The organism is Pseudomonas sp., from assembly GCF_036387035.1.
GTDB lineage: Bacteria > Pseudomonadota > Gammaproteobacteria > Pseudomonadales > Pseudomonadaceae > Aquipseudomonas.
This window is the reverse complement of the sequence record NZ_DASVUM010000079.1, coordinates 1-48,264: the sequence shown is the minus strand read 5'-3', so window position 1 is coordinate 48,264 and position 48,264 is coordinate 1. Positions and strand designations below refer to the sequence as shown.

Sequence of the window (48,264 nt, the reverse complement as noted above, 5' to 3'; positions counted from 1 at the left end):
CATGACCATCACCGTGAAAGACACCGCGTCGGCGCCCCTGCGCACCACCCCGCTGACCCGTGACGAAGCCTTCACGATGCTGGCGGGCGTCGCCCAGTTCTTCAAACAGACCGAGCCGCAAAGCCCGGTGCCGTACCTGATCGAACGCGCCATCAAATGGGGCAACATGCCGCTTGAAGGCTGGCTCAACGACGTCATCAAAGACAGCAACGTGGTGGACAGCATCCGCGATGTGCTGGGGACCAAAGAGCCCAAGGGCTGAGATCCCCCCGGGACTGGCGTTAGTCGGGAATTGCCGGTGGTACCGGGACAAGGCGGTACACCCAGTGGGACCGGCTTCAGCCGGGAAGGCGTCACTTGCCCCGCCGCTAAATCGACGCCCCGCGCAAATATCGTAGGAGCCGGCTTGCTGGCGAATGCAGTGTGTCAGCCGCCCTTTTCATGGCTGACCCGACGCGTTCGACAGCAAGCTGTTGCTCCTACAAATTTTGCGCCAGCCGCTGATTTTGGGCACTGCCGAGATCCGCTTAGCAAGCGGCTACAATTTGTGCGCCAGCCGCTGATTTTCGACACACCCGAGATCCACTGAGCAAGCCGACCACAAATTTTGCGTCCGTCTCTGATTTTCGACACTGCCGAGATTCACTGTGGGAGCCGGCTTGCTGGCGAATGCGGTGTGTCAGCCGCCCTTTTCACGACTGACCCGCCGCGTTCGCCAGCAAGCCGGCGGCTACAAATTTTGCGTCAGCCTCTGATTTTGGGCAGTGCCGAGATCCATTGAGCAAGCCGACAACAAATTTTGCGTCAGCCGCTGATTTGGGCAATGCCACAGATCCACTGAGCAGGCCGGCAACAAATTTTGCGTCAGCCGCTGATTTGGGCAGTGCCGAGATCCACTGTGGGAGCCGGCTTGCTGGCGAATGCAGTGTGTCAGCCGCCCTTTTCGTGACTGACCCGACGCGTTCGCCAGCAAGCCGGCTCCTACAAATTTTGCGCCAGCCGCTGATTTTCGGCACTGCCGAGATTCACTGAGCAAGCGGGCTACAAATTGTGCGTCAGCTGCTGATTTTCCGCACTGCCGAGGGCCACTGTGGGAGCCGGCTTGCTGGCGAATGCGGTGTGTCAGCCGCGCTCCATGCAATTGACGGAACGCGTCCGCCAGCAAGCCGGTTCCTCCAGCTTCAGGGTGTCAGTCGCCATTGCTGATTGATTTAGGCGTTCGCCAGCTCAAGCCGGCTCCTTCAGCCTGTCAGCTCGGAAATTTCGATCAGGTTCAGATCAGGATCGCGCACGTAAACCGAGCGAATCGGCCCTGTGGCCCCGGTGCGCTGGACCGGGCCTTCGACGATTGGCCAGGCCTGCGCCTGCAAATGCGCTATCATCGCGTCGAGGCGCTCGCTGGCGATGAAGCACAGGTCCAGCGCGCCCGGCACCGGCAAATGCGCCTTGGGTTCGAACTCGTGACCGCGCTGGTGCACGTTGATCTTCTGGTTGCCAAAGCGAAACGCCAGCCGACCTCTGCCGAAGGTTTCCAGCTGCATGCCCATGACGCGCACGTAAAAATCCTTGCAGGCCTCCACGTCGACGGTGGTCAGGACCAGATGGTCAAGGTGATCAATCATTGCGTGTCTCCGCGGGCAAGTGGGCCGACGTCCGTCAGCCCCGAGGCAAAACCCTTACTGTTCGTGCTTGTCCAGCGTTCGCAACTTCTGTGGCAAGGCCCACAGTAGCAGAGCCGCCGCGACCAGGCTGCTGACGCCGATCACATACAGCGCCGGCGTCGTGCTGCCAGTGAGGTCCTTGATACCGCCGACCATGACCGGGCTGACGATGCCGCCGAACTGCCCCAGCGTGTTGATCAGCGCGATGCCGCCCGCAGCGCCGGCACCTGCGCCCGCCAACAGCTTGGGCGGCAGGGTCCAGAAGGCCGGAATCGAGGCGACAATCCCGCCGCCGAGCATTGCCAGCGAAACGATCAGCAGGCTGGTGTGCTGGGCAAAGAAACCGGCGCTGAAGAAGCCAATGGCCCCCAACACCATCAACCCGCAGACGAATTTGCGGCGTTCGCCGCTGGCGTCGGACAGGCGTCCCACCACAATCATGCTGATGGCGCCAAAGATATACGGAATGGCGGTGAGCAGCCCGATGATCACAGGGCTTTGCACCCCGGCGCTGCGAATCAGCTGCGGCGCCCAGAAGTTCAAGCCATAGGACGCCACCTGAATCAGGAAGTAGATAAAACCGAGCATGAGGAAGCCGGGCATCTTCAGCGCCGTCAGCAGCGAGCCGCCGTGCTTGTTGGGCTCATGGTGGGCGATGCGGCTGGCCAGATAGGTTTTTTCCTCATCGGTCAGCCAGTGAGCATCGGCGACCCGATCCTTGAGGATCTTCAGCACGGCGAACCCCAACGCAATGCACGGCAGGCCGCCCAGCAGAAACAGCCAGTGCCAGCCGCGCAGCTGCATGACGCCGTCCATGTGACCGAGCACCAGCCCCGAGATCGGTGCGCCCAGCAGCCCGGCGAAGGCCGACGCCAGAAACAGGATCGAGGTGATGCGGCCCCGGTAGGTCTGCGGAAACCACAGCGTCAGGTAAAACAGCACGCCCGGCGCGAAACCCGCTTCCATGGCACCGATGATGAAACGCAGCACATAGAACTGCCACTCGGCCGTGACGAAGACCATCAGCGCCGTGGCGACGCCCCAGGACATCATGATCCGGGCAATCCAGCGCCGCGCACCGACCTTGTACAGCATGATGTTGCTCGGCACTTCGAACAGCACATAGCCGATGACGAACAGGCTCGCGCCCAGGCCATAAGCCGTGTCGCTCAGGCTCAGGTCGGTTTGCAGCTGAAACTTGGCAAAGCTGATGTTGATGCGATCGAAAAACGCGAACAGGTAGCAGACCATGATCAACGGCATCAAGCGCCAGGCGACCTTGCGGATCAGGGCCTTTTCGGCGGTCGCAACCTCAGCGAGGCTGCTGTTCGAAGTCAGAACAGAGACGGTCATTGCAATACTCCAGATGGGCTCCCTGAGAGAGCCCTATTGTTTTTGTTGTCTGGACGCGCGCGCAGCGAGGCGTGCGCGCGCGTGGGAGAAACCGGGGACTGGCCCCGGCCGGGCGTCAGGCGGGCAAGTTCTGCGGCGCCGGGTGCAGGTGGCTGTTGCGGCCTGCCTTGGCCACCTGCCCCGGCATTTCATGGCCCAACAGCGCTGGCAAGCCGCGCGACAGGGTGAGCAGATGCGGCAAGTCGATGCCCGTGGGTAGGCCCATTTCCTCGCACAGGTTCACCAGGTCTTCGGTGCAGATATTGCCCGACGCACCCGGCGCAAACGGGCATCCACCCAGGCCGCCCAGCGAAGCATCGAACCGGCGCGCCCCGGCTTCATAAGCCGCCAGCACGTTGCTCAGGCCCAGGCCGCGGGTGTTGTGAAAATGCAGGGTCAGGGCCGAGGCCGGGATGCGCGTCAGCACGCGCTGTACCAGGCCATATACCTGACGCGGATTGGCCATACCGGTGGTGTCGGCCAGGGTAATGCCGTGCATGCCCAGCGCCAGATAGGCGTCAACTATTGCCAGCACGCGGTCTTCATCGATACGCCCCTCGAACGGACAGCCGAAGGTGGTGGCAATGGAACCGTTCAAGCTCAGGCCGGTGCCCGAGGCCAGTGCGACCACGTCGGCGAACGCTGCCAGGGACTGCTCGCAACGCATGCGCATGTTCGCCAGATTGTGGGTCTGGCTGGCGGACATCACCAGGTTCAGCTCATCGGCGCCCGCCTCGAGGGCCCGCTGGGCACCGCGCAGGTTGGGGATCAAGGCTACGTAGGTCACGCCAGACTGGCGACGGATACCACGAAACACCTCGTCGCCGTCACGCAACGCCGGGATGGCTTTGGGCGAAACAAAAGAACCGGCTTCGATGCGGCTGAAACCGGCGAGAGAAAGCTGATCGATCAGGGCGATCTTGTCAGCGGTCGCCACCCACGTCGGCTCGATCTGCAAGCCGTCGCGCGGCGACACTTCCTGCACGATAAGGCGCTCGGAAAAGTCGGTAATCATTGCACCACCCCGCTGTGCTTGAGCTGCGCAATATCGGCGGCGCTGATGCCCAGTTCGCCGAGCACGCTGTCGGTGTGCTGGCCCAGCGCAGGGCCTTGCCAGTTCACCGAGCCGGGGGTTTCGGAGAGCTTGGGAACGATGCCCGGCATCTTCACCATGGCCCCGCCCGGCAGTTCGGCATCGAGAATCATGTCCCGCGCCTGGTAGTGAGGGTCGGCAACGATGTCGGCAACGTTATAGATGCGCCCCGCCGGCACCTCGGCCTGCTCCAACGCCTTGAGCACGGCGTCGATGGGCAAGGCGGACGACCAGGCACTGATCGCGCCGTCGAGCCTGTCGCTCTGCGCGGCGCGGCCGTCGTTGTGAGCGAACTCCGGGTTCTCACCCAGATCAGGCCGGCCGATGGCCTGCATCAGGCGCTTGAAAATCGGGTCGCTGTTGCCGGCGATTACCACATAGGCACCGTCAGCTGTAGGGTACGTATTGGAAGGCGCAATGCCCGGCAGCGCACCGCCACTGCGCTCGCGGACATGGCCCAGCATGTCGTATTCCGGCACCAGGCTTTCCATGACGTTGAACACGCTTTCGGCCAGGGACACATCCACCACCTGGCCGTCGCCCTGGCCGGTCTTGACCCGCAACAGCGACATCAGCGCGCCCATCACTGCGTGCATCGAGGCCAGCGAATCCCCCAGGCTGACCCCCACCCGCGCCGGCGGCGAACCCGGTGTGCCGGTGGTGTAGCGAATGCCGCCCATGGCTTCCCCGATGGCGCCGAAACCGGGGCGATCACGATAGGGCCCGGACTGGCCGTAGCCGGAAATGCGCACCAGGGTGAGTTTGGGGTTGAGTGCATGCAGGACGTCCCAACCCAGGCCCAGCTTTTCCAGCGCGCCGGGGCGCAGGTTTTCGATCAGCACGTCAGCGCTTTCAGCCAGACGTTTGACGATGTCGATGCCTTCGGGGGACTTGAGGTTCAGCGAGAGGGATTTCTTGTTGCGCGACTGCAGGTACCACCACAGCGAAGTGCCTTCGTGCAGCTTTCGCCATTTGCGAAGCGGGTCACCCTGGCCCATGGCTTCGATTTTGATCACCTCGGCGCCGAATTCGCCCATCAGGCGGGCGGCGAAGGGAGCGGCGATCAGCGTGCCGATTTCGATGACGCGCACGCCTTGAAGGGGGCCTGTCATAGCGGTTACCTCGAGTCTTTCTTGGAATTTGTACCCGAGACTAGAGGACCGCGGCTGAGCAAATCCAGCCGTCAGTTGGCAACGACCCTTCGCGAAACGCGAAGGCTCAGTCGTCGCGCTTCTGCAAATGCTCGAACAGCAGCTGGTTCACCGGCGACAGCGCCGCCGTGTCGCGCACCACCAGAATCAGCGTGCGCCGCGCCCATGCATCGCTCAAACCCACCGCCTTGAGCCCCAGCGACGGTCCGAGCAGATCGAACGCCTTGCGTGGCAGCACGCCGATGCCCATGTCGGCCTGAACCATCCGGCACATGGCGTCGAAGCCCGGCACATGGATGCGCACCCGCAACGGGCGGCCATGGGCGCGCGCAGCGTTCTGGGTGCGCATGTTGATGGAGCTGGCGGCGTGCAGGCCGATGTAGTCGCTGCCGAGGGTGTCTTCGAAGGCCACCTGCTGCAGCGCGGCGAGGGGGTGGTCGTGACGCATCACCACGACCAACTCATCGCGGCGATACGGTGCGCTGTGCAGGCCCTGCAGATCAGTGTCTTCGGAACAGATGCCGATGTCGGCGACGCCGTCGACCAGTCCCTGCACCACCCCGTTGCTGGGCCGCTCCTCCAGATCGACCTTGACCAGCTCATGGCTGGCGACAAAGTCGTGGAGGTCTTCGGGCAAAAACTGAATGATGGCCGAGAGGTTGGCCAGCATGCGCACGTAGCCGCGCATTCCCTGAAGATGCTCGTCGAGTTCCAGGCCCATTTTTTCCAGATCCGAAAGCATGCGCCGGGCATGGTGCAGCAGGGTCTCGCCCGCCGCCGTCAACCGCATCCCCTTGGCATTGCGCACGAACAGTCCGATGCCCAGCACCTCTTCGAGCTCCATCAGCCGCTTGCTCGCCGCTGACATGGCGATCGCCTCGCGCGCCGCCGCGCGGGTCAGGGTGCCTTCTTCGTACACGGCCACGAACAGCTTGAGGGTGATCAGGTCCAGGCGACGGATGAGGTTCTTGTGCAGCATGGGACGTTCTCGCTCAGGGGGCGGGCAGAAGAATACACGCGTTGGCGAGCGGGCATGCCTTTGCCCCTCACACGGCAGCGTTTTACCCGTCTGCTTTTCCCGGTTGCAGCCGGTCCCACCAGCACTGCGGGGTGTCAGCGGCACCGGTCTTAGCCGGGAATCAGCCCGGCGTCGCGATAGTCCTGAATCAGCGCGTCGAACAGGGAAAGATCGGATCGGGTCCGGGCGATCAATTGCGCGCCGGCCACTGCAGTGTAAATCGACAGCGCGCGCCGTTCGCACTGCTCTGCGCTGCCCCATCCGGCCTCCATCAACCTGTCGGCCAGCCACGCCACGCTGGCGTTCGCATAGGCTTTAACCTCGTGGCGGATTTCTTCCGGGAGGTCCTCGTGTTCAGCGGCCATGAAGCTGGACAGACAAAGCCGATTGCCGTCCTCGAGCGAGGTGCGAAAGATCGACGGGTACAACGCCAGGCAGCGCAGCGGATCGGGGTTCGCCTCGCGGATGGCGTCGAGCACCTTGGCGGTGTCCTGCCAGTAACGCGCCGCCACGGCAGCGCCCAGCTCGGCCTTGCTCGGGAAGTGGTAGTAGATGCTGGCGTTCTTGATGCCCACCGTTTCCCCGATGCTTCGGAAGTTGATGCCGCTGTACCCGTGCAGTTGCGCGGCAGTTTTCGCAGCGGCCAGAATGGCCTCGCGCGCATTGACGCTCACGTTGAATTCCTCGCTAGTCCTGTGAATGGATCGCATGATACGCCGAATTTTATTTACCTGCCAACTGACAGGCAGGGGTTGACAGGCCACCGAATCAAGATCAAAGTTTGCCTACCAACTGACAGGCAGACACACTATGAACTCTTCTACACTGCATTCCGATAACACCGAAAACGCCGGCATTCCCATGATGAAAATCCACGACTGGTTCAACGGGCCATACCCCGCCCGGGTCCGTATCGCGCTGGCAGAGAAGAATCTGCTGCCGCGCATCGAATTCGTTTCGGTGAACCTGTGGAAAGGCGAGCACAAGCAACCGGCCTTTCTGGACATCAACTACTCCGGCACGCTGCCCGTGCTGGAGCTGAACGACGGCACCCTGCTTGCCGAATGTACCGCCATCACCCAATACCTTGACGTGCTGGTGGGCAGTCCCGACCTCACCGGCGCAACGCCGCTGGAGAAGGGCCGCATCCAGATGATGACCAAGCGCGCCGAGATCGAGTTTCTCGATGCGGTCAGCGTGTACTTCCATCACGGCACCCCGGGCCTGGGCCCTGACGTCGAGCTGTACCAGAACGCCGAATGGGGCAACCGGATGCGCGACAAGGCGGTGCGCGGCATGCGTTATTTCGACAGCGTGCTGAAAACGCAGCCCTTCGTGGCCGGCGAGGCTTTTTCCATGGCCGACATCGCTGTCTTCGGCGGCATGATTTTCGCCTCGTTGGTGGAGCTTGAGGTGCCGGCCGATTGCGAAGCGCTGCTGGCGTGGCACGCACGAATGAACGAGCGTCCGAGCATTCAGACCTGGCGCGCCATGGTGGCGGCGGGTGCGCCCCAAGGCTGAAAACCCTGCGGTTGCCATCGCTTGAATGCGCTGGCAACCGGGTCCCACGCAAAGGAATCAGGGCAACAGTGCATATCCGCCAAAAAAGAGGCAATCCGCCATCAAGCTGAACCGGTTCAGGTCGATACCCCGCTGATCCCCTCTTTCTATGGACAGCCCCGACATGACCCTCAGACGCCTCAACATCGCCCCCCGTTCGCTGATCTGTTTCGGCTTTTTTGCCTTACTGATCTCGGCTGTCGGCCTGTTCTCGCTGCTTCAATCGTCAAAGCTCAAAGACGCCCGGGACGCGCTGCAGGACAATGTGCTGCCCACCCTCCTCACCATCGCCAACATCAAAAACGACCTGCTGACCATCCGCCTCGGCAACACCAGCCTGCGCGCCGCACAGAGTGCCGCCAGCAACGAGGCAGCCATGAAGCGCGTCAGTCAGGGCCGCGCCGACCTCGAGAAAAACGTGCAGGGTCTGAAACCGCTGCTCGTTACCGAGCGCGGGCTGAATGCCTACGCCGAGATGGCCCGTGACATGCAGGCCTACCTCGCCGTGCATGCACGCTTTCTGGACGCCGTGACGCAGAAGCGTGACGACGTCATCGCCGCACTGACCGAGCCCTCCGGTGAACAAACCCGCGCGGCGGAAACGCTGGCGCAAGACATCGCCACCATCGCCCAACTGGCCAATGGGAAGATGCAGGCCTCGAATGTCGCTGCGCAGGAAAGCTACGAACAGGCGCGAGACGTCATCATCGCCGCCATCGTGCTTGCCCTCATTGCTACGTTCGCCCTCGCCGCGCTGTTCACCCGCAGCCTGGTCGCCCCTATCGCCAAAGCCTTGGCCGTGGCTGAAAACATCGCAGGCAACGACCTGAGCAAGCCGATTCAGGTGGACGGCTCCGATGAACCGGGTCGTCTGCTGCAAGCGCTGTCAGTGATGCAACAGAACCTGCGTCGCACGCTCTCGGAGCTGGGTCATTCGTCCAGTCAGCTGGCCTCGACCTCCGAAGAAATGAGCGCCGTGACCGAAGAATCCTTGCGCGGGGTTCAGCGTCAGAACGATGAGATCAATCAAGCGGCCACCGCGATCAATCAAATGAGCGCAGCGGTCGAAGAAGTCGCGCACAACGCCTCGCTGGCCTCCACCGCTGCGCGAAATTCCAGCGACTCGGCGGAACAGGGCCGCTTGCGGGTCAGCGAAACCCTCTCGGCCATCAACGAACTGCACGAATCGGTGGGCGCCACCGCCGTTGAGATCAACGGGCTGGCCGGCCAGGTGCAGAGCATCAGCGGCGTGCTGGACGTGATTCGCGGCATTGCCGACCAGACCAACCTGCTCGCCCTCAACGCGGCCATTGAAGCCGCGCGTGCCGGTGAAGCCGGACGCGGTTTCGCAGTGGTGGCCGACGAAGTGCGCGCCCTGGCGCACCGCACCCAGCAGTCCACGGCCGAAATCGAGAAAATGATCGCCTCGATTCAGGGCGGCACGCAAAAGGCAGTCACGGCCATGGGCCAGAGCAGCGAACGCGCGCGGGTCAGTCTGGACGTCGCCGGTGCTGCCGGTCGTGCCCTTGCGGACATCCAGGCCGCCATCGTGCTGATCAACGAGCGCAACGTCAGCATCGCCACCGCCACCGAAGAACAGGCCCAGGTTGCGCGGGAAGTCGATCGCAACCTGACCAGCATCCGCGACCTGTCGCTGCAGACATCCGCCGGCGCCCATCAGACCTCGGCGGCGAGTGGCGAGCTGTCGCAACTGGCGGTCGGCCTGAACGGTCTGGCGATGCAATTCAGAACTTAATCGGACGAGAGGAATCGCACGATTAAGGTGCTGGTTCGGGCATCAATACATTCGGAGGTGACTGCATGAAGTTCGTGAAACTGGGTTCAACGGGGCTGGACGTGTCGAGGCTGTGCCTGGGGTGCATGACGTTTGGCGAACCGGACGCCGGTACGCACCCCTGGACGCTGGGCGAGGAAGCCAGCCGGCCGATCATCCGGCACGCCGTCGAGCAAGGCATCAACTTCTTCGACACCGCCAACAGTTACTCGGCGGGCACCTCGGAAATCATCGTCGGCAAGCTGCTGAAGGAGTTCACCCGCCGCGAAGAAACGGTCATTGCGACCAAGGTGTTTTTCCCGGCCAATATGTGGGAAGGCTCAACGCGCCCTAACGAACAGGGGCTGTCGAGAAAATCCATCATGGCCAATATCGACGCCAGCCTGACCCGCCTGGGCACCGATTACGTCGACCTGTACCAGATTCATCGCTGGGATTATCACACCCCCATCGAAGAAACCATGGAAGCGCTGAATGACGTGGTTCGAGCCGGCAAGGCGCGCTACATCGGCGCGTCTTCGATGTTCGCCTGGCAGTTCGCCAAGGCGCAGCAGGTCGCGGCCTCCCGTGGCTGGAGCCGCTTCGTGTCGATGCAGAACTACCTCAACCTGGTGTACCGCGAAGAACAGCGCGAAATGATCCCGCTGTGCCTGGATCAGGGCGTCGGCCTGATGCCGTGGAGCCCGATGGCCCGTGGCAGACTTACCCGGCCCCACGGTCAGCAGACCGAGCGCACCAAGACCGACATTTCCGGCCAGTCGTTTTACGAGGCCACGGAAGCCGAAGATGGCCGCGTCATCGACGTGGTGGAACAGATTGCCGGTGAGCGCGGCGTGCCCATGGCACAAGTCGCGCTGGCGTGGGTGTTGGCCCAGCGTGGCGTGTCGGCACCGATTGTCGGGGCTTCAAAGCCGCACCATCTGGACGATGCAATCGCGGCGCTGGATCTGGTGCTCAGCGATGACGAGGTGAAACGGTTGGAAGCGCCTTATGTTCCCCACGCGGTGACGGGCTTCGCATGAGACCCGCTGGCAGCTCCGGCCTGGCCACGGGCCGGGCCGTCGTGTTGTTCGACGGCACCTGCAAACTGTGCAATGGCTGGGCGACGTTCATCATCCGTCAGGACCGTGAGCACCGCCTGACGCTGGCAGCCGTGCAGTCGCCTGAGGGCCAGGCCCTGCTGAAATGGGCGGGATTGCCCCAAGACCAATTCAACACCCTGGTGCTGGTGGAGAACGAGCGCTTCTACGTACGCTCGGACGCAATGTTCAAAATCCTCGCCCACCTGCCCGCGCGATGGCACTGGCTGCTCATGGCGCGGATTTTCCCGAGGGTTCTTCGGGACTGGCTTTACGACAGGATCGCGCTGAACCGCTACAGATTGTTGGGCCGTTACGACGCATGTCATCTGCCCGCTGCGGACCATCCAGGCCGTTTTTTGACTCAGGAGCGCCTTGGGTAGCGACGAGCTGACCCGGGCCGAAGCAAGCGACAGGGTTCCGGCACGATTCAGTGGCCGGGCTTGCGCGCCCAGGCGCCAAACATCACGTCGCCGATGTAAATCCCCTCCGACTGTGCGCGCTCTTCATCGAGGCGATGCTGCAGGCTGTCGATGTCGACCTCGTTAGCAGTCGCCACGCCCAGGGTGATGATCCGCGGCAGGCACGCCCGCACAATGTAGCCCAGGGCGTAGGGCTGGGCGGGCGTCTGCACGATGCATTCGGCGCGCACGGATTCCACAACCAGCCCGGCCCTGGCAAGAATGCCGTGTAGATGGAAGCCGATATGCAAGTCGGCGCCTTCGCGCGCGATCATCTCGCGCAGCCAGCCCTGTGCTCTGCGGTGCAGGGCGAAGTCGTCGACGCTGGCCGGGGCCATGGTCGTGTCGTGCTCCTGAAACACCATGACGCCCACGGGCCGAAGCAGCCGGGCGAGCGCCGTCGCTGCCGCCACGGTATCGGGCTGATACATGAGCACGCGGCGGCCGACAATGGCGTCGAACGTCCCCAGCGATGCCGGCACGTCGAGCAGCCCGCTCTGCACAAATGTCGGCAACGCGTGGCGCCCCTCACCCGCCCGATTGCGCGCCATGGCCAGCGCCGCCTCATCGTGATCGATCCCCACGACTTCACCTGTTTCGCCTACCCGCTGACTCAGCAGAAACGCCACATCCCCTGTTCCGCAACCCACGTCCAGCACGCGCATCCCGGCGCCGATGCCGGCATCGATGAGCAGTTGGGTGGTGAAATCAGGTTTGGCCATCGTCATGGGGAGCGCTCCGGAAATGTGCGCGGAGTCTGCGCCACGGGCGGGATCAGGTGCAACGTTCCACCCTTCGGCCCTTTGGTCCGCCGACTTGTGACCAAAGGCCGAGCATTCACTCGATACGAGGTGCCCAGCCGAAGGAAAACAGCGCTCGTCATGAACGGCGATTTAATCCCGATATATGGGACGACGAATCACATATTGAGGTAACTCGATATGTCGTCTAAGGTGGGACTTCCTTGATCCCCATAGCTCCTTATAAAAACAACAGGAACTCCCATGCCCCAGCCATCTCTGGATTCGGGCCTGCACGCCAGCACCATGAAGCGCCTCAACCTCAAGTTGATCCCCTTCCTGATGCTGCTGTACATGGTCGCGTACATCGATAAATCGAACATTTCCGTCGCCGCGTTGCAGATGAATGCCGAGTTGGGCCTGACCGCTCGCATGTATGGCATCGGCGTGGGCCTGTTCTTTCTGACCTACATCCTGCTTGAGGTCCCCAGCAGCGTGATTCTCACGCGGGTCGGCGCGCGGCGCTGGATCGCGCGGATCATGATCACCTGGGGCATCGTCGCCGCGGGCATGGCCTTCGTGCAGAGCGCGAATCAGCTGTACGGCATGCGCCTGCTGCTGGGCGCGGCCGAGGCCGGTTTTACGCCGGGGATCATTTATTACCTGTCGCAGTGGTACCCCAAGACCGATCGGGCCAAGGCCATGTCGTTTTTCTACATCGGCGCCGCGCTTGCGTCGGTGATCGGCCTGCCGCTGTCTGGCGCGTTTTTGCACCTGGACGGGTATTTCGGCGTCAGCGGCTGGCGCTGGCTGTTCCTGCTGGAGGGCCTGCCAGCGGTGATCCTCGGGATCGTGGTGTTGCGCTACCTGCCTGACTCGCCCCAGACCACCCACTGGCTGCACGCCGACCAGAAAGACTGGCTGAGCCGCACCATTGCCGCGGAGCAAGCCAACTCGCCGATCTCCCACCACGCGGCCTGGCAAACCGCCTTCCGCAGCCCGCAGGTCTGGCTGCTGAGCCTGTTCTGGCTGTTGCAGGCGTTCGGCACCATCGGCATCACGCTGTTCCTGCCGCTGATCGTCAAATCGGTGTCCGGGCAGGAATCATTCACCGTCAGTGTGCTGTCGGCGCTGCCCTTCCTGTTCGCCTGTGTGTTCATGTATTTCAATGGCACTCATTCCGACCGCAAAGGCGAGCGCGGCTGGCACCTGGCGTTGCCGTTGATGGCCGCCGGTATTCTGCTGGCGCTGGCCGTGGCCACGAGCAACCCATGGCTGGCGTACGCCTTGCTGGTGGTCGCAGTGGGACTGAACTGGGCCGCCACGCCGGTGTTCTGGGCGACTACGACCGAGTACCTGTCGGGCGCCGCCGCGGCGGCGTCCATCGCACTGATCAACTCCATCGCCAACATCGCCGGCCTGGGTCTGCCGCCTGTCATGGGCTGGATCAAGGACGCCACGCAAAGCTATGACTACGCCCTGCTGCTGGTCTCGGCAGCGCTCCTCGCCGGCGGCCTGCTGGGCCTGTTTCTCGTCCGCGCGCCACGTCCGGCACCCGTCACGGCCACTGCGGCTGCCACTGCCACTGCCACTCACAGCACCCGAGGTCCAGATGAAGCCAAGGCTCCTTAAAATCGCCCGCCTGCCGGCCATGCTCGATGACGCGCTGAGCGCAAACTACGAGGTTGTCGTAGCCGATCAGGACGGCACCGGCGTCGGCGACACGACCGCGGACATCCGCGCCATGGTCGCCAATGGCGAATCCACCGTCAGCCGCCGCCTGATCGAAAGCCTGCCTGCGCTGGAAGTGATCGTGGTGTTTGGCGTGGGCTACGATGGTGTCGACGTGATGGCGGCGCGTGAGCGTGGCATTCGCGTCACGCACACCCCCGACGTGCTGACCGAAGACGTGGCGGATTTCGCCATGGCCTTGATGCTGGGCATCGCGCGCAACCTGCGCGTCGCCGACCGTTTCACCCGCTCGGGCGCCTGGGCCAACGGCCCCATCGCGTTCAGCCGCAAACTCAGTCGGGCACGCCTGGGCATCATTGGCCTGGGCCGCATCGGCGCCGCCATCGCCCGTCGAGCCCAGGGCTTCGACATGGCGATCGCCTACACCGGCCGCCATCCTCAGGACGTGCCATTCACGTATTACGCGTCAGCCCGGGAATTGGCCGCTGCGGTTGACTTCCTGGTTGTCGCGGTCGGTGGCGGCGCCAGCACCCATCACCTGGTCAATGCGCAGGTGCTGGATGCGCTCGGCCCGAAGGGCTATCTGATCAACGTCGGCCGTGGCAGCGTGGTCGACGAAAACGCCCTCGCCCAGGCGTTGGCCGAAGGGCGTCTGGCGGGCGCGGCGCTGGATGTCTATGAAAACGAGCCGCACCCCGCCGCCGCGCTTCTTGAGCTGGACAACGTGTTGCTTACCCCGCACATGGCCAGCGCCACGTGGGACACCCGGCAAGCGATGTCCGACCTGGTCATGGCCAACCTCCACGCCTGGCACAGCGGCGCAGCGTTGCCCACGCCCGTGCCGGACTAACCCGCGGTTGCCAGCGGCGGGCTGCATGAACAGCCGATCCGGCAGACCAGGCGAACAGTTGTCTGTCGGTTGCGGTTTGGCGGTATGGTGTGGCTTTAGCCCCTCAAAGGACGGTCCATGGCCACCCCTGCTTCCAGTCACGCGCAAAAGCACCTCGCGGTGCTGATCGATGCCGATAACGCCCCCGCCGCCATCGTCGAGGGCTTGTTCGAAGAAATCGCCAAATATGGCGTCGCCAGCGTCAAGCGCATCTATGGCGACTGGACCGGGCCGCAGCTCGGCGGCTGGAAGAAGGTCCTGCTGGACCACTCAATCCAGCCCATCCAGCAATTCGCTTACACCAAAGGCAAGAACGCCACCGACAGCTCGCTGATCATCGACGCCATGGACCTGTTGTACACGCGGCGCTTCGACGGCTTTTGCCTGGTGTCCAGCGACAGCGACTTCACTCGCCTGGCCTCCCGACTGCGCGAAGAAGGCCTGACCGTGTTCGGCTTCGGTGAAGAGAAAACGCCCCGGCCGTTCGTCGCCGCCTGCGACAAATTCATCTACATCGAATTGCTCCGCGAAGAGGTCATTGCCGCGGCCAGCGCGGAGCACAACCTCGACTCGCCCGCCCCGGCTGATGTGGCCAAACCCGCTGCGGTCGAGACACCGAAACGGCCCAAAGCCCCCATCGGCTTCATCGCGAAAATCCTCGACGACATCGCCGACGAAGACGGCTGGGTCCAGCTCGGCGCCCTGGGCACTAACATCACCAAACTGCGACCGGAATTCGACCCGCGCACCCACGGTTACAAAAAGCTCAGCGACCTGATCAAAGGCTACCCGCAGGCGTTCGAGTTGCAGGCCAGACCAGCCTCCAGTGGCTCGGCGGTGATGTACGCCCGGCACAAACAGAACGGCAAATAACCCGATCAGCCAGGAGGCTTTCATGCCCGTCTTCTCAGTCGACTACCGCTTCAACGGTGAACCGCGCAGCCATCGCTTCGACCTCAGTCAGCAGGCCCTGTCGGTGGCCGACGCCGCGATGCACCTGCTGCAGCTGCATTTCGGCGACAGCGAAAACAGCCTGATGATGCCCAGCGCTGATGCCCTGCCGGATGAAATCTTCGAGCAGGCGGGTCGGCTGGGGCTGACAGACATCTGCGTCGCCCAAGCCGCGGCCGATGGCGCCGCATAAAACGCGTTGAACCCTGCAGCGGCACCTGCATCCGATCACTACGACTGAACATTTCCGGACTGACAGGTGCCCCCATGATCGAGATCAACAGCTACACGACCGTCAAACGACGGGAGCGCGTACCCCACGACGTCTTCGCCCACTACTGGCGCGACGTCCACGGCCCGCTGTGCTCGCGGCTGCCCGGCCTGGGTTTGTACATTCAGCACCATTTTTCCCGGCACCAGGACGCTCATCTCTGGCCACTCGCGGAAGGCGTCGGCGAGATTCAGGATTACGAACTGGACGGTGGCGTAGAGATCGGCTTCGAATCTGCTGCGCACCAGAAGCAGTTTCAGGAGGCCAGCCCGATTCTGTTTTCGGACGAACAGAACATGTTCGACGAAACCCTGGCCTATGCCCTGCCCGAGGGATCGCTGACGCTGACCAACGCGCTGGCGGATGAGCGATTCAACGGTACCGACACGTTCGACCGTATCCATGTCCACTTCAGCCCGCGCGATGCCCTGCCGCAACTGCACGCTTACCTGAAGTCGAACCTGGGACCGCTGTTGGCCGCGTCCGAGGCGGTGGTCAAAGTCTGCCTGCACCTCTGCGAACCCTTTGAAAACGACGGGCAGCACCCACCGGCCCCGAACGTCGCGCACTTTGCCAACCCGGCCCGGGCAGAACTGGCGGTGATGGAAATCGCGTTCAAATCGCCCCTGGCGGGTCGGCAGTTTTTCCAGAGCGATGTCTTCCAGCACACCTTGCCCGAACAAGCCCAGCACATCGCCCAACTCAAAGCCTTCGCCGTCTCCGGTCTCTACACCTACGTGCGCGACGGATCTCTGACCACGGCCGGCCTGCGCGGCAGCCGGGCGGCAGAACTGATCGAGTACCTTGGCGCGGTGAATCAGGTGGCGCCGGATGTAGAAGCGCTGATGCTCAACGGCACGCAAGACAGCTGACGGTCACCGGCGGCCATAGACGCTCGCTGCTGACGCTGGCTGCTGGCTAAAAACAGAGGTGCGGGCCGGGTCCGCACCCTGCCGATTGATCTGATCGATGCATCAATGGATGAAAAAATAACGATTATCGTCGTCTGAAAATTGCCACAGAATCTCCAGTTACAAGCGCTTACAAACTCAAAAAAAACGCTGGAGAACAACATGCATCAGCCACCACGCCAGACCTCCTCCGGGAAGTCCAGGGCAGGAATGGTTTTCCGGGTCACCTCCGGAAACTTTCTTGAACAGTTCGACTTCTTCCTCTTCGGCTTCTACGCCACCCAGATCGCCTCCGCCTTCTTTCCCGCCAGCAATGAGTTCGCCTCGTTGATGATGACCTTCGCTGTGTTCGGCGCCGGGTTTCTGATGCGGCCCCTGGGCGCCGTGCTGCTGGGCGCGTATATCGATGATGTCGGCCGCCGTCGCGGCCTGATCGTGACCCTGGCGATCATGGCCAGTGGCACCTTGCTGATTGTCCTCGTGCCCGGCTACGCCACGATTGGTCTGTGGGCCCCGGCGCTGGTGCTGCTCGGCCGTCTCTTGCAAGGCTTCTCCGCAGGCGCCGAGATGGGCGGCGTTTCCGTCTACCTCGCCGAAATGGCCACACCGGGGCGCAAAGGCTTTTACGCCAGTTGGCAATCCGCCAGTCAGCAGGTCGCCATCGTTGTAGCCGCCGCCCTGGGTTACGGACTCAATCAATGGTTGGCCCCGACCGAGCTGTCCGCGTGGGGCTGGCGCATTCCGTTTGGCGTCGGTTGCCTGATCATCCCGTTCATTTTCCTGCTGCGCCGCAGCCTTGAAGAAACCGCCGAGTTCACCACCCGCAAACACCGCCCGACCATGAAGGAGGTGTTCGCCACCCTGCTCAGCAACGCCAGTGTGGTCATCCTCGGCATGCTGATGGTGGCGATGACCACCACCGCGTTCTACATGATCACGGTGTACGCCCCGACCTTCGGCCGCTCGGTGCTGCAGTTGAGCACCAGTGATGCGCTGATCGTGACCCTGCTGGTGGGCGTCTCGAACTTCTTCTGGTTACCCATTGGCGGCGCGCTAAGTGATCGGTTCGGGCGCAAACCACTGTTGCTGGCGATGTCCCTGCTGACGCTGTTGACTGCCTATCCGGCGCTGTCCTTCCTGGCCCAGGCGCCGACCTTTGCGCACATGCTCGAAGTGCTGCTGTGGTTCTCGTTTCTTTACGGCTTGTACAACGGCGCGATGATTCCCGCACTCACCGAGATGATGCCGGTCGAGGTACGCGTCGCCGGTTTCTCCCTTGCCTACAGCCTGGCGACAGCAATCTTCGGCGGTTTTACGCCCGCTGTTTCGACGTGGCTGATCCACATGACCGGCGACAAGGCGGCGCCGGCGTACTGGATGATCTTCGCCGCCCTGTGCGCCTTTACCGCGACGCTGGTTCTGTACCGTCGTCTCGCCGTTAAGCCCCTTGTCACTGCTTGAAGGACCCTGCCATGAACGCCGTATTCAAACCCCTCTGTGTGCTGGCCTTTGCCACCTGCGCCTATGGCAATGTTGCCTGCGCCGAAGAACTGACCGTCATGACCTCGGGCGGCTTCACCGCTGCCTATCAGCACCTCGGCCCGCAGTACGCCGAGCACAGCGGCAACACGCTGAAGACGGTCCTCGGTCCGTCGATGGGTAAAGCCGTGGAAGCCATCCCCAACCGACTGAGTCGCGGCGAGCACGCCGACGTGGTGATCATGGTGGGCTACGCCCTGGATGATTTGATCAAGCAGGGCCAGGTCGACGCCGGTTCGCGCGTCGAGCTGGCGGATTCGCGCATCGGCATGGTGGTGAAAGCCGGCGCCGACAAGCCCGCGATCGGCACGGATGCCGAGCTGAAAGACACCTTGCTGGCGGCAAAATCGGTGGCCTATTCAGACAGCGCCAGCGGCGTGTACATCGAAAAGGAGCTGTTCAAAAAACTTGACGTTCAGCAGCAACTGGCGCCCAAGGGCAAGATGATCGAGCGCATTCCGGTGGCCTCCGTCGTGGCCAAGGGGGATTATCAGCTCGGGTTCCAGCAAGTCGCCGAACTGTTGCCGATCCCGGGCGTGACCTTCGTCGGCAAGATTCCCGAAGACCTGCAATCGGTGACCCGCTACGCCGCTGGCATCCCGAAAAATGCCGACCACCCGGTTGAGGCGAAGCAGCTGCTCAAATTCCTCTCGTCGCCCGATGCCCAGGCCAGCATTCGCGAAACCGGTCTGGACTCAGTCCCTAGGTAACGTTCCGGGCAACGCGCGAATGCGTTGTTCCAGTTCCAGCGCTGCGGGCGTCAGTGTGCGTCCGCGGCGTTTCAGCACGCCCATCTGCCTCAGCACTTCCGGCTCCACCAACGTCACTTTCGCCAGTATCGGGTGGGCAGAGATCGGCATGGCAATGGACGGCACCACGGCAATCCCGAGCCCCGCCTCCACCAGCCCCAACACCGTGGTCACGTGCCGCGCCTCGCAAATGCTGTTCTTGCCCGTCGGCAACCCGGAGAGGGCGCGGTCCAGCAACAGACGGTTGCCCGACGATTTCGCCAGGGTGATGCAGTCGTGTTCGCATGCCTGTGCCCACGTCACCGTATCGAGGGAGGCCAGCGGATGGTCGCGTCGACACGCGATCACGTAGCGCTCTTCGAGCAACGGACTGAACTCGATTTCCGGCGCCAGGTTGCCGCTGAAGCTGACCCCGAAATCGGCTTCGCCGGAGGCCACTGCCGCGCTGACTTCATTGGCCGAGACGTCGATCAGCCTGATGTTGATCAACGGGTATTGCCCGTGAAAGCTGCGTATCGCATGGGGCAGGAAGTAGTAGGCGGCCGACGGCACGCAGGCCACGGTCAACGTGCCCCTGCGGTTGGCGCCGCCCTCACCGATGCTGAGCAGCGCCAGGTCCAGGTCATCGAGGAGCCGTTCGACCTGGGGCAAAAACGCCCGTCCGACGTTGGTCAACGACACCTTTCGCGTGGTGCGCTCAAACAGCTTCACCCCCAGGGCGGACTCGAGCTTTTCGATGCGGCGGCTCAGCGCCGATTGCGTGATGCGGATTGAATCCGCGGCCCGGCGAAACCCTTGCTTTTCAACCACGGCGCGAAAAGCCTGAAGGTCATTGAGGTCGAAGTTGATGTTCACGGCAGTTCGTCACTTTGATCGAAGACGGGCATCAATGGTAAGGCGCAAGTCAGTGGCAAACCATCCCCGAAACGAATGGCACGGCTCGCCGCTCGCGCGCAATGGCGTCTTAGTAAAGCGTGTCGGCGATCCGGCCCGGCAGCGCCTTGTCGTAAGCCTCGCCGTCGATGGCCGCGTGCGAGACGGCCTTAAGAATCTGCCCGGCGCTGGGCAGCGCACTGCGCGGCACCTGCTTTGACGCCTCCCACAGCCCTGACCTGATCACGGCGCGGCTGCACTGGAAATACACGGCGGTGACGGTAATCCGCAGCACCGATTTTGGTGGCTTCCCGTCCACGGCGAAACGCGCCAACAGGTCAGGGTCGATGGATATCTGCGCCGTGCCGTTAACGCGCAGGGTTTCGCCGACGCCGGGCACCAGAAACAGCAGCGCCACGCGCGGGTCCTGGACGATGTTGTGCAGGGTGTCGATGCGGTTGTTGCCGCGCCGATCCGGCAGATACAGCGTCTTGCTGTCTTCGATATGCACGAAGCCCGCCTGATCACCGCGCGGCGAGGCGTCCAGCCCGCCCTCGCCCGACGAGGCCAAGATGACGAACGTTGCCGCTTCGATGAACGGCTTGTAAACAGGATGGAGGTGGTCGACTTCCTTGACCAGAGACGGCGGCGCGATCGGGCCGTACAGGGCCTCAAGGGCCTGCACCGTTGTCACGTAAGGGCTGTCTTCAAGGTCCATGGAGCGCTCTCTCAGGGTGTGCGTGGATGGAATAAGTGTCGGGCGGTTGCTGCAAGGGTTTCACAACGAAGCGCCAGGCTGGCCTGATGCTGATAATCACCACGGCCCGCGTCGCCGAGGACTTGTGTGGCAGATTTATCCGCGATCTGGTTCACTGCCTGCCTTTTCACCGTCACCCTCTGCACACCGGGTAAACAGGCATGAACCGTCGCAAGAAACTAAACCAGATCCTCAGAACCAACGCGAAAAAAGCCAGCGCCAAACTCGCACCGAAGAACAAAGACGTCTATGTCAGCAAGGCCGACCGGTTGAAGCTGGCGGCCGGGGCCAATGCCGAGTCAAACGCTGCCGCTACATCTGATCCAGCCGCGCCTGTCGAGCCCGACTGACCCGGCATCATCACCCATGGGCATGTTTGCCATCGGCCAAATGATCGTTGATCACGGCCCGGACCCGCGCTGCATCGGCCGCAGTCACCGGGTTATAGACGATCATCGACAGATCCAGGCGCCCGTCCACTGCAAAGTTTGAATATTCCAGTTCGATGACGCCATGGGCTTCGTGGCGCAGACGCTTGGTGCCTTCGCCCTGAAGCCGCACATCGTTGTCGCGCCACAGCGCCGCAAACGCCGGGCTCAAGGTACACAGCTCTTCGGCGAGCTGCGTCACCTCGGACGCGGCGCCGGCGCGGGTCGCGTCCGTCCGGAACGCCGCCACGATAAAACGCGCCACTGCGTGCCAGTCCGCCTGGCGGGCCTGGGCGCGGGGGTTACAGAACATCAGCCGCAAGATGTTGCGTTGCCCCACCGGCAGCACGCTGTAGTCGGTGAACACAGCCGCCGCAGCGGTGTTCCAGGCCAGCACATCCCATGTCGCCGTTTTGATGAAGGCCGGGCTGAACGCGAAGGTATCGAGGACACGTTGCAAGCGTGGCGTCACGCCCTCGGGTGCGTTGTAGACCACTTCCGGTGGATGGCCGAACGCGAGCATGAACACGTGTTCGCGTTCGGGCTCGGTCATCAACAGACTTTCGGCAATCCGGTTCAGCACCTGCGCCGACGGTGCGCCACCGCGCCCCTGCTCAAGCCACGTGTACCAGGTCGCGCTGATATTGGCGCGCTGGGCCACTTCTTCCCTGCGCAAACCCGGTGTGCGTCGGCGCCCGGAAAAGCCGAAGCTCGCCGGGTCCAGCCGCGCCCGGCAATCCTTCAGATAGGTGCCCAGCAAATGAACAGACGGGTTGGCCATGTTGATCCTGTTGGTTTTTATACCCTGATAACGTCACGTCTTTTACGCCGATAAACGTTACGCGCATCCTGCCGGCTTCAGCAAAGGAGTTTTCAGCAATGCGCGTATTTCTTACCGGCTCCACAGGCTTTATCGGTTCCCATGTCGCTCATGCATTGATCGCCGCCGGTCACCAGGTGCTGGGGATGACCCGTTCACAACCCGGCGCCGAAGCGCTGCGGGCACTCGGTATCGAGCCTCATCACGGCACCCTGGAAGACCTCGCCAGCCTCAAACGCGGCGCCGAACAGTGCGACGCGGTCATCCACACCGCGTTCGATCATGACTTTGCCCACTTCGTCGACAACTGCGAGAAAGACGCGCGGGCCATTGCGGCGCTGGGCGAGGCGCTGCACGGTTCGCAGCGCCCGCTGCTGATCACCTCCGGCACACCCATGGGTTCGCCAGCACCTGGCGAGCCTGCCGATGAGGATCACTTCAACCCCGCGCACCCCAACCCTCGGGCCGCTTCGGAACGGGCGGGTGAAGCGTTGTTGCAAGGCGGACTCAACGTGGTGGTGATGCGTCTTTCGCAGATCCACGACACGGTGAAACAGGGCCTGGTCACCGAACTCATCAAGCATGCTCAGCAGACAGGCATCTCGGCTTACGTCGACGACGGCCTGAATCGCTGGTCCGCGGCGCACGTTTCAGACACCGCGCAGCTCTATCGCCTGGCGCTGGAAACGCATCAACCGGGCGCTCGCTATCATGCGACAGCCGAGTCCTCGATCCCCTTTCGCCTTATTGCCGAGACCCTTGGCGCAGGGCTCGGCCTGCCCGTCATGTCGGTGTCGGCGGATGAAGCGATGGCGAGGTTTGGTTGGCTGTCGGCCTTTGCGGGCAGAGACATGTCCAGCAACAGCAGCAAAACCACGGCGCGGTTGGGGTGGACGTTAGCCGGGCCCGGTTTGATGGCCGATCTCCAGGGTTTCTTTGATCATCGGTGAATGCTGGAAACGATCGGGTCTGCGGCTACCGTGGCCAGATTCCCTTGTCGACAGGACGGGTCACAGTGCGTCAGAACCCCATGAAAAGTGATAAGTCCGTTCGGGCGGCGTTGGCTCGCACCGGCCATTGTCCGCGTCGGCGCGGACGATGAACCATTCGGCACGCGAGGTTGACCCCAGCCGACGAGCCTTGTCCGCCAGGAAGCAGCGCTCCAGCTCAGCGGCCGGCACCAGGGCAAAGGCGGCCGGATGAGTGCGCAACCAAAGCGCGGCGTGCTCCACGGCGGATTGATCGGCGAACCCGAAATGGACCAACGGCTGGCGGGCGAACAGCCAGTGCCCTTCCCGCCAGCCAACCAGCACCAATTGGGAGCCGTCAGTCTGTCGAGCCGCTTCACCCATGAGGACCTTGTGAGGGTTGGGTCCATCGGTAAACGGCTCGATAAAACCACGGGCGAACCACAGGCAAAACCAGGCCACCGTTACCACACCCAGCACCGCGCGGGCCTTGGGTCGACCACCGAACCAGCGTTGCACCAGCCATGGAATCAGCGGCGCCGCGGCCAGCACCAAGCCGGGTAATGCCGGGAAAATATAGATCTTGCGCTTGCCGGTGCTCAGACTGAAAAACACCACCACCAGGACCACCCAACCCAGCAACAGCAAGACCCGGGCGTCGTGCTTTTGCAACTGGCGACGCCAGGCCGGTACCAGCCAGGGCAAGGCCAGGACCAGGGGCAGCCAGTACTGGGGAATCACCGTCAGGAAATACCAGAACGGCTCGCGGTGATCCCAGGCCGACGCGTAGCGGCCGCCGGTCTGGTGAAGCAGGATTTCCTTCAGGTACGCCCACTGGTCAGGGCCGCCCTTGAGCCAGACAGAGACCAGCAGCGGGACAAGCCAGACGGCACACCCGGCCAGCAGCACAAGAAAACCGGCAGCCCAGCGCCGCCCCTGCCCCGCCATGAGCACCACGCCCGGCCATCCCTTTCGGGCGGCATAGCCGTAAGGCACCAGCATCAACGCCGGCAAAAAGCCGACCCCCTTGCTGATGATGCCCAGGCCCATGGCCAGGCACGCCACGTAGAACCAGCCCCATGCCGGCCCCAGCAAAAGATGGCGGGCCATACCGTAGAAACCAACCGCGACCCACAGGCACAGGAAGCTGTCGATTTGGCCGGTGCGCAGGATGCTGTAGGTCTGGTAGGTCGCTAAAAACAGCAGCGCGGCGATGCGCCCTACCCGGCGGCACCACAGGCGTCGCCCCAGGTCGTACAACACGGCGGTGGCAGTGGCTGCCGAAAGCAGGCCCGGGATGTACAGCGCCTGCGCGGGCGAGCCGGTCAGCCAGGTGAAAAACGCCACCGTCCACATGAACAAGGGAGGCTTGTCGCCATAGATTTCGCCTGCCCGATGAGGAATCAGCCAGTTGCCGCTGTGCAGCATTTCCAGGGCGACGCCCAAAAATCTTTCTTCGTCGACATTAAGCGGCTGCCTGATGCCAAAGCCGGCGCCGACCAGAAGCAGCGCAAGCGCCACCAGCGCCAGGCATTGAAACGCGGGAGAACGGACACCCCGCACCGGCTATTCCTTCAGGTCTTTGTGTTTGGCAATCAGCTGAAGATTACGCAGGTACACCAGGAAGCCAAATGACTGGCCAATGATGAAGACCGGGTCTTCGCGGTAAAGGGCATAGAGCAGCAACAACGCACTGCCGAGCATGCTCAGGTACCAGAAACCCACGGGAATTACGCTGCGTTTCTTGATCTCGCTGTACAGCCATTGCAGCACGAACCGGCCGGTGAAAACGGCCTGACCGAGAAACCCCACCGTGAGCCACAACGTTTCGCGCGTGAAGTTCATCGGGTTATCTCCTCGGCATGGGTATTGAGCCGCGTGCGGCGCACCAGCCAGCAGACGCCGATCAGGTCGAAAATGCCGACCAGCGCGCGGTCCAGGTTGCCGTAGTTGGAGACGCCGGCCTGCCGATGACGGTGGTGAACCGGATGAACGATCATTCGGCCGTGATGGCGCTGGATCAATGCGGGGATGAACCGGTGCATGTGATCGAAGTAAGGCAGCTGGAGAAACGCCTTTCGCAGGATGAGCTTGAGCCCGCAGCCGGTGTCCGGCGTGGCGTCCTGGAGCAGCCGACGCCGCAAGGCATTGGCGAAACGCGACGCCCAGCGCTTGCTCGCGGTGTCGCGCCGGTTGACGCGGTGCCCCGCCACCAGCGAAACCGGCTCGGCCTGGCTTTGCCCCGCGGTGCGCACCAGCGCCAGCATACCGGGCAAGTCGGCAGGGTCGTTCTGGCCGTCACCGTCCAGCGTCGCCAGCCATTCCCCGCGCGCGGCGTGGGCGGCATGCCAGATCGACGTGCTCTGTCCGAGTGAAACCGCGTGATGCAAGACCCGCAAAGGTGCGTACCCGGCGGCCTTGATCTGCTCAAGAACACGCAGCGTGTCGTCGGTGCTGCCATCGTCGACGACCAACACCTCATAACGCTCGCCGGCCAGCGCGGTGCGTATTTCGTTCAGCAATGAGGGCAGGTTTTGCGCTTCATTTTTTGCCGGGATCAACACCGACACAAACACCGATTCACTCATCACGCCCACCCACTTGCGGTCATTAGCTTTTTGCCCGGGTAGAAATCGCCATACCAGCGCACGAATTCAGCCACGCCTTGCTCCAGCCCTGTCTGCGGGCTGAAATCGATCCATTGAGCCAGGCCCGAGACATCGGCCCAGGTGTGCAGCACGTCTCCCGGCTGAAGAGGCAGGCAGTTGCGTTTCGCCTGGATCCCCAACGCTGACTCCAGGCAGCGGACGAAGTCGAGCAGCTTCACTGGCTCGCCTCGCCCGATGTTGAAAAGCTGACTAGGCGCCACGCCATCGACGAGAGGTGGCGGTCGGGGCAGCAGCCGATTCATCGACTCGACGATGTCGTCGATGTAGGTGAAGTCCCGCGCCATCTCGCCGTCGTGGTAGAGATCGATGGGCTCGCCTGCAAGGATGGCGCGGGTGAACTTGAACAGCGCCATGTCCGGGCGCCCCCACGGACCGTACACCGTGAAAAACCGCAAGCCGGTGGCGGGAATTCGGTACAGATGCGAATAGCTGTAGGCCATGAGCTCGTTGGCACGCTTGGTCGCGGCATACAGCGAGACGGGTTGCTCGACGGCATCCTCCACGGCGAAAGGCATTTTGGTATTGGCCCCGTAGACCGAGCTGCTCGACGCGTAAATCAGGTGCTTCACGGGGTGAGCGCGGCACGCTTCAAGCACGTTAAGAAACCCGACCAGGTTGGCATCGGCGTACACGCTCGGGTTATCGATGGAATAACGAACCCCCGCCTGCGCCGCCAGGTGAATGACCTCGCTGAAGCCATGGCTGCTGAACAGGCCAGACAGCGACCGCCGGTCAACGATGTCGAGCTGTTGAAACTCAAAGGCGGGAAGGTTTTCAAGCTGCGCCAGCCGGGCACGCTTGAGGTCAACGCTGTAGTAATCGTTGAGGTTGTCGATGCCCACCACTTGAACGCCCTGGCGGCACAACTTCATCGCCATATGAAAGCCGATAAATCCGGCCACTCCCGTGATCAGCACCGTCATTGCGTGAGCGCCGGGCGACGGCATCGAGCCCGGGTGGGTGCTGCGCAGATTGCAGTTATTACGGTGGCGTTCATTTCATGAGTCCTTGTGCAGAACCAGCCAACCGCCCGAAATACCGGGGCGGCCACCAGCGCCGTCGGATGCTTGATCAAGCGACATGAAACTGTGTCACAGCAATATTTAAGCAATGTGAATGGGGCGGCCGCGGTGATCGACCGATGCTGCTTGGAGAACCATAACGGCTCATCCATGACGCCCTTCACCGGATCCAAAATGGCGCTTTGAAGTAGGCGGGATCACTTACAGACGAAGCGCCGACCACCAGCAAGGTCGTGCCCTTGCCGGTCTATGGGGTACGGCGCATGATGCGCGGTCAATCATTCCCTCACGCAGATCACCCATGCCCCACCATCCCGCCCCCTTTCCTTTCAACGAGGAAGAGCGAGTCCTGTCGCTCGAACACCTGGATGTGCTGGACAGCGCCTGTGAAAAAGCATTTGACGACATCGTTCTGCTGGCGACCACCTTGTGTGACGCGCCCATTGCGCTGGTGTCCCTGGTCGATCGGGACCGCCAGTGGTTCAAGGCCTGCGTGGGCCTCGGCGTGCAGGAAACCCACCGGGATCTGGCCTTCTGCGGCCACGCCATTCTTGATCCTGCCCAGGTACTGGTCGTTGAAGATGCCGCCCAGGACCCGCGCTTCTCGTCCAGCCCGCTGGTGCTCGGCCCGCCCTACATCCGGTTTTACGCAGGCGCGCCCGTCGTCACCGACAGTGGTCTGGCCTTGGGCACCGTGTGTGTGATCGACACCCGGACCCGTCAGCTCAGCGAGCGCCAGTCTCTTGCCTTACAGGCCTTGGCGCGACAGGCCGCGGCGTTGCTGGAAGCACGACTGCTCAACAAGCAACGCGCGCAGCATCTGGCGCAACTTCAGGATCAATTCAAGCAAACCCGGCAGAACCCAAGCGAAGTCACGCCCCTGCTGCAAAACGCAGGCTGCATTTCATCGCTGGGCATGCTCACGGCAAGCATCGCCCATGACTTCAACAATTTACTGCAAAGCGTCAGCGCCGCCTTTCAAATGACTCGCCTGCGCTCACGGCGGCCGATCGACGTCGAGCGTTTCGCCGAGACCGGTCTGCAAGCCGTCGAACAAGGGCGGCAGCTCATCGCGTATTTGATGTCGAGCGTGCGCGGCGACGGCCCCGAACTCATCTGCATTGACGTCACCGCACGTCTGCACGCGGCACAGTCGCTGATGCGCCATTCGATGAGCGAAAGCATTGATCTGAGCTTCGATTTCGCCGAATGGGGCTGGGGTGTCCTCTGCATGGAGGCTCAACTGCACGCGGTGGTCATGAACCTGCTCGCCAACGCGCGTGATGCGCTTAACGGTGCGGGCCATGTGCATCTGTCCACGCGCTGGGTGCATGTGGAGGATGATTTAGCGCTGCAACAAGGCGATTACCTGGTGGTCAGCGTGCGGGACAACGGCCCCGGCATGACCGCGGACGTGGCGCGTCAGGTCTTCGAACCTTTTTTCACCACCAAGGCGGCGGGCGAAGGCACCGGGTTGGGTTTGGCTCAGGTAAGGGATTTTGCGATCAAATCGGGTGGGGACGCGCGCATCCACACTGCGCCCGGGGCGGGTACGACGGTCAGCGTGTACTTGAGAATCCTGGGCTGTATCGCGACGTCGGAAGCGGTTTAGCCGCCATCGCGGTGTTTGCTGCGCACTCCGTTCTTTCCTCGAATCATCTGACACTTCACAAAGCGCCATCCCACAGGCCGTCAGCTCCGTCGAAGTACGGGTGTATCCAATCAAGAAAAAATGAGGATAATCGGTCGAACTGAAGATTTTCTGCATGCACTGAAGAAAAACTGCACCTCATAGGCTGAAAATCAAGGAATTCTCATGAGCTTAGTGGGCTACGCCAGATTGCAGGAGTCGCTTCGGCTTTCAGCGTTTCATGTGACCCGACCGGCGAAAATCCAGCCAGTCACCCGAATCAAACGCATCGGCGACTTACTGGCAGTCCCGCCAAATAGTGCGCCGGAGCCGGATGACCTGACGGGCCATTTACTGTTTGCGCTCAAGCATGAAGGCATCAACCTTGCCATCCTGGCCCAGGCCCTGCCGCAACTACCTGCAGCGAGTATCGAAGCAGAACTGGAAAAAGCGCCTAACGGTATCTACGTGCGCAAAGCCTGCTTTCTGCGCGAAGCCTTTACCGCAGAGGAACTGATTCAGCAGTCTCCAGTGCGAGGGGCTTTCGTCCCACTGTTTGATCCGGACGTGTACGTGACGATGCCCGGAGTGCGCAATTCTCGCTGGCGGGTTGAGTTCAACGGCATTGGGACGCTCGCCTATTGCGCGACCGTTGAGCGCACGCCGGAGATTGTCGCACTCCTTGAATACGACATCCTTTCGCGTGCCCAGGACTTCATGCAGAGCCTCCCGTCAGCAATGATGGACCGGGCAATCAACTGGGCATACCTCCACGAAACGCAGGACTCGTTTGCGATTGAAAAAGAGTCACCCAGCGAGGACAAGTCACGCAAGTTTATCCAGCTACTTCGGCAGGCCCATGAGGGTATTGCGCTGAGCGAGGACTATCTGGTCCACCTGCAGAATGCAACGATCTCAAACCCCTTCGATATGGCCGCTGCGTTTCGGCACGAGCAAAACCATCTGGCGAACGGACTGCAAGGCGCCGCTGGCGTCACTTACGTCCCGCCGGCTCCCGATCTCTGTGGTGAATTGATGGAGCGTCTCATGGCCCTGGGGAACGAGGCGCCAGGGCGGATCGATCCTCTGGTAGCAGCGGGAATCATCTCGTTCGGTTTCGTCTTTCTGCATCCGTTCATGGACGGTAATGGTCGCCTTTCCCGGTTTCTGATCCACCACACGCTGTGCCGCGCGGGCGCGCTGGAAAACGGTTTGCTTCTGCCGGTCTCGGTTGCCATGAAGCGAGAAGAACGTTCGTATCTGGAGACGCTTCAGCACTTCTCCCGTCCGGCGCGCGAGTTCTGGGATGTCCGGTGGATCGATCATGGCCAGTTCTCGTTTGAGTTCGCGGGTGATGCTTCGATCTATCGTTTCTGGGATGCCACTTCAGCGGTGCTGTTTACCCTGGAAATGGCGAAGCGAGCGCTGGAAGTCGAGCTTCGTGAGGAGACGGTCTTTCTTGAGAACTACGACAAGGTGGTGGGCACGGTAAATGAAGCCTATGACGTGCGCGGCAGCGATCTGGCCAACCTTGTGATGATGTGCCTGACCAACAACGGGACGGTTTCCAAGAACCGTCGCAGGCAGTATCAGCACTCCGTTCAACCCGAGGTATTCGATTACATTGAACAGGTCACGCAAGCGCTGCTTGAACAGCAAGGGCCGGAACAGCCACACAGTGAGAGCGATCAGTAACTGAACTCTTGAGCGGCCCGCAGCGCTAACAAACGCGTACTGAAAAAAGCTGCGCGCCGCACGCCAGGGAGCACTGCCCATGAATTGCCTGATGCGCAAGGCAACGGACAAGGACGCAGACGCGATCAGCCGAGTCATCGTCGCGGCGCTGCGTGAGTCCAATCGCCAGGATTACTCCGCAGCCATCATCGCCAGGGTCGAGCAAAGTTTCTCGCCGCCGGCGGTTCTGTGCTTTCTGGCTCAACGGCAGGTATTCGTCGCGACCATCGGCGAAGACGTCATTGGCACGGCAAGCCTCGATCAAGCCACCGTGCGCAGCGTATTCGTCGCGCCCCTACACCAAAACCTGGGCGTTGGCCGCAGGCTGATGGCGGCTGTTGAAGCAGCCGCCGCGGTCGAGGGCGTCAGTCGGTTGCGCGTGCCCTCCTCCATTACCGCACAGGGCTTTTACCAGTCACTTGGCTACTCGAGCATTGGCGATGAATACCACGGTGCCGAGCGGACGATCGTCATGGAAAAGTCGCTGAAGCTTCACGCCTGATCAGCGACGCCAGACCCGCCCTGCTCCGCTGACCACCCACGGCGAGCGATCGGCAACAATCTGCACGCCGCCCACCCAACGCTCGGCCGGACCCAGATCGAGCCAGTTGAGCTCGCCGCGCAGTACACGCTCACCCAGCGCCGTAATACGGACAACGCGCTGGGCCCATCCGCCCCCTGGTGCCTCGTGCAGCAGCGGTTGAAGGGAATCGATGAGAGGCCTCAGCAGCGCGCCGAACATCCTATCGCCCAGATACGGCAGCGGCTCATAGCTCAGCATCAAATGACCGAAGACCTTCCCCGCCTCCATTTCGCCTTTCTCCGCCAGAATGCGCAGGGTCAGGCGCTCGGTCAGGCTCAAGCCATCCTCGGCGCCCGGCAACTCTTGCAGCTGCCGGGCCAGTGCGGGCCCCAACAGCGGCAGCACCGAATGGTGTTGTGACGCCAGATCAGCCCAGCGACCGGGGTCTGCGGCGGTATAGGCCACCCACACTTGGCGGGCCAGCGCCAGCGCGTTCTCACCCAGGGCGCGGCGTTGCGGCCAGAGCCAGGCGAGCAAGTCTGGCGCCAGTTGCCCGATGCCAATGAATCGCTCGATGCCGGGCACGCGGTTGATCTCGATCAGTTCCAGCCTGCGCGCCACCGTGGGCAAACTCGCCAGCAGCCGGACCAGAAACAATTGATCGTAAGCGTCGGCCTCGCACCACAGCACCAGTTCGCTGTCGGGGCTCAGTCGCGCCAGCGCCTCGCGCTGGATCGCCTGGCGCTGCTGGATGTCACGGGCCGACAGCCCGAACGCCTGCCGGGCAAACGCTGCCCGCGTCGCCCAGTAATCGTCGTCCGGCAGGGCCGGCACCGGGCCCATCACCATCGGGTCGTCAAACATCTGGAAGGCACCCGAAAAACCGGCGACGCGCAGGCTGCGCTCGATATCGTTGCCGCAACGCCAGTGCTGGACCGTCGCCTCTCCCGTCGCCGCGAAATCCGGATGACGGGCAGCAAAGGCGACGGCATCGGCGTGGGCAATCAACTTGGGCCAACTGGCGAAACCCGACTCGCGGGCCACCAGCCATTGGGTGTCGGCGAGCCGGTAATCGGGGCCCGGCAGGCCCATCGCGCGCAATCGCGCCCGGGCCTCGTCCGCTTCGTTGTTGTTCAGGGCTTTGAGAAGACGCTTCGCGCGTTTACGCAGTGCAGGCAGGTCGAGCAGACCGTGTTGACGGGACGCATTGATGGCAGGCATGCCAACTCCTTACAGGGCTCGGTCCGCCGACAAGCCGGGAGCTGGAATGAATGATCGTGCAACGTTTGCCGTGGGAAACCCCTTCGCGCGGACCGCAGGCGCAGCAGACGCCCGGGGCCGACTTTAGCGGGAAGGTTTGAAGGATGCAAAGGTTCGCTAACAGGCAGACAGGCAACGCGCCGTGAACAGGCGTTCGAGGCGCGAGCCTGAGTCAGTCCGTCACCGAGCGCCGCCGGGATGCCCCGGGCGGACCTGACGCCGGGTCAAACGAGCCCAGACTCCGGGTGCGCCTGCGCCACCCCCACCAGCTCGACCGACACCAGGTCCGTTGCCGGTGCACTGTTCGCCACTGGAGTGTGGGCATCGGCAAACACCACCGAATGGGAAAGGGGCGCAGCCTTGAAATCGCCGTCCAGGATCAGCTCGAAACGATGTCCTTGCACGTCAGGGTCGAGGTCTTTCAGATACACCCGGGTGTGCTCGGCATTGGTGGTGAATTTCAACGTGCCGTCATGGCCGTCGCCGAAGCCGGTAAATCCGAGGCCGGAGACGTCGATGTGGTCGTGGGCGGCATCAAAGTCCGCGATACGGTCTGCATGGCTGTCCGACGCCGTTCGGTAGCTGTCGGACACCGCGCCAAACAGGAAGAGGTCGGCACCTGCGCCACCAAACAGCACATCGGCGCCGGCCCCGCCGATCAGGGTGTCGTTGCCACTGGCGCCGATCAACCGGTCCAGCCCCGCGCCGCCCCACAATAGGTCCGCCCCCGCCGCGCCATTCAATGTGTCTGCGCCGTCCTTGCCGTTGATCGAGTCGGCCCCGGACGTGCCACTGAGGGAATCGGCGCTACCCCCGCCGTCGATGGCATTGAGCACGGCGTTGGTCCCCACGTGATCATCGCTGCCTTGCAGTGACACAGGGCCCTGTTGCAGATGAGCGAATGTATTGCCGTAAACCGAGTTGCTCCCCGTCTGGCCGCTCTCCTCTGCCACGCCGAAAGTGCTGTTATTGCCGCCGGTGATGAGGTTGTCTGCGAAGGTGTTGTGGTCAGCCGGATGGAGCTTGCCGGAAACGCCGCCGCGATCGTCGAACGGCTGGATCAGGATTTCAGGGATCCCTGCCTTCTGCGCGTTCTCGTGAATCAGATTGCCGCGCACTTCCACGTCGGTGCTGCCATAAACCCGCACGCCGGACGTGCCGTTGTGGTGAATATCCACGCCACTGATATCAACGCCGTTGGAGAGCTTGACCAACACGCCTTCGGCCGCGTTGCCGTAGACCTCGCCCCCTTCGATGGTGATGTGGTGAGGCGAAGGAATGTTTTCGCTGCCGCGCTGGACGACGATGCCGCCGCCGCCATTGTCGTGGGACACATTGTTCAGCAGGGCCAGGTCGTGGGTGGTCGTGACAATGTTGAAACCGTGACGGTCATTGTCGTAAGCCAGGTTGTTTCGAAACGTGCTGTCGATCAGGTAGTCGGCAACGAAACCGTCGAGCCCATTGCCATGGGACACGCTGTTTTCGATGAGCATGTTCACCGTGCGTTCGTGGGGATCGAAACCGTAGCCGGAGCAATTGCGGATCTCGACACCGGAGAGCGTGACGTTGGAGTCCTGACCCGGTTTGCCCGGCAGGAAGCCGTTGTACCAACCATCAACTTTGCCGGTGGTCGCGTCCCGGTTGCCGTCGAGGGTCAGATCGCTCACGCCAAAATCATGGGTCGCCTCGCCACTGGCCGAGCGGATAATGCCGGTGACGGCTTGATCGGAGCCGTCTGCCAGCTTGAGCACCGTGGCGCCCATACCGTCGCCTTTGATGAACACGTTGCTCTTGAGCATCAGCGCGCCGTCGGCCGGCTTTTCGCCTCCGGTCACGATCCAGGTGCCGGCAGGGATATACACGTCACCGCCACCCGCTTTGGCCGCAGCATCGATGGCCGCCTGGATGGCTGCGGTGTCAGACGTATGTCCATCACCCACAGCGCCGAAATCCTTAACGTTGAATTGCAGGGTCATCACGTGCTCCGTTCTCAACTGAAGAATGGGATCAGTATGGGCATGATGTGTGACCAGCGGGTGATCGATTGCCGTTGTGCCGGGTAGGCGGTATTAGCTCAAGTGCAACAACGGGGTGGATTGGGCGGGCTTTCCGCATTTCCTGTCGACTTCTCAAAAAGGACAATCAGCAGGGTGACGCCGCCCACCAGAGCCATAGCAAATACCATCGCAGCGAGATACGAACCAAACCCTGCGGCGAGTTTTAAACCCACCGCCCATTACGCCAGGTTCTCAGCCCCCCCTTTATCCGGCCTGCAACTCCCCACCCTGCTCAAATCGCTGCTGTAGCACATGCCGCGCTGCACCTGCGTTGATGTAGGTGCCGATGAGTTCGGCCAGCTCGGGGACCTTGAGCTTTTTGTCATCGCGGCAGAATTGGCTCAGTGGCAACAATACCCATCGTTTCTTCTTGTTCAGCGTGACGTCGGGCGCGAAGAATGAGCGAGCGTTCAGCTCGGGCAACGGCGCGCTGTCTTCGAGCTGGATCGTCAGGAGAACGACGTTCCCCACGTGCAGGTGGAAATCGGCGATGTCCCGAATAGGCAGTGGGGCTTTAAGGTTGGCGAATACAAAGTGGTCGGGCGTGAGCAGCAGCGCGGTTTTGTGGGCGCGCCGGTAGAAGCGCAACCCAAATGGCAACATGCAGAGGAGGATGAAGAGCGCAATGCCGCCGCCTGCAAAAAAAAGATCTGACGCACGTCCCACCGCTTCTGGCGCTATCAGCGGTGTGAGTAGCAGCCCCAGCGCTGTCGCCGCCAGCAGCGCACTGATGACAAGCAGGATCTGGCCTCGCAGACGCCCGCCTTCGTGCAAGGCCACATCGCAGCTGACGTTGCCGGCGTGGGTTCGCAACGTCTCGACGAGGGCGGCGTCCTGCTGCACGTGGTGGCTCAGATAATCTTCCGTCAGGCGACCGCGTAACAGATCGGGTTGCGCGAAATAGCGGTCCATCGCGGCACACGCTTGCGCGGCGTCCAACGGCCGCGTGCCACTGCGCACCGCATCGTCGATCGAGACCTGCAGAGATGCGACCCGCTCGCCGTTCGATGGGTGGGTGTCCGACGGATGTGGCAGCTGGGTGGCCATCTCTTCTTCCGGCAGGGTCAACGGCAGCGCTGCGATCTCGTGCAGCACGGTGCTCGGCAGATCAGCGACCGGAAGATGTCCGGGCACTGGGTGGGCCGCCTGCTTGATATGCGCGTCCAGGCGCTCTTGCAATAACGGATCGATGGCCGAAATACGCACCAACGCCGACGCGGCCGCGAGATTGCCCGCCACTTGAGCGCCGGCGGCATCGGCTTCAAGCTCTCGCACGCGGCTCCAGTGCATCACCGCGTGGTCGAAGCTTTCCATAAACCAGACGCCCAGCATGAATGCCGGGTGCAGGGTCGCGCGTTGCAGCCACTCACTGTCGACCAGGGTCTGACCGATCACCACCAGGCTGCGCTCGATGCCGTCATAGATGGGCACGAAGCGTAGGCTGAATTCGGTATCGGCCCCCGCGAAGTGCCCGAGTTCGTGGCCAATGACCGCCGTAGTCTCGGCTTCGTCGAGAACGCCCAGGTACACCAGCGGCACGTGCAGCGTGCGGCCGGTCAAAGAAGCGTTGCCAGGCGCCAGGGTGATATCGCTGGACGTCACGTAGAAACCCGCCGCCATCCCCAACACGATGTGATCCGGCGGCAATGCGCCCAGTTTGGTGGCCAGGTTCTCCACGTAGGCCCAGAGAGCGGGAGCCTGTTCGGCGGTGACGGCCTCCCCCATCACGTCCATCGGCGTGGGCTGGAACATATTCAGCATGACGCGCAACTGCGTGCCCATCTGCCAGATGGAATACAGGCAGCCTGCCACGACGATCATGGCTGCAAACATGAATTTCATTTCGCCGGCAGACAACCTGCCGATATGCCATGCGCCCAGCGCTTCGAACGCCACGATGGCGGCGATCGCTGCGCCCATGACCACCACGTGCCCGACCAGAACGAAGGGCAACAGTTTGCTCACTCGGGTGAAGCTGTGCAGGAGTTGGTCGCGTGAATGCATGGCGCGCCGGCCGGCCCAGTCAAGGGCGAGCAAGCCGAGCCCGCCCACCAGAGCAGCCAGCAAACCGAGGGTAATGGTCCCGGTCGAGAGCCAGGTCATGACGTTAGTCAACGGCACCAGCGTATCCAGGTCTTCCTGCGTCTCAGTGACGCGGGACAGAGCCATATGCACTTCCATTGTCTCGCCGTCGCCGACGTCCACCATGACAGGTCGGGTTCCGCTCTGGTCGGCAATGGCCTGCAGTTCCGGCCGGAATTGAGCGAGGTCGGATTGGTAGGTGGTGTAGGCTTCGCGATCCTCCGTGCTGCGTTGCAGCTCCCACCCCCCCGCCAGACTCAGCAGGAGCGGGAAAAAAACCAATACGGCAATCAGTTTCAATTTTTTCATGTGGCGGCCCTTATCAATGCGCCGCCGAGTGCCATCCCTGGCGAGCGCATGCTTCCTTGAACAAAGGTGCGATGCCCTTTGCGTGGTTTAAAGAACCCGGGACTTGCGCGTTGAGCGACAAAGCCGCGGGTGTCGAGTTTCAGCGACCCAGCATGACGCTTTGCAGGCGTGTCTGCGCGTCCTGAACCACCTTCGCCTTGGCGTTCAGGTCCTGCAGCAGCGTGTTCAATTCAGCCTGCACCTTGGCGTCCGTCACCTGCACGATCGCGCCGTTGATCTTTATCTGCGCGGCGTGAGCGTCGACGTAGTCGGCCACTTTCAGGCCCGAGTCGAGGGTGCCGTTGATCTGCGGCACCACGGTCAGGAACGTGTTGGCGGGTACGCTGACGGTGCGGTCATAGGCGCTGTCGTAGACGGTTTTCAGGTCTTCGGGCTGCTTGAGCTGGGCATGGGCGCTGTCGGCTTTAGCCAACTGTTGCTTGAGCTGAACGACCATGTCATTCAAACCGGCTTGCACCGTCTTGAGGTCGTCGCGGCGCTCGATCACGTCGCCCAGTGAACGAAACGCGCCTTTCTGGACGAAGCCGCCCAGAGGTTTGACGCTGGCGTCCATGCCGCTGTTGAAGTCAGTGATTACGGCATAGTGGTTGCTGTAATCGCCAAACGATTTGGATTCGTCCGGGGTCAGCTTCGGCACGTGCACGCCGGGCTTGTCGATGATGCGGGTCTGCAGGAATTGCTTGAATGCGGCGCGCTGATCAGGCTCGCTGCTGCCGCAGGCGGTCAGCAAAAGCGGCAATGCAAGGGCAAGTAACCACTGGCGGTTGAGTGAGACAGTCATTGTCGTTGGATCTCCAAAGGGAATAAAACCGGGCAGAGACATTCTGTGTCCTGGCGGTAAGAGATAGCCTGTTCAACGATTAATTCCCTTTGGATCCGATTCTTTTGTGGTTTTGCGCAACGCTGCACATTCTGCATCGAAATTCGGCGGTCGCGCTCTGCCAGACAGCAACGGCCGGCGCTGAGCGTCGGGGTGAAAAACTACAACCGAATATCCTCCGGCCCCTGGATCAACGCCTCGATACGGGTTCCAGTGATCTGTTCTTCATTGGAAAACCCGTCATAGCGCGCCAGCTCGCCGAAGGTGATACCGGTGAGTTGCTCAATCTGCGTGACGCTGCGTCGATAGGTCCTGAGTGCGCCGAAGACCAGCTCCAGCTGGTCCAGCTCACGGGTCTGATCGATCAGGTACGCGCTGGCGGAGGGCTTGCCGTCGTCGCCGAGAAACGCGACGACTTTCCAGAACGCCCGAGGTATTTGCACCCCTCGGTACAGTGGGTCGTCACTGCGTAATACGGGCCCGGTGAAGACCGTCGCCCGTTCTTTCCAGCGGCGGGTGTTTGTCAGGATGAAGTCTTCGAGCGCCAGCCAGGTTTTTTGATTGAAGGCGGACATCTGCGGCGAGCAGTTGGTGAAGTGGAAGGTGTCCTGGTTGGCAGTCTGTGCCTCGTCGCCCCAGTTGGGGTCTTGCCGACGGACCAGATGACCGCGATCCAGCAAGTTGTCCCGGTAAAGGTCGTCGCCGATCTGCGCCTCCAGCGGCAGACGACCATCGTAAGCCCAGGTGTCCTGCTGCCGCACGATCTCGACGCTGCTGGCGCCCTCGATGTTCACGCCGACGTACAGCGCGACGCGCCGACTGCGCGACATGCTGATGGAAAAATGCGTGTAGTCCAGACGGTTGCCCGTATTGCCGACAGCAAACACGTCGTCCGGCACTGACGGGGTCGGCCACGGCACCATGAACGCCCCGAGAAAATCGTCGCTGTAGCCCGATCGATCTTCCAGTTGCGCCGCCGGGGTGACCCGCGCTTGCGAGGTTGAACGCAACGCGCTGGCGTGCACCGACGGCGTCGCGGTGATGGGCTGAAGATCGGCCAGCCGGGGGCGATGGGCGAGATCCACTTGGGTTTTGTCTGTCGTCATCGTATTACCTCGTGCGACGTGGGAAGAGCCCGTCGGGCATGGGCCATGTGGTTTTGACGACAGTGATCATGTGCCGCCGAGGGTGAAGATCGCATGACCCTGGCTGGCCGGACAGTGGTTCGCAGTTTGTAGGAGCACGTGCAACCACTGAAGTGGTGGTCACCGCAGGCCCTCGGACTTCCGAGGGACGGCTGCATCTGGCGGGGTTTTCGCAACCCAATCCTTGCTATGATCCGCCCCCTCGCGCGCGACCGGTCAAGCGCCACGCCGCCTAACGCCCTGAAGGAGCCCGAATGCAACACGCTACGTTGAACCGCTTCTGCGCTGGACTGTTCGCCCTGCTTTTGCTGTGTATTACCTTGCCGACCTTCGCACAGGCGGCGTCCGCACCGCAGGTCGCGCCAAAGGTCGCCAGCCAGAGCGACGCCCCCGAGGCAGAGGCGCCGAGCCTGGATGACCTGAGCGAGCAGCTCGACCAGATCCGGCAAAAGGTCACCGTCAGCGCCAACGATGATTTGCTGTCGAGCCTGCGCCAGGCCGCGCTGCAGGTGCAAAAGCAAGCCGATGACCTGACTGCCAAACAGGCAGTCGACATTGAGCATCTGAACGATCAGCTGAACATTCTCGGCCCGGTGCAACCGGACGAAGCCGCCACCCTGACCAGCCAGCGCAAGGCGTTGACCGCCCAGAAAAACGCCCTGGTCAGCGACGAGCAGCAGACCAATGCGCTGAGTCAGTCAGCCAGGGATCTGGCCACGCAGATTTTCAGCCTGCGCCGCAGCCTGTTCGACTCGCAAATCAGCACGCGCACGGCCAGCCCGCTCAGTTCGGCGTTCTGGTCCACCCTGATTCGGCCGACCGATGACGACCTCAGGCGCATGAACGGTCTGCTGAATGACGTCCGCAGCGTGTTCACCAGCGCACTGGCGCCCGGTAACCGCATGCTGTTTGCCAGCGTTGTGCTCGGCGCGCTGCTGATCTGGGTGGTGTTGCGCCGCCTGCTGGAACGCCTGCTGATCCGCCTGATGGTCCGTGGGTTGCCCGAAGGCCGTTTGCGCCGCAGCGCCCTGGCGCTGGCCGTCGGGCTTGCGACGGTGCTCACGATCACCGCCGCCACCTCCTTGCTGCGCTGGGGCATCGTCACCAACGCGGTGCTCAGCAACGACGTGGTCAACCTGCTCGACCAACTGCAGACCCTGATCACCTTTTGCGCCTTCATCGTCGGCCTGGGCCGCGCGCTGTTGATGCTGCCGCACCCTTCGTGGCGGCTGCCGAAAATCCCGGACGAAATCGCCACGGCCATGGGCAGATTCCCGGCCGTGCTGGCCCTGGCGCTGATGATCATCGGCACCCAGGAGCGCATCAACAGCGTCATCGCCAGCAGCCTGGCGCTGACCGTCGCAGTCAATGGCCTGACGGCACTGGCGGTGTCGCTGGTGTTTTTCTTCGGCCTGTTGCGCTACCGCCGCACCCGTCGCCGTTTTGCGCTGGAGCGTCCGGGCGGCCTTGCCGGGCTGATTCCCTTCGTGGTTGCCGTCTGGGTCGGTCTGAGCCTGCTGGCGTTGCTGAGCGGCTACCTGACGCTGGCCTACTTTCTGGCGGTCAAGCTGCTGTGGATGAGCGTCGTGGCGTCCACCGCCTACCTGCTGGTCGCCTTCTTCGGCGACGTCTGCGAAAACCTGCTCTCGCCCAAGCAACCGGGCGGCATGGCACTCGGTTCGGCGCTGGGCCTGTCGCCACGGCATCAGGCCCAGGCCAGCACCGTTCTGGCGGGCGTCGGTCGCAGCCTGCTACTGCTGGCAGCCGTGTTGCTGGCCTTCCTGCCGTCGGGTTCAAGCCCGGGCGAGCTGCTCGAAAGCTTCACCCGGATGGAAGTCACTGACAAATCCCTTGGTGCCTTGAACATCGTCCCGAGCGACATCCTGCTGGCACTGGGTTGTCTGGTCGCCGGCCTGTTCGGCGTGCGCGTGCTCAAGGAATGGTTTGGCGAACGGCTGCTGCCGGAAACCAACATGGACGCCGGGATGCAGGCTTCCCTGGTGACGCTGATCGGCTACATCGGCTTCGTACTGGTGGTGGCGGTGGTGATGTCCACCCTGCACATCAGCCTGACCAACCTGACCTGGGTGGTGAGTGCGCTGTCGGTAGGGATCGGTTTTGGCTTGCAAGCCATCGTGCAGAACTTCATTTCCGGCTTGATCCTGCTGACCGAGCGGCCGGTAAAGGTTGGGGACTGGGTGAGTCTGGCCGGGGTCGAGGGTGATATTCGCCGGATCAACGTGCGTGCGACCGAGATCCAGATGTCCGACCGCTCCACGGTGATCGTGCCGAACTCGCAGTTCATTACCCAGAACGTGCGTAACGTGACCATGGGCAATGCGTTGGGTGTCGTCGGGATTTCTTTGACGCTGCCGCTGGAAACGGATGTCTTGCAGATCCGCGAACTGCTGTTGCAGGCCTTCACCGAGCATGAAGCCGTGCTCGATACGCCGGCGCCATCAGTCACGTTCAAAGACCTGACCAACACCGGACTGATCATCAGCGCCACCGGTTACGTGAACAGCCCGCGCTCGGTGGGCGGCGCGCGCAGTGACTTGTTATTCACCGTGCTGGGGCGTCTGCGGGAAATGGGCATCGCACTGTCTGCACCGCAGAGCATGGTGCTGATCAACGAGGGGCTGAGCAAAGAGCCGCCGCCGACCGTCAGTTGATGGGTCATCCCGCCTTGTTGAGAGGCGAGACGCTATTCTGCTGACACAAAAAAGGCCCGCACGATGCGGGCCTTTTTTTCATGTACCAAGTGTCAGCGCGAAGGCGCGATATTTAATGCTCAGGCGGAGCGTGCCAAGCGCACTGCGAATGCCTGGTACGAGTGAAGTTCACGGCCCAGAATCCCGGTCAGGCGTGCCACGTCACCGGTGTCGGGGATCATCCCGTCGCTGACAAAACGCTCTGCCATCAGGCGCATTTCATACGCCATCCACTTGGGCATGAAGTTCGCGACGTTCTGCTCGAACCCGGTCGGGTCATCGCCACCATAGACTACCGGGCGACCGAGCACCTGCGTCCAGATGGCGGCAACGTCCGCGCCCGTCAACGTGTCGGGGCCCACCAGATTGATGGTTTCGGTGGCCAGTTCATCCGCTGCCTGATCACGCCGGATCAGCTCGATGGCGGCCACTTCGGCGATGTCACGGGCATCGACCATGGCAAGCCCTCTGCTGCCAATCGGCATCGGGTACACGCCGTGGCCGACGATGGCTTCCTTGACCATTTCGTCGTTATCGATGAAGTAGGTTGGGCGCAGGATCGTGGCACTGAAGCCCATCTGCTGGATCATCCGCTCGGCGCCGGACTTCACCGCAAAGTGCGGCACATTGACGAACTGGTCGGCGTGGATGACCGAGAGGTAAACGACCCGCTTGACGCCGACCTCTCTGGCAATGTTGAGCAGGATGAGCGCCTGGGTAAATTCATCGGCCGCCACGGCGTTGAGCAAAAAGAAGGTAGAGACACCGGCAAAGGCACGACGAAGGGAATCGATGTCGAGCATGTCGCCCTGCACCACCTCAACCTGCGCAGGGAACTCGGTGCTCGAAGGGTCACGCACGAGGACGCGGACCTGCGCGTCACGCTTAAGGAGCTGTTCAACGACTTTGCTGCCGACTCGGCCGGTAGCGCCTGTTACGAGGATTGTCATGAGGATTCACCGTAGTGGATGGGACTGGAGACGCCACTATCGACGGATCATCAGCGAGCCGCTAGCCGCCAAAATTAGACACCTTGTTCCATCTGTGGAACAGTCCATTCCGGCCTCTACCGCGCGTGCGTCCCGCGTCACGCACCATCGCCCGCCTTCTTATTCAGGTGAACCCATGGATTTGCTCGCCCTCACTGATTTCAATCTCGTCGCCCGGCATGGCGGGTTTGGCCGCGCGGAGCGTGCCACCGGACGGCCTAAAGCCACCTTGTCGCGTCGGGTCGCGGAGCTGGAGCGCAGCCTGGATCTGCGGTTGTTCGAGCGCGGCGCGCGTACGCTGAAGCTGACCGAGGAAGGCCGCGCGCTGTTCGAACGCACAGGTTCGTTGCTCACGGAAATCGACGAGACCGCCGCGGCCATCGCCTCGGGCGGTGCTCGCCCCAAGGGCAGTCTGCGCATCAGCGCGCCGCTGTTTTTTGCCCAGACTGCCATGGGCAAGCTGGCGGCAGGCTTTGCCCTTGAGCACCCGGACGTCCGGCTTGAGGTCACCACCGAAGACCGCGCCGTCGACATGGTCGAAGAAGGCTATGACCTGGTGATCCGGGTCAATCCAGAGGTCGACGAAAGCCTCATCGGCCGCATTTTCATGCACGACCGATTGGTCGTGGTGGCCAGCCCGCAGTTGGTGCGCACATCGCCCGACGTGGCAGTCGCGGCAGTGATCAGGGGCCGCACCGACCGCAACCTCGTCTGGAATATTGTCGCGCCGGGCGGCCCAACCCGTATGCCGATAAACCCGGTGCTAAGCCTGTCTTCGCTGGTCATGGTGCGCGACGCTGTGTTGGCGGGCGTGGGCGCCGGCCGCTTGCCGGTGTCGCTGGTGGGCCAGGACCTGCGCGACGGAACGCTGGTGCATTGGGGCGACATCGACGCGCCGCCCGTCGCCCTTTGGGCCCTGTATCCGTCGCGCCGGTTGTTGAGCGCGCGGGTGTCGGCGTTCCTCGACTACCTGCGGCGTGCGTTTCCAACCGGGGCGCCCGAGGAGCTGTCGGCTTTCATGGCCCGGTGACGGGCTGGCCGCGCTCAGCGGGTCCAGCCGCGCCACCGCCAGCGATTGACCGCAAGGGCATCACGCAACTGCGCCGCCGTCAGGGTGCGCGAAGTCACGTCAGACAACGCGCCCCTCAAGGCAGGCCAGCAGCGTTTCGGTAGATGGTTCGGCGCTTGCAACACACACCGTAGCCAGGCGTCACGCGTCTGGGTCAAGGGCATGTGGCGAAAGGGATGTTTGCCGCTCGCCAGCTCGAAGATCACACACGCGACCGCGTACACATCAGCGCTGGCACAAGGCGTTTGGCGTTCGAGCAGTTCCGGCGCGGCATAGCCCGGCGTCCAGGCGTGGAAACGCTCGCGGCTCAGCTGCGGCAGGCCGGGCAGCACGCCCTCCCCGGCCCGACCAAGGCCGAAGTCAAACAAGCGCACGCCCTCCTCGCTGAGCATGATGTTGCTCGGCTTCATGTCGCCGTGAACCACGCCACGGGAATGGGCGTAAACGACAACGGCGTTACCTTCGAGCGGCAGTAGTGAGTTCAGGGGTGAGCGGAATTGAAACCGACTGTTGGCGCCTTATGGCGTCAACAAGTGGTACCCGCGGATGGCGGGGTCTTGCAGGGGTCGTGCTTTCATTGACTGACCTTGACCTGGCCGCCGCCATCCAGCCGCGCGGCGAAACTGACCTGACGCCTGACACCCTCTGCTTCCAGCAGCCCTTCAACCCGAAAGGCGAGCCGAAGCGGGTCGGTGTCATGCGGCAGGGCCACGACGCGGACATGACTCAGGCGTGGCTCGTAACGCTCGATGAAGCGCTCGATCGCCAGCCGCGCGCGGGTCAATGCGTCATGAAGGCTCAGACGCATGTCATTGAGGTCGGGCAGCCCGTAGTCGGCGAGGGTCTGGACGCTGCCGGCGCGCGTACTGAGCATCTTGGCCAGATGGGCGGCCACTGACGCCGTGGCGGCGTCCTCGCGGCTCCAGCCGACGCGCTTGTCTGCGTCGCCATTCAGGCGTTCGAAAAGGCTGCCGTATCCAGTCATGCGTCGGACCCCCTCACTCTTTGTCCAGCTTGCCGACCAGCGACAAGGTGAAATCGGCGCCCATGTACTTGAAGTGCGGGCGCACGTTCAGGCTGACGCGGTACCAACCCGGCTCGCCTTCGACGTCGCTGACGATGATCTGAGCGGCGCGCAACGGACGGCGGCCGCGGACTTCGGCACTCGGGTTTTCCTGGTCAGCGATGTACTGCCGGATCCACTTGTTCAGCTCCCGCTCGAGGTCGGTACGTTCTTTCCACGACCCAAGCTGCTCGCGCTGAAGGACTTTCAAGTAGTGAGCAAGGCGGTTGACGATCATCATGTACGGCAGCTGGGTGCCGAGTTTGTAGTTCAGCTCTGCCGTTTTGCCTTCCGCGCTGGTGCCAAAAACTTTGGGTTTTTGCACCGAACTCGCGGAGAAGAATGCCGCGTTGTCCGAACCCTTGCGCATGGTCAGCGAGATAAACCCCTCTTCGGCCAACTCGTATTCACGACGATCACTCACCAGCACTTCAGTTGGGATCTTGGTTTCGATTTCGCCCATGCTTTCGAAGTGGTGCAGCGGCAAATCTTCGACCGCGCCGCCGCTCTGTGGACCGATGATGTTCGGGCACCAGCGGAATTTGGCGAAGCTGTCCGTCAGCTTGGTGCCGAAGGCATACGCCGTGTTGCCCCATAAATAGTGCTCGTGGTTGTTGGCAACGGTTTCCTTGTAAACAAAGGACTTGACCGGGTTCTCCTCCGGATCGTATGGATTGCGCAGGAGGAACCGCGGCACGGTCAGGCCCACGTAGCGGGCGTCTTCGGACTGGCGGAAGCTCTGCCATTTGGCAAACTGCGGGCCTTCGAAATGATCGTTCAAGTCTTTCAGGTCGGGCAGACCGGTGAAGCTTTCCAGGCCGAAGAACTTAGGGCCCGCTGCTGCAATGAACGGTGCGTGGGACATGCAGGCGACGCTTGAAACGTACTGCATCAGTTTCACGTCTGGCGCGCTGGGAGACAGGAAGTAGTCGGCAATGATTGCCCCCACAGGCTGGCCACCGAACTGGCCGTATTCGGCGGTGTAGATGTGTTTGTATAAGCCGGCCTGCATGACTTCCGGCGAGTCTTCGAAATCCTCCAGCAGATCCTCTTTGGACACGTTGAGCATCTCGATTTTGATGTTCTCGCGGAAATCGGTCCGCTCGACCAGTAGCTGCAGCCCACGCCAGGACGACTCCAGGGACTGGAAGCGCGGGTGGTGCACTATCTCGTCCACCTGACGGCCGAGTTTGGCATCGATCTCGGCGATCATGCGGTCAACCATTGCCTTCTTGACCGGCTCGCCCGCGTTCTGGGGTTTGAGCAATTCTTCGATGAACGCCGACACGCCGCGTCTGGCGATGTCGTAGGCCTCGTCATCACGGGGCAGACGTGTCTCGGCGATAATGCTGTCGAGAATGCTGTATTCGCCGGTCTGATTGTTCTGCTGCTGCGTTGTTGATGTGCTGCTCATGGCGTTGCTCCTTGGCTGATGGGGTCAGATATCCCGGGCAGCGGGATTCAGGCCCAGCTCACCCAGCACGCGACCGCGGGACTCGTCATCGGCGAGCACGCCCTCGATGGCTTTGCGGAACGCGGGCGCGTTACCCAAAGGCCCTTTAAGTGCCACCAGAGCGTCACGCAGCTCCATGAGCTTTTTCAGTTCCGGCACCTGATCGACCAGCGAAGCCGGGTTGAAGTCTTTCATCGAATTGACATGCAGTTGCACCGCCAGCTCGTCGTTGCCCTCTTCCTCCAGCAGACGGTTGGGCACGCTCAGCGTGAGGCTCAGCGCCTGCTTTGCCAGCACGTCATCAAAGGTCATCTTGTCGATGCCGATCGGCTTGCGCTCTTCGACTTTTCGGTCATCTTTGCGCAGTGTGTAGTCCCCGATGGCGAGCAGCTTCAGTGGCAGTTCGATCTCTTCCTGCGCGCCACCCGTGGCGGGCTTGAACGTGACATTAATGCGCTCTTTGGGCGCTACCGATCCTTCTTTGGCCATGGCCGTTCTCCTGATAATCAAGGCCCTGAGGGCTATTCAAGTACTGCTTCGAGGTCGAGGTGGCACAGCCTTCGATGAACCTCTGCCTTGCGCTGACCGTCGCCGTTACCGTCACCGTCACCATGCCCACGCGGCAGTAGTTCGTAACAGCTGTGCAAAAGACACAGCACTTCCAGCGCAAGGTCGGGCTCCCAGGCATTGATGCCTCGGTCCTGCAGGGTTCGATCAAGGGTTTCGAGCTGGGTCTTGGCGAGTTCGTATTTCCTGGCGGTGAAGCACAGTCGCGCGAGAGCGAATTGCCAGCAAAACCGTGCACGCTCGCCCCGGGCGCTGCGCATGGCTTGCATGAGCAGCTGCACCGCTGCTTTGAGCCCGTCCTTGCGCAGCAGCGAGCAGGCATCTTCCAGAACAGACTCATACGCCGGCTGCGTGTCCCCCGCTTCGGGTTTGCGGGACGCACTCTCGGTCTGCAACCGGGGCATGACACGGGCGGCGATCCAGGCTCGGGTCGCCGGATCCGCAAAAGGCACACCATCGTGAAAGCGCAGTTCGATGACACCCGGCAGCCGTTGAATCAACAGCGCGAAATGAAGCTCGACTTCGCGCATTGCCATCTCGGCATTCAACCCTTGCAGGCACTCCCATACCATTCGCTGACCGTCGAACCAGAACGGCGCCTTCGCCAGGCTCGCCTCCAGTTCAACCAGCAGATCTGGGTGCCCGGCCTGTTTGAGTCTGTCCTGATAGCCCTTGAGCTTGTCTGCGGGGAGTCCGTGAAGCGCAGTGATGTGTTCCGGGTTGCACGCGGGAAGCGCCTCGATTGGCAACCACAGCAATGTCCGATTCAAGCGCAAAGCGCGCAGGTCGCAAGGTTTTTGCTTGAGCCACCAGGCACACAAAGCTCGCGCGCTCTCCTGCTGGAGACGCAGTGACTTATGCGCGTCCTTCTCGTTGTCGATCGGGGCAGACGGGGTGAATGGGGAAGCAGCAGCCTTCTCGACCTGCGTATTAATGAAGCCATCGTGCGCGGCTTCGGCCGGGTGATCCGCCGCACGCCGGGCCATGTTGCGCAAGCGTCGAGAGATCGGCAGCAGCAAAGGCGCTTCGTCGCCCATGTGCCGGGTAAACACCGAATCAAGGCTTTCGAGCACCTCAACGAGGCGGCCCACCAACGGCAACGGCGCGTTGATCGCGACGTCATCGCTCAGGGCCTGCTCGAGACGGGGGATCAGCCACCCAATGGCAGCGGCACGCGTGCGAGCCTTGACGGGATGAATCTCGGACCAATGATGCGCACACAGATGATCAAGAAGTCCAAGCCCTGCCAGCAGCCCCTCAAAAGACTCACGCTGGTACAAGGCCCATGCAAGCCATGCCCCGACGCGCAGATCCTTGGACTGGGTACGGAGCAGCGTTTCGCTTCGCTCCAGCACTTTCAGCCAGTCTGGCTGCCCGCTCCCATGCAGGGATCGAGCCTTGCTCAGCTCACGTTCCAACGCTTCGTACTCATCTGAAAAGCGAACGTCTTCACCCGCGAAGCTCTCTGTCGATACAGAGGCGCGAGCGGCTTCGAGATAATGAACGAAAAGTTGGCTTGAACAGGGCATTGATAATCTTCGTTTTTAACACGCAACGTACACAGACGGTAAACCTGCTGACCCAACGGCATAAGCGCAGGAAGTACTTGCTTAGTTAGATGTAACAAAACATCTGACTGTTGGAGGCCGCAGATAATACTCAGCGTGTTTAACGCTATCAAGCTATCTATAAACGCGATAACTCCACTTTTACTGTAGGAAGTTTCTCCAAATATGAATTCATGCGCACATGGCGATTGGATACGTCGATTCTTCAGGCGCAATCTTAATTAGCCACTCCGCGCAAGAATTGGCGCAGCTCCTCAAACAAAAAAACAGGGACCCATGGCGCTTGAGGCTTGCTCAACAGGCCTATAAGGCCAGTGGGCAAAGAATGGCGCAGAGGTGCGCAACTTCCTGCGCACATTGAACCTGCCAAGTTGCCTCATGCGTAGCGCCAAGGGGTTAGAACGCTGCCAATGCCCCGTACGTATAAGGAGCGCGCGCCAAGTGGCATGGAGTTTGATACATCATCGCACCCATGACGCGGATTGGCTTAATGGGATTTTGTGATCAATAAGGAGCACGTTCATGGCTACACCAGCGTATATGTCCATCACCGGCACTAAACAGGGCCTTATCACGGCAGGTGCTTTTACTGCCGATTCAGTTGGCAATACTTATCAGGAAGGTCACGAAGATCAAGTAATGGTGCAGGGCTTTCAACATGAAATGCTCATTCCGCGCGACCCGCAGTCGGGCCAGCCAACCGGCCAGCGTGTTCACAAGCCAGTGAAGATCACC

The 48,264-nt window shown here is 62.2% G+C and carries 42 protein-coding genes and 3 pseudogenes; 20 read left to right on the top strand and 25 right to left on the bottom strand.

What is annotated here, in order from left to right; translation table 11 throughout:
• A pseudogene (locus VF672_RS07420) lies at positions 1–262 on the top strand (type VI secretion system protein TssA); the annotation flags it as partial.
• A gap of 979 nt (positions 263–1,241) precedes the next feature.
• On the opposite strand, the gene VF672_RS07415 reads toward VF672_RS07420, so the two are convergent.
• The 6 genes from VF672_RS07415 to VF672_RS07390 form a co-directional block, all read right to left on the bottom strand.
• Complete coding sequence (locus VF672_RS07415) at positions 1,242–1,622, bottom strand: VOC family protein (RefSeq protein ID WP_331103177.1); 381 nt, start codon at positions 1,620–1,622, stop codon at positions 1,242–1,244.
• 54 nt (positions 1,623–1,676) lie between these two features.
• A complete protein-coding gene (locus VF672_RS07410) occupies positions 1,677–3,014 on the bottom strand; it encodes an MFS transporter (protein ID WP_331103175.1) in 1,338 nt (445 codons plus the stop codon).
• 115 nt (positions 3,015–3,129) lie between these two features.
• Positions 3,130–4,068 carry a hydroxymethylglutaryl-CoA lyase gene (locus VF672_RS07405; protein ID WP_331103173.1) on the bottom strand — a complete coding sequence of 313 codons (939 nt, stop codon included), beginning with the start codon at positions 4,066–4,068 and terminating at the stop codon, positions 3,130–3,132.
• Entirely contained in the window at positions 4,065–5,258 is a 1,194-nt protein-coding gene (locus VF672_RS07400; protein WP_331103171.1) for a CaiB/BaiF CoA-transferase family protein, read from the bottom strand. The genes VF672_RS07405 and VF672_RS07400 overlap by 4 nt, the downstream gene beginning before the upstream one ends.
• Before the next feature lie 106 nt (positions 5,259–5,364).
• Complete coding sequence (locus tag VF672_RS07395; protein ID WP_331103169.1) at positions 5,365–6,276, bottom strand: LysR family transcriptional regulator; 912 nt, start codon at positions 6,274–6,276, stop codon at positions 5,365–5,367.
• 149 nt (positions 6,277–6,425) lie between these two features.
• On the bottom strand, positions 6,426–6,989 hold the full coding sequence (locus VF672_RS07390) for a TetR/AcrR family transcriptional regulator (protein WP_331103167.1): 564 nt from the start codon (positions 6,987–6,989) through the stop codon (positions 6,426–6,428).
• A 190-nt stretch (positions 6,990–7,179) separates the two neighbouring features.
• On the opposite strand from VF672_RS07390, the gene VF672_RS07385 reads away from it, so the two are divergent.
• The 4 genes from VF672_RS07385 (at position 7,180) to VF672_RS07370 (ending at position 11,132) form a co-directional block, all read left to right on the top strand.
• On the top strand, positions 7,180–7,836 hold the full coding sequence (locus tag VF672_RS07385) for a glutathione S-transferase (RefSeq protein WP_331103178.1): 657 nt from the start codon (positions 7,180–7,182) through the stop codon (positions 7,834–7,836).
• 163 nt (positions 7,837–7,999) lie between these two features.
• Positions 8,000–9,631, top strand: a complete 1,632-nt coding sequence (locus tag VF672_RS07380) for a methyl-accepting chemotaxis protein (protein ID WP_331103165.1) — start codon at positions 8,000–8,002, stop codon at positions 9,629–9,631.
• Between the two features lie 65 nt (positions 9,632–9,696).
• Complete coding sequence (locus VF672_RS07375) at positions 9,697–10,692, top strand: aldo/keto reductase (RefSeq protein ID WP_331103163.1); 996 nt, start codon at positions 9,697–9,699, stop codon at positions 10,690–10,692.
• A complete protein-coding gene (locus VF672_RS07370) occupies positions 10,689–11,132 on the top strand; it encodes a thiol-disulfide oxidoreductase DCC family protein (RefSeq protein WP_331103162.1) in 444 nt (147 codons plus the stop codon). Before VF672_RS07375 ends, VF672_RS07370 begins: the two co-directional genes overlap by 4 nt.
• A gap of 47 nt (positions 11,133–11,179) precedes the next feature.
• Here VF672_RS07370 and VF672_RS07365 read toward each other — a convergent pair whose 3' ends face one another.
• Complete coding sequence (locus tag VF672_RS07365; protein ID WP_331103161.1) at positions 11,180–11,938, bottom strand: methyltransferase domain-containing protein; 759 nt, start codon at positions 11,936–11,938, stop codon at positions 11,180–11,182.
• A gap of 276 nt (positions 11,939–12,214) precedes the next feature.
• Here VF672_RS07365 and VF672_RS07360 point away from each other — a divergent pair, with 276 nt between their 5' ends.
• The 7 genes from VF672_RS07360 to VF672_RS07330 all read left to right on the top strand — a co-directional run bounded on the left by VF672_RS07360 (position 12,215) and on the right by VF672_RS07330 (position 18,913).
• Entirely contained in the window at positions 12,215–13,582 is a 1,368-nt protein-coding gene (locus VF672_RS07360; RefSeq protein ID WP_331103159.1) for an MFS transporter, read from the top strand.
• Positions 13,563–14,492 carry a 2-hydroxyacid dehydrogenase gene (locus VF672_RS07355; RefSeq protein ID WP_331103157.1) on the top strand — a complete coding sequence of 310 codons (930 nt, stop codon included), beginning with the start codon at positions 13,563–13,565 and terminating at the stop codon, positions 14,490–14,492. The genes VF672_RS07360 and VF672_RS07355 overlap by 20 nt, the downstream gene beginning before the upstream one ends.
• A 117-nt stretch (positions 14,493–14,609) precedes the next feature.
• Complete coding sequence (locus tag VF672_RS07350) at positions 14,610–15,404, top strand: NYN domain-containing protein (RefSeq protein WP_331103154.1); 795 nt, start codon at positions 14,610–14,612, stop codon at positions 15,402–15,404.
• Positions 15,405–15,426: 22 nt separating this feature from the next.
• Positions 15,427–15,675 carry a hypothetical protein gene (locus VF672_RS07345; protein ID WP_331103152.1) on the top strand — a complete coding sequence of 83 codons (249 nt, stop codon included), beginning with the start codon at positions 15,427–15,429 and terminating at the stop codon, positions 15,673–15,675.
• Positions 15,676–15,749: 74 nt separating this feature from the next.
• Positions 15,750–16,625: an EthD domain-containing protein gene (locus VF672_RS07340; RefSeq protein ID WP_331103150.1), complete on the top strand. Its 876-nt coding sequence runs from the start codon at positions 15,750–15,752 to the stop codon at positions 16,623–16,625.
• A gap of 201 nt (positions 16,626–16,826) precedes the next feature.
• Complete coding sequence (locus VF672_RS07335; protein WP_331103148.1) at positions 16,827–18,125, top strand: MFS transporter; 1,299 nt, start codon at positions 16,827–16,829, stop codon at positions 18,123–18,125.
• 11 nt (positions 18,126–18,136) lie between these two features.
• Positions 18,137–18,913 carry a substrate-binding domain-containing protein gene (locus tag VF672_RS07330; protein ID WP_331103147.1) on the top strand — a complete coding sequence of 259 codons (777 nt, stop codon included), beginning with the start codon at positions 18,137–18,139 and terminating at the stop codon, positions 18,911–18,913.
• Here the strand turns inward: VF672_RS07330 and VF672_RS07325 are convergent.
• Together VF672_RS07325 and VF672_RS07320 are read right to left on the bottom strand one after the other, a co-directional pair.
• On the bottom strand, positions 18,899–19,807 hold the full coding sequence (locus VF672_RS07325; protein ID WP_331103145.1) for a LysR family transcriptional regulator: 909 nt from the start codon (positions 19,805–19,807) through the stop codon (positions 18,899–18,901). The two genes, VF672_RS07330 and VF672_RS07325, sit on opposite strands and share 15 nt — an antisense overlap.
• Before the next feature lie 109 nt (positions 19,808–19,916).
• Positions 19,917–20,543, bottom strand: a complete 627-nt coding sequence (locus VF672_RS07320; RefSeq protein WP_331103143.1) for a pyridoxamine 5'-phosphate oxidase family protein — start codon at positions 20,541–20,543, stop codon at positions 19,917–19,919.
• 200 nt (positions 20,544–20,743) lie between these two features.
• Here VF672_RS07320 and VF672_RS07315 point away from each other — a divergent pair, with 200 nt between their 5' ends.
• Complete coding sequence (locus tag VF672_RS07315) at positions 20,744–20,932, top strand: DUF2986 domain-containing protein (RefSeq protein ID WP_331103141.1); 189 nt, start codon at positions 20,744–20,746, stop codon at positions 20,930–20,932.
• A 10-nt stretch (positions 20,933–20,942) separates the two neighbouring features.
• Here VF672_RS07315 and VF672_RS07310 read toward each other — a convergent pair whose 3' ends face one another.
• Positions 20,943–21,791: a helix-turn-helix transcriptional regulator gene (locus VF672_RS07310; protein ID WP_331103139.1), complete on the bottom strand. Its 849-nt coding sequence runs from the start codon at positions 21,789–21,791 to the stop codon at positions 20,943–20,945.
• 98 nt (positions 21,792–21,889) lie between these two features.
• Here VF672_RS07310 and VF672_RS07305 point away from each other — a divergent pair, with 98 nt between their 5' ends.
• Positions 21,890–22,780, top strand: a complete 891-nt coding sequence (locus VF672_RS07305) for an SDR family oxidoreductase (protein WP_331103137.1) — start codon at positions 21,890–21,892, stop codon at positions 22,778–22,780.
• 60 nt (positions 22,781–22,840) lie between these two features.
• Here VF672_RS07305 and VF672_RS07300 read toward each other — a convergent pair whose 3' ends face one another.
• Genes VF672_RS07300 through VF672_RS07285 form a run of 4 tightly spaced genes read right to left on the bottom strand, consistent with a single transcriptional unit; the run spans position 22,841 to position 26,390 of the window.
• Positions 22,841–24,361 (bottom strand): ArnT family glycosyltransferase, encoded by a 1,521-nt coding sequence (locus tag VF672_RS07300; RefSeq protein ID WP_331103135.1) that lies wholly within the window; start codon positions 24,359–24,361, stop codon positions 22,841–22,843.
• A 3-nt stretch (positions 24,362–24,364) separates the two neighbouring features.
• Entirely contained in the window at positions 24,365–24,643 is a 279-nt protein-coding gene (locus VF672_RS07295; RefSeq protein ID WP_331103133.1) for a lipid-A-disaccharide synthase N-terminal domain-containing protein, read from the bottom strand.
• Positions 24,640–25,386: a glycosyltransferase family 2 protein gene (locus tag VF672_RS07290; protein WP_331103131.1), complete on the bottom strand. Its 747-nt coding sequence runs from the start codon at positions 25,384–25,386 to the stop codon at positions 24,640–24,642. The genes VF672_RS07295 and VF672_RS07290 overlap by 4 nt, the downstream gene beginning before the upstream one ends.
• Positions 25,386–26,390, bottom strand: coding sequence for an NAD-dependent epimerase/dehydratase family protein (locus VF672_RS07285; protein ID WP_331103129.1), 1,005 nt, complete (start codon positions 26,388–26,390; stop codon positions 25,386–25,388). The genes VF672_RS07290 and VF672_RS07285 overlap by 1 nt, the downstream gene beginning before the upstream one ends.
• 400 nt (positions 26,391–26,790) lie before the next feature.
• On the opposite strand from VF672_RS07285, the gene VF672_RS07280 reads away from it, so the two are divergent.
• The 3 genes from VF672_RS07280 (at position 26,791) to VF672_RS07270 (ending at position 30,355) form a co-directional block, all read left to right on the top strand.
• The gene (locus VF672_RS07280) at positions 26,791–28,101 is read left to right on the top strand and encodes an ATP-binding protein (protein WP_331103127.1); all 1,311 of its coding nucleotides are present in this window, start codon (positions 26,791–26,793) and stop codon (positions 28,099–28,101) included.
• A gap of 204 nt (positions 28,102–28,305) precedes the next feature.
• On the top strand, positions 28,306–29,814 hold the full coding sequence (locus tag VF672_RS07275; RefSeq protein WP_331103126.1) for a Fic family protein: 1,509 nt from the start codon (positions 28,306–28,308) through the stop codon (positions 29,812–29,814).
• A 79-nt stretch (positions 29,815–29,893) separates the two neighbouring features.
• Complete coding sequence (locus VF672_RS07270; RefSeq protein WP_331103123.1) at positions 29,894–30,355, top strand: GNAT family N-acetyltransferase; 462 nt, start codon at positions 29,894–29,896, stop codon at positions 30,353–30,355.
• On the opposite strand, the gene VF672_RS07265 is transcribed toward VF672_RS07270, so the two are convergent.
• The 5 genes and pseudogenes from VF672_RS07265 to VF672_RS07245 form a co-directional block, all read right to left on the bottom strand.
• The gene (locus tag VF672_RS07265; protein WP_331103121.1) at positions 30,356–31,597 is read right to left on the bottom strand and encodes a DUF1835 domain-containing protein; all 1,242 of its coding nucleotides are present in this window, start codon (positions 31,595–31,597) and stop codon (positions 30,356–30,358) included. It abuts the gene before it with no gap.
• Positions 31,598–32,094: 497 nt separating this feature from the next.
• A pseudogene (locus VF672_RS07260) lies at positions 32,095–33,606 on the bottom strand (right-handed parallel beta-helix repeat-containing protein); the annotation flags it as partial.
• Positions 33,607–33,897: 291 nt separating this feature from the next.
• Positions 33,898–36,084, bottom strand: coding sequence for a M48 family metallopeptidase (locus tag VF672_RS07255; RefSeq protein WP_331103119.1), 2,187 nt, complete (start codon positions 36,082–36,084; stop codon positions 33,898–33,900).
• Positions 36,085–36,223: 139 nt separating this feature from the next.
• Complete coding sequence (locus VF672_RS07250; RefSeq protein ID WP_331103117.1) at positions 36,224–36,925, bottom strand: DUF3053 domain-containing protein; 702 nt, start codon at positions 36,923–36,925, stop codon at positions 36,224–36,226.
• Positions 36,926–37,125: 200 nt separating this feature from the next.
• Positions 37,126–38,070, bottom strand: coding sequence for a DNA/RNA non-specific endonuclease (locus VF672_RS07245; protein WP_331103115.1), 945 nt, complete (start codon positions 38,068–38,070; stop codon positions 37,126–37,128).
• Between the two features lie 293 nt (positions 38,071–38,363).
• Here VF672_RS07245 and VF672_RS07240 point away from each other — a divergent pair, with 293 nt between their 5' ends.
• Positions 38,364–40,781 (top strand): DUF3772 domain-containing protein, encoded by a 2,418-nt coding sequence (locus VF672_RS07240; RefSeq protein ID WP_331103113.1) that lies wholly within the window; start codon positions 38,364–38,366, stop codon positions 40,779–40,781.
• A gap of 119 nt (positions 40,782–40,900) precedes the next feature.
• On the opposite strand, the gene VF672_RS07235 is transcribed toward VF672_RS07240, so the two are convergent.
• The gene (locus VF672_RS07235; protein WP_331103111.1) at positions 40,901–41,770 is read right to left on the bottom strand and encodes an NmrA/HSCARG family protein; all 870 of its coding nucleotides are present in this window, start codon (positions 41,768–41,770) and stop codon (positions 40,901–40,903) included.
• Between the two features lie 175 nt (positions 41,771–41,945).
• Here VF672_RS07235 and VF672_RS07230 point away from each other — a divergent pair, with 175 nt between their 5' ends.
• A complete protein-coding gene (locus tag VF672_RS07230) occupies positions 41,946–42,839 on the top strand; it encodes a LysR family transcriptional regulator (protein WP_331103109.1) in 894 nt (297 codons plus the stop codon).
• A gap of 14 nt (positions 42,840–42,853) precedes the next feature.
• Here the strand turns inward: VF672_RS07230 and VF672_RS07225 are convergent.
• From VF672_RS07225 to tssA, 5 genes and pseudogenes are all read right to left on the bottom strand, one after another.
• Positions 42,854–43,327: pseudogene (locus VF672_RS07225) on the bottom strand (protein kinase domain-containing protein); the annotation flags it as partial.
• 125 nt (positions 43,328–43,452) lie between these two features.
• A complete protein-coding gene (tssE, locus tag VF672_RS07220; RefSeq protein ID WP_331103107.1) occupies positions 43,453–43,863 on the bottom strand; it encodes a type VI secretion system baseplate subunit TssE in 411 nt (136 codons plus the stop codon).
• A 13-nt stretch (positions 43,864–43,876) separates the two neighbouring features.
• Entirely contained in the window at positions 43,877–45,355 is a 1,479-nt protein-coding gene (gene tssC / locus VF672_RS07215; protein ID WP_331103105.1) for a type VI secretion system contractile sheath large subunit, read from the bottom strand.
• Positions 45,356–45,379: 24 nt separating this feature from the next.
• The gene (tssB, locus tag VF672_RS07210; protein WP_331103103.1) at positions 45,380–45,883 is read right to left on the bottom strand and encodes a type VI secretion system contractile sheath small subunit; all 504 of its coding nucleotides are present in this window, start codon (positions 45,881–45,883) and stop codon (positions 45,380–45,382) included.
• Positions 45,884–45,915: 32 nt separating this feature from the next.
• Positions 45,916–47,490, bottom strand: a complete 1,575-nt coding sequence (gene tssA, locus VF672_RS07205) for a type VI secretion system protein TssA (RefSeq protein WP_331103101.1) — start codon at positions 47,488–47,490, stop codon at positions 45,916–45,918.
• A gap of 561 nt (positions 47,491–48,051) precedes the next feature.
• Here tssA and tssD point away from each other — a divergent pair.
• Positions 48,052–48,264: type VI secretion system tube protein TssD (gene tssD, locus VF672_RS07200; RefSeq protein ID WP_331103099.1), on the top strand; the 213-nt coding region annotated here is incomplete at its 3' end.

What these genes read in the sequence shown, in the direction of transcription:
- VF672_RS07415 (WP_331103177.1), bottom strand. Translation starts at nt 1,622, where the DNA reads ATGATTGATCACCTTGACCATCTGGTCCTGACCACCGTCGACGTGGAG.
- VF672_RS07410 (WP_331103175.1), bottom strand. Translation starts at nt 3,014, where the DNA reads ATGACCGTCTCTGTTCTGACTTCGAACAGCAGCCTCGCTGAGGTTGCG.
- VF672_RS07405 (WP_331103173.1), bottom strand. Translation starts at nt 4,068, where the DNA reads ATGATTACCGACTTTTCCGAGCGCCTTATCGTGCAGGAAGTGTCGCCG.
- VF672_RS07400 (WP_331103171.1), bottom strand. Translation starts at nt 5,258, where the DNA reads ATGACAGGCCCCCTTCAAGGCGTGCGCGTCATCGAAATCGGCACGCTG.
- VF672_RS07395 (WP_331103169.1), bottom strand. Translation starts at nt 6,276, where the DNA reads ATGCTGCACAAGAACCTCATCCGTCGCCTGGACCTGATCACCCTCAAG.
- VF672_RS07385 (WP_331103178.1), top strand. Translation starts at nt 7,180, where the DNA reads ATGAAAATCCACGACTGGTTCAACGGGCCATACCCCGCCCGGGTCCGT.
- VF672_RS07380 (WP_331103165.1), top strand. Translation starts at nt 8,000, where the DNA reads ATGACCCTCAGACGCCTCAACATCGCCCCCCGTTCGCTGATCTGTTTC.
- VF672_RS07375 (WP_331103163.1), top strand. Translation starts at nt 9,697, where the DNA reads ATGAAGTTCGTGAAACTGGGTTCAACGGGGCTGGACGTGTCGAGGCTG.
- VF672_RS07370 (WP_331103162.1), top strand. Translation starts at nt 10,689, where the DNA reads ATGAGACCCGCTGGCAGCTCCGGCCTGGCCACGGGCCGGGCCGTCGTG.
- VF672_RS07365 (WP_331103161.1), bottom strand. Translation starts at nt 11,938, where the DNA reads ATGACGATGGCCAAACCTGATTTCACCACCCAACTGCTCATCGATGCC.
- VF672_RS07360 (WP_331103159.1), top strand. Translation starts at nt 12,215, where the DNA reads ATGCCCCAGCCATCTCTGGATTCGGGCCTGCACGCCAGCACCATGAAG.
- VF672_RS07355 (WP_331103157.1), top strand. Translation starts at nt 13,563, where the DNA reads ATGAAGCCAAGGCTCCTTAAAATCGCCCGCCTGCCGGCCATGCTCGAT.
- VF672_RS07350 (WP_331103154.1), top strand. Translation starts at nt 14,610, where the DNA reads ATGGCCACCCCTGCTTCCAGTCACGCGCAAAAGCACCTCGCGGTGCTG.
- VF672_RS07345 (WP_331103152.1), top strand. Translation starts at nt 15,427, where the DNA reads ATGCCCGTCTTCTCAGTCGACTACCGCTTCAACGGTGAACCGCGCAGC.
- VF672_RS07340 (WP_331103150.1), top strand. Translation starts at nt 15,750, where the DNA reads ATGATCGAGATCAACAGCTACACGACCGTCAAACGACGGGAGCGCGTA.
- VF672_RS07335 (WP_331103148.1), top strand. Translation starts at nt 16,827, where the DNA reads ATGCATCAGCCACCACGCCAGACCTCCTCCGGGAAGTCCAGGGCAGGA.
- VF672_RS07330 (WP_331103147.1), top strand. Translation starts at nt 18,137, where the DNA reads ATGAACGCCGTATTCAAACCCCTCTGTGTGCTGGCCTTTGCCACCTGC.
- VF672_RS07320 (WP_331103143.1), bottom strand. Translation starts at nt 20,543, where the DNA reads ATGGACCTTGAAGACAGCCCTTACGTGACAACGGTGCAGGCCCTTGAG.
- VF672_RS07315 (WP_331103141.1), top strand. Translation starts at nt 20,744, where the DNA reads ATGAACCGTCGCAAGAAACTAAACCAGATCCTCAGAACCAACGCGAAA.
- VF672_RS07310 (WP_331103139.1), bottom strand. Translation starts at nt 21,791, where the DNA reads ATGGCCAACCCGTCTGTTCATTTGCTGGGCACCTATCTGAAGGATTGC.
- VF672_RS07305 (WP_331103137.1), top strand. Translation starts at nt 21,890, where the DNA reads ATGCGCGTATTTCTTACCGGCTCCACAGGCTTTATCGGTTCCCATGTC.
- VF672_RS07295 (WP_331103133.1), bottom strand. Translation starts at nt 24,643, where the DNA reads ATGAACTTCACGCGCGAAACGTTGTGGCTCACGGTGGGGTTTCTCGGT.
- VF672_RS07290 (WP_331103131.1), bottom strand. Translation starts at nt 25,386, where the DNA reads ATGAGTGAATCGGTGTTTGTGTCGGTGTTGATCCCGGCAAAAAATGAA.
- VF672_RS07285 (WP_331103129.1), bottom strand. Translation starts at nt 26,390, where the DNA reads ATGACGGTGCTGATCACGGGAGTGGCCGGATTTATCGGCTTTCATATG.
- VF672_RS07280 (WP_331103127.1), top strand. Translation starts at nt 26,791, where the DNA reads ATGCCCCACCATCCCGCCCCCTTTCCTTTCAACGAGGAAGAGCGAGTC.
- VF672_RS07275 (WP_331103126.1), top strand. Translation starts at nt 28,306, where the DNA reads ATGAGCTTAGTGGGCTACGCCAGATTGCAGGAGTCGCTTCGGCTTTCA.
- VF672_RS07270 (WP_331103123.1), top strand. Translation starts at nt 29,894, where the DNA reads ATGAATTGCCTGATGCGCAAGGCAACGGACAAGGACGCAGACGCGATC.
- VF672_RS07265 (WP_331103121.1), bottom strand. Translation starts at nt 31,597, where the DNA reads ATGCCTGCCATCAATGCGTCCCGTCAACACGGTCTGCTCGACCTGCCT.
- VF672_RS07255 (WP_331103119.1), bottom strand. Translation starts at nt 36,084, where the DNA reads ATGAAAAAATTGAAACTGATTGCCGTATTGGTTTTTTTCCCGCTCCTG.
- VF672_RS07250 (WP_331103117.1), bottom strand. Translation starts at nt 36,925, where the DNA reads ATGACTGTCTCACTCAACCGCCAGTGGTTACTTGCCCTTGCATTGCCG.
- VF672_RS07245 (WP_331103115.1), bottom strand. Translation starts at nt 38,070, where the DNA reads ATGACGACAGACAAAACCCAAGTGGATCTCGCCCATCGCCCCCGGCTG.
- VF672_RS07240 (WP_331103113.1), top strand. Translation starts at nt 38,364, where the DNA reads ATGCAACACGCTACGTTGAACCGCTTCTGCGCTGGACTGTTCGCCCTG.
- VF672_RS07235 (WP_331103111.1), bottom strand. Translation starts at nt 41,770, where the DNA reads ATGACAATCCTCGTAACAGGCGCTACCGGCCGAGTCGGCAGCAAAGTC.
- VF672_RS07230 (WP_331103109.1), top strand. Translation starts at nt 41,946, where the DNA reads ATGGATTTGCTCGCCCTCACTGATTTCAATCTCGTCGCCCGGCATGGC.
- tssE (WP_331103107.1), bottom strand. Translation starts at nt 43,863, where the DNA reads ATGACTGGATACGGCAGCCTTTTCGAACGCCTGAATGGCGACGCAGAC.
- tssC (WP_331103105.1), bottom strand. Translation starts at nt 45,355, where the DNA reads ATGAGCAGCACATCAACAACGCAGCAGCAGAACAATCAGACCGGCGAA.
- tssB (WP_331103103.1), bottom strand. Translation starts at nt 45,883, where the DNA reads ATGGCCAAAGAAGGATCGGTAGCGCCCAAAGAGCGCATTAATGTCACG.
- tssA (WP_331103101.1), bottom strand. Translation starts at nt 47,490, where the DNA reads ATGCCCTGTTCAAGCCAACTTTTCGTTCATTATCTCGAAGCCGCTCGC.